Origin of the sequence: Shewanella waksmanii (assembly GCF_043643685.1) — a bacterium.
Taxonomy (GTDB): domain Bacteria; phylum Pseudomonadota; class Gammaproteobacteria; order Enterobacterales; family Shewanellaceae; genus Shewanella; species Shewanella waksmanii_A.
Genome location: NZ_JBHZSN010000004.1, coordinates 245,259 through 302,929, shown reverse-complemented (window position 1 = coordinate 302,929; position 57,671 = coordinate 245,259). Strand labels below are relative to the sequence as shown.

General features: G+C 44.2%; 56 protein-coding genes (2 of these 56 cut by a window edge). 24 read left to right on the top strand and 32 right to left on the bottom strand.

Annotated features, from left to right (window positions below):
- From ppsA to ACHUFW_RS08240, 5 genes are all read left to right on the top strand, one after another.
- Positions 1-1,339 carry the 3' portion of a phosphoenolpyruvate synthase gene (gene ppsA / locus ACHUFW_RS08260; protein ID WP_394202105.1) on the top strand. Its footprint begins 1,031 nt before the window's first position, so only the last 1,339 of its 2,370 coding nucleotides appear in the window; the start codon falls outside the window, past its left edge; it ends in the stop codon at positions 1,337-1,339.
- Positions 1,340-1,446: 107 nt separating this feature from the next.
- Complete coding sequence (ydiJ, locus tag ACHUFW_RS08255; RefSeq protein WP_394202271.1) at positions 1,447-4,497, top strand: D-2-hydroxyglutarate dehydrogenase YdiJ; 3,051 nt, start codon at positions 1,447-1,449, stop codon at positions 4,495-4,497.
- Positions 4,490-4,936 (top strand): DUF1285 domain-containing protein, encoded by a 447-nt coding sequence (locus ACHUFW_RS08250; RefSeq protein ID WP_394202103.1) that lies wholly within the window; start codon positions 4,490-4,492, stop codon positions 4,934-4,936. The genes ydiJ and ACHUFW_RS08250 overlap by 8 nt, the downstream gene beginning before the upstream one ends.
- Positions 4,937-5,058: 122 nt before the next feature.
- Positions 5,059-5,481: a MarR family winged helix-turn-helix transcriptional regulator gene (locus ACHUFW_RS08245; protein WP_394202101.1), complete on the top strand. Its 423-nt coding sequence runs from the start codon at positions 5,059-5,061 to the stop codon at positions 5,479-5,481.
- Positions 5,482-5,522: 41 nt separating this feature from the next.
- Entirely contained in the window at positions 5,523-5,933 is a 411-nt protein-coding gene (locus ACHUFW_RS08240) for a PliI family lysozyme inhibitor of I-type lysozyme (RefSeq protein ID WP_394202099.1), read from the top strand.
- Between the two features lie 24 nt (positions 5,934-5,957).
- On the opposite strand, the gene ACHUFW_RS08235 is transcribed toward ACHUFW_RS08240, so the two are convergent.
- On the bottom strand, positions 5,958-6,302 hold the full coding sequence (locus ACHUFW_RS08235) for a hypothetical protein (protein WP_394202098.1): 345 nt from the start codon (positions 6,300-6,302) through the stop codon (positions 5,958-5,960).
- A gap of 185 nt (positions 6,303-6,487) precedes the next feature.
- Positions 6,488-7,519: a Leu/Phe/Val dehydrogenase gene (locus ACHUFW_RS08230; RefSeq protein WP_394202096.1), complete on the bottom strand. Its 1,032-nt coding sequence runs from the start codon at positions 7,517-7,519 to the stop codon at positions 6,488-6,490.
- A 256-nt stretch (positions 7,520-7,775) separates the two neighbouring features.
- On the opposite strand from ACHUFW_RS08230, the gene ACHUFW_RS08225 reads away from it, so the two are divergent.
- Positions 7,776-8,216, top strand: coding sequence for a DUF4826 family protein (locus ACHUFW_RS08225; RefSeq protein WP_394202094.1), 441 nt, complete (start codon positions 7,776-7,778; stop codon positions 8,214-8,216).
- Between the two features lie 72 nt (positions 8,217-8,288).
- On the opposite strand, the gene ACHUFW_RS08220 is transcribed toward ACHUFW_RS08225, so the two are convergent.
- From ACHUFW_RS08220 to ACHUFW_RS08195, 6 genes are all read right to left on the bottom strand, one after another.
- Positions 8,289-9,419 carry a ribosomal protein uL16 3-hydroxylase gene (locus ACHUFW_RS08220; protein WP_394202093.1) on the bottom strand — a complete coding sequence of 377 codons (1,131 nt, stop codon included), beginning with the start codon at positions 9,417-9,419 and terminating at the stop codon, positions 8,289-8,291.
- Between the two features lie 77 nt (positions 9,420-9,496).
- Positions 9,497-10,867, bottom strand: coding sequence for an adenylosuccinate lyase (gene purB, locus ACHUFW_RS08215; protein WP_394202092.1), 1,371 nt, complete (start codon positions 10,865-10,867; stop codon positions 9,497-9,499).
- Between the two features lie 27 nt (positions 10,868-10,894).
- Positions 10,895-11,512 carry a high frequency lysogenization protein HflD gene (hflD, locus tag ACHUFW_RS08210; protein WP_394202090.1) on the bottom strand — a complete coding sequence of 206 codons (618 nt, stop codon included), beginning with the start codon at positions 11,510-11,512 and terminating at the stop codon, positions 10,895-10,897.
- A gap of 3 nt (positions 11,513-11,515) precedes the next feature.
- Positions 11,516-12,631 carry a tRNA 2-thiouridine(34) synthase MnmA gene (gene mnmA, locus ACHUFW_RS08205; protein WP_394202089.1) on the bottom strand — a complete coding sequence of 372 codons (1,116 nt, stop codon included), beginning with the start codon at positions 12,629-12,631 and terminating at the stop codon, positions 11,516-11,518.
- Between the two features lie 135 nt (positions 12,632-12,766).
- Positions 12,767-13,219, bottom strand: a complete 453-nt coding sequence (locus ACHUFW_RS08200) for an NUDIX hydrolase (RefSeq protein WP_394202088.1) — start codon at positions 13,217-13,219, stop codon at positions 12,767-12,769.
- Between the two features lie 9 nt (positions 13,220-13,228).
- Positions 13,229-13,912 carry an rRNA large subunit pseudouridine synthase E gene (locus ACHUFW_RS08195; protein ID WP_394202086.1) on the bottom strand — a complete coding sequence of 228 codons (684 nt, stop codon included), beginning with the start codon at positions 13,910-13,912 and terminating at the stop codon, positions 13,229-13,231.
- Positions 13,913-14,221: 309 nt separating this feature from the next.
- On the opposite strand from ACHUFW_RS08195, the gene ACHUFW_RS08190 reads away from it, so the two are divergent.
- Positions 14,222-16,441: an NADP-dependent isocitrate dehydrogenase gene (locus ACHUFW_RS08190; protein WP_394202084.1), complete on the top strand. Its 2,220-nt coding sequence runs from the start codon at positions 14,222-14,224 to the stop codon at positions 16,439-16,441.
- 251 nt (positions 16,442-16,692) lie between these two features.
- Here the strand turns inward: ACHUFW_RS08190 and cspD are convergent, their stop codons facing one another.
- Positions 16,693-16,899 carry a cold shock domain-containing protein CspD gene (cspD, locus tag ACHUFW_RS08185; protein ID WP_028772367.1) on the bottom strand — a complete coding sequence of 69 codons (207 nt, stop codon included), beginning with the start codon at positions 16,897-16,899 and terminating at the stop codon, positions 16,693-16,695.
- Positions 16,900-17,146: 247 nt separating this feature from the next.
- On the opposite strand from cspD, the gene clpS reads away from it, so the two are divergent.
- Together clpS and clpA are read left to right on the top strand one after the other, a co-directional pair.
- Complete coding sequence (gene clpS / locus ACHUFW_RS08180; RefSeq protein ID WP_394202082.1) at positions 17,147-17,455, top strand: ATP-dependent Clp protease adapter ClpS; 309 nt, start codon at positions 17,147-17,149, stop codon at positions 17,453-17,455.
- Between the two features lie 35 nt (positions 17,456-17,490).
- Entirely contained in the window at positions 17,491-19,749 is a 2,259-nt protein-coding gene (gene clpA, locus ACHUFW_RS08175; RefSeq protein WP_394202080.1) for an ATP-dependent Clp protease ATP-binding subunit ClpA, read from the top strand.
- A gap of 492 nt (positions 19,750-20,241) precedes the next feature.
- On the opposite strand, the gene infA is transcribed toward clpA, so the two are convergent.
- From infA to aat, 3 genes are all read right to left on the bottom strand, one after another.
- Positions 20,242-20,460 carry a translation initiation factor IF-1 gene (gene infA / locus ACHUFW_RS08170; protein ID WP_011865366.1) on the bottom strand — a complete coding sequence of 73 codons (219 nt, stop codon included), beginning with the start codon at positions 20,458-20,460 and terminating at the stop codon, positions 20,242-20,244.
- 116 nt (positions 20,461-20,576) lie between these two features.
- Positions 20,577-21,284, bottom strand: coding sequence for an arginyltransferase (locus ACHUFW_RS08165; RefSeq protein WP_394202079.1), 708 nt, complete (start codon positions 21,282-21,284; stop codon positions 20,577-20,579).
- Positions 21,274-21,984, bottom strand: a complete 711-nt coding sequence (aat, locus tag ACHUFW_RS08160) for a leucyl/phenylalanyl-tRNA--protein transferase (protein WP_394202077.1) — start codon at positions 21,982-21,984, stop codon at positions 21,274-21,276. Before aat ends, ACHUFW_RS08165 begins: the two co-directional genes overlap by 11 nt.
- Before the next feature lie 53 nt (positions 21,985-22,037).
- On the opposite strand from aat, the gene ACHUFW_RS08155 reads away from it, so the two are divergent.
- Complete coding sequence (locus ACHUFW_RS08155; RefSeq protein ID WP_394202075.1) at positions 22,038-22,511, top strand: outer membrane lipoprotein; 474 nt, start codon at positions 22,038-22,040, stop codon at positions 22,509-22,511.
- A gap of 92 nt (positions 22,512-22,603) precedes the next feature.
- Here the strand turns inward: ACHUFW_RS08155 and pdxY are convergent, their stop codons facing one another.
- Both pdxY and ACHUFW_RS08145 read right to left on the bottom strand, forming a co-directional pair.
- A complete protein-coding gene (gene pdxY / locus ACHUFW_RS08150; RefSeq protein WP_394202074.1) occupies positions 22,604-23,458 on the bottom strand; it encodes a pyridoxal kinase PdxY in 855 nt (284 codons plus the stop codon).
- 340 nt (positions 23,459-23,798) lie between these two features.
- Complete coding sequence (locus ACHUFW_RS08145) at positions 23,799-24,128, bottom strand: hypothetical protein (RefSeq protein ID WP_394202072.1); 330 nt, start codon at positions 24,126-24,128, stop codon at positions 23,799-23,801.
- 277 nt (positions 24,129-24,405) lie between these two features.
- On the opposite strand from ACHUFW_RS08145, the gene ACHUFW_RS08140 reads away from it, so the two are divergent.
- On the top strand, positions 24,406-25,158 hold the full coding sequence (locus tag ACHUFW_RS08140) for a Nif3-like dinuclear metal center hexameric protein (RefSeq protein WP_394202070.1): 753 nt from the start codon (positions 24,406-24,408) through the stop codon (positions 25,156-25,158).
- Positions 25,159-25,219: 61 nt separating this feature from the next.
- Here the strand turns inward: ACHUFW_RS08140 and metG are convergent, their stop codons facing one another.
- Positions 25,220-27,241 (bottom strand): methionine--tRNA ligase, encoded by a 2,022-nt coding sequence (gene metG, locus ACHUFW_RS08135; RefSeq protein WP_394202069.1) that lies wholly within the window; start codon positions 27,239-27,241, stop codon positions 25,220-25,222.
- A gap of 160 nt (positions 27,242-27,401) precedes the next feature.
- Here metG and apbC point away from each other — a divergent pair, with 160 nt between their 5' ends.
- The 9 genes from apbC to ACHUFW_RS08090 are packed head-to-tail and all read left to right on the top strand — an operon-like array spanning position 27,402 to position 33,890.
- Positions 27,402-28,517 (top strand): iron-sulfur cluster carrier protein ApbC, encoded by a 1,116-nt coding sequence (gene apbC, locus ACHUFW_RS08130; protein WP_394202068.1) that lies wholly within the window; start codon positions 27,402-27,404, stop codon positions 28,515-28,517.
- Between the two features lie 9 nt (positions 28,518-28,526).
- On the top strand, positions 28,527-29,165 hold the full coding sequence (gene udk / locus ACHUFW_RS08125; protein ID WP_394202066.1) for a uridine kinase: 639 nt from the start codon (positions 28,527-28,529) through the stop codon (positions 29,163-29,165).
- Between the two features lie 25 nt (positions 29,166-29,190).
- Positions 29,191-29,328 carry a hypothetical protein gene (locus tag ACHUFW_RS08120; protein ID WP_394202065.1) on the top strand — a complete coding sequence of 46 codons (138 nt, stop codon included), beginning with the start codon at positions 29,191-29,193 and terminating at the stop codon, positions 29,326-29,328.
- Positions 29,329-29,333: 5 nt separating this feature from the next.
- A complete protein-coding gene (gene pabC, locus ACHUFW_RS08115; RefSeq protein ID WP_394202064.1) occupies positions 29,334-30,158 on the top strand; it encodes an aminodeoxychorismate lyase in 825 nt (274 codons plus the stop codon).
- Complete coding sequence (mltG, locus tag ACHUFW_RS08110; RefSeq protein ID WP_394202063.1) at positions 30,155-31,165, top strand: endolytic transglycosylase MltG; 1,011 nt, start codon at positions 30,155-30,157, stop codon at positions 31,163-31,165. The genes pabC and mltG overlap by 4 nt, the downstream gene beginning before the upstream one ends.
- Positions 31,162-31,794 (top strand): dTMP kinase, encoded by a 633-nt coding sequence (tmk, locus tag ACHUFW_RS08105; RefSeq protein WP_394202061.1) that lies wholly within the window; start codon positions 31,162-31,164, stop codon positions 31,792-31,794. The genes mltG and tmk overlap by 4 nt, the downstream gene beginning before the upstream one ends.
- A 3-nt stretch (positions 31,795-31,797) precedes the next feature.
- The gene (gene holB, locus ACHUFW_RS08100; RefSeq protein WP_394202060.1) at positions 31,798-32,715 is read left to right on the top strand and encodes a DNA polymerase III subunit delta'; all 918 of its coding nucleotides are present in this window, start codon (positions 31,798-31,800) and stop codon (positions 32,713-32,715) included.
- Positions 32,716-32,723: 8 nt separating this feature from the next.
- Positions 32,724-33,050 carry a PilZ domain-containing protein gene (locus ACHUFW_RS08095; protein WP_394202058.1) on the top strand — a complete coding sequence of 109 codons (327 nt, stop codon included), beginning with the start codon at positions 32,724-32,726 and terminating at the stop codon, positions 33,048-33,050.
- 51 nt (positions 33,051-33,101) lie between these two features.
- Complete coding sequence (locus ACHUFW_RS08090) at positions 33,102-33,890, top strand: TatD family hydrolase (protein WP_394202056.1); 789 nt, start codon at positions 33,102-33,104, stop codon at positions 33,888-33,890.
- Positions 33,891-34,106: 216 nt separating this feature from the next.
- Here the strand turns inward: ACHUFW_RS08090 and rsmF are convergent, their stop codons facing one another.
- A complete protein-coding gene (gene rsmF / locus ACHUFW_RS08085; RefSeq protein ID WP_394202054.1) occupies positions 34,107-35,525 on the bottom strand; it encodes a 16S rRNA (cytosine(1407)-C(5))-methyltransferase RsmF in 1,419 nt (472 codons plus the stop codon).
- 92 nt (positions 35,526-35,617) lie between these two features.
- Here rsmF and ACHUFW_RS08080 point away from each other — a divergent pair, with 92 nt between their 5' ends.
- A complete protein-coding gene (locus tag ACHUFW_RS08080; protein WP_394202052.1) occupies positions 35,618-36,844 on the top strand; it encodes a nucleoside recognition domain-containing protein in 1,227 nt (408 codons plus the stop codon).
- 115 nt (positions 36,845-36,959) lie between these two features.
- Here the strand turns inward: ACHUFW_RS08080 and ACHUFW_RS08075 are convergent, their stop codons facing one another.
- On the bottom strand, positions 36,960-37,835 hold the full coding sequence (locus ACHUFW_RS08075; protein WP_394202269.1) for a DUF481 domain-containing protein: 876 nt from the start codon (positions 37,833-37,835) through the stop codon (positions 36,960-36,962).
- Between the two features lie 255 nt (positions 37,836-38,090).
- The gene (locus ACHUFW_RS08070) at positions 38,091-38,465 is read right to left on the bottom strand and encodes a diacylglycerol kinase (RefSeq protein WP_394202050.1); all 375 of its coding nucleotides are present in this window, start codon (positions 38,463-38,465) and stop codon (positions 38,091-38,093) included.
- Positions 38,466-38,597: 132 nt separating this feature from the next.
- On the opposite strand from ACHUFW_RS08070, the gene ACHUFW_RS08065 reads away from it, so the two are divergent.
- A complete protein-coding gene (locus tag ACHUFW_RS08065) occupies positions 38,598-39,560 on the top strand; it encodes a DNA ligase (protein WP_394202049.1) in 963 nt (320 codons plus the stop codon).
- A gap of 101 nt (positions 39,561-39,661) precedes the next feature.
- Here ACHUFW_RS08065 and ACHUFW_RS08060 read toward each other — a convergent pair whose 3' ends face one another.
- The 6 genes from ACHUFW_RS08060 to ACHUFW_RS08035 all read right to left on the bottom strand — a co-directional run bounded on the left by ACHUFW_RS08060 (position 39,662) and on the right by ACHUFW_RS08035 (position 49,334).
- Positions 39,662-41,725 carry a S9 family peptidase gene (locus ACHUFW_RS08060; protein ID WP_394202047.1) on the bottom strand — a complete coding sequence of 688 codons (2,064 nt, stop codon included), beginning with the start codon at positions 41,723-41,725 and terminating at the stop codon, positions 39,662-39,664.
- 245 nt (positions 41,726-41,970) lie between these two features.
- On the bottom strand, positions 41,971-43,311 hold the full coding sequence (locus ACHUFW_RS08055; protein ID WP_394202046.1) for a sensor histidine kinase: 1,341 nt from the start codon (positions 43,309-43,311) through the stop codon (positions 41,971-41,973).
- Between the two features lies 1 nt (position 43,312).
- Positions 43,313-44,683 (bottom strand): sigma-54-dependent transcriptional regulator, encoded by a 1,371-nt coding sequence (locus ACHUFW_RS08050; protein WP_394202045.1) that lies wholly within the window; start codon positions 44,681-44,683, stop codon positions 43,313-43,315.
- 129 nt (positions 44,684-44,812) lie between these two features.
- Entirely contained in the window at positions 44,813-47,302 is a 2,490-nt protein-coding gene (locus tag ACHUFW_RS08045; RefSeq protein ID WP_394202044.1) for an ABC transporter permease, read from the bottom strand.
- Positions 47,303-47,330: 28 nt separating this feature from the next.
- On the bottom strand, positions 47,331-48,068 hold the full coding sequence (locus tag ACHUFW_RS08040; protein ID WP_394202043.1) for an ABC transporter ATP-binding protein: 738 nt from the start codon (positions 48,066-48,068) through the stop codon (positions 47,331-47,333).
- A gap of 9 nt (positions 48,069-48,077) precedes the next feature.
- A complete protein-coding gene (locus ACHUFW_RS08035; RefSeq protein ID WP_394202041.1) occupies positions 48,078-49,334 on the bottom strand; it encodes an efflux RND transporter periplasmic adaptor subunit in 1,257 nt (418 codons plus the stop codon).
- Between the two features lie 442 nt (positions 49,335-49,776).
- Between ACHUFW_RS08035 and ACHUFW_RS08030 the strand changes: the two genes are divergently transcribed.
- Complete coding sequence (locus tag ACHUFW_RS08030; RefSeq protein WP_394202040.1) at positions 49,777-50,238, top strand: low molecular weight protein-tyrosine-phosphatase; 462 nt, start codon at positions 49,777-49,779, stop codon at positions 50,236-50,238.
- A 26-nt stretch (positions 50,239-50,264) separates the two neighbouring features.
- Entirely contained in the window at positions 50,265-50,777 is a 513-nt protein-coding gene (locus tag ACHUFW_RS08025) for an HAD family hydrolase (protein ID WP_394202039.1), read from the top strand.
- Positions 50,778-50,840: 63 nt separating this feature from the next.
- Here the strand turns inward: ACHUFW_RS08025 and ylqF are convergent, their stop codons facing one another.
- From ylqF to hisD, 8 genes are all read right to left on the bottom strand, one after another.
- Positions 50,841-51,779, bottom strand: a complete 939-nt coding sequence (ylqF, locus tag ACHUFW_RS08020) for a ribosome biogenesis GTPase YlqF (RefSeq protein ID WP_394202038.1) — start codon at positions 51,777-51,779, stop codon at positions 50,841-50,843.
- 116 nt (positions 51,780-51,895) lie between these two features.
- Complete coding sequence (hisIE, locus tag ACHUFW_RS08015; RefSeq protein WP_394202037.1) at positions 51,896-52,510, bottom strand: bifunctional phosphoribosyl-AMP cyclohydrolase/phosphoribosyl-ATP diphosphatase HisIE; 615 nt, start codon at positions 52,508-52,510, stop codon at positions 51,896-51,898.
- Positions 52,511-52,524: 14 nt separating this feature from the next.
- The gene (gene hisF, locus ACHUFW_RS08010; protein ID WP_394202036.1) at positions 52,525-53,298 is read right to left on the bottom strand and encodes an imidazole glycerol phosphate synthase subunit HisF; all 774 of its coding nucleotides are present in this window, start codon (positions 53,296-53,298) and stop codon (positions 52,525-52,527) included.
- Positions 53,280-54,017: a 1-(5-phosphoribosyl)-5-[(5-phosphoribosylamino)methylideneamino]imidazole-4-carboxamide isomerase gene (gene hisA / locus ACHUFW_RS08005; RefSeq protein ID WP_394202035.1), complete on the bottom strand. Its 738-nt coding sequence runs from the start codon at positions 54,015-54,017 to the stop codon at positions 53,280-53,282. The genes hisF and hisA overlap by 19 nt, the downstream gene beginning before the upstream one ends.
- On the bottom strand, positions 54,014-54,667 hold the full coding sequence (hisH, locus tag ACHUFW_RS08000) for an imidazole glycerol phosphate synthase subunit HisH (RefSeq protein WP_394202034.1): 654 nt from the start codon (positions 54,665-54,667) through the stop codon (positions 54,014-54,016). Before hisH ends, hisA begins: the two co-directional genes overlap by 4 nt.
- Positions 54,664-55,731, bottom strand: a complete 1,068-nt coding sequence (hisB, locus tag ACHUFW_RS07995) for a bifunctional histidinol-phosphatase/imidazoleglycerol-phosphate dehydratase HisB (protein WP_394202033.1) — start codon at positions 55,729-55,731, stop codon at positions 54,664-54,666. The genes hisH and hisB overlap by 4 nt, the downstream gene beginning before the upstream one ends.
- Before the next feature lie 44 nt (positions 55,732-55,775).
- Positions 55,776-56,816: a histidinol-phosphate transaminase gene (gene hisC / locus ACHUFW_RS07990; RefSeq protein ID WP_394202032.1), complete on the bottom strand. Its 1,041-nt coding sequence runs from the start codon at positions 56,814-56,816 to the stop codon at positions 55,776-55,778.
- A gap of 1 nt (position 56,817) precedes the next feature.
- Positions 56,818-57,671: the 3' portion of a histidinol dehydrogenase gene (gene hisD, locus ACHUFW_RS07985; RefSeq protein WP_394202267.1), read on the bottom strand. Its footprint extends 448 nt past the window's final position; only the last 854 of its 1,302 coding nucleotides appear in the window; its start codon lies off the right edge, out of view — the gene reads right to left on this strand; the stop codon is at positions 56,818-56,820.

Here is a 57,671-nt window from a genome sequence, read left to right as displayed (position 1 = left end):
TGAGCGTTACAACCTTAAGACTAAAGGCGAGGTTGTCAGTGAAGGCCGTGCTATTGGTCATAAGATTGGTAGCGGTGTTGCTAAGGTTTTGGCATCAATTGATGATATGGACCAAATCAAAGAAGGTGATGTTCTAGTCACAGACATGACTGACCCTGATTGGGAGCCAATCATGAAGCGTGCTAGCGCGATTGTGACCAATCGTGGTGGCCGTACTTGTCACGCTGCGATTATCGCTCGTGAACTTGGTGTTCCAGCGGTTGTAGGCTGTGGCGATGTGACAGACCGAATCCAGAATGGCCAGCAAGTGACTGTATCTTGTGCTGAAGGTGACACTGGCTTTATTTATGATGGTGTTCAAGAGTTCGAAGTGATGTCTTCTCGTGTTGATTCAATGCCTGAATTGCCAATGAAGATCATGATGAACGTGGGTAACCCAGATCGTGCATTCGATTTTGCTCGTCTTCCAAATGAAGGGGTTGGCCTAGCGCGTCTTGAGTTCATCATTAACCGTATGATCGGTATTCACCCTAAAGCACTGCTTGAGTTCAACCAACAAGATGCCGCGCTACAGCAAGAAATCCATGAGATGATTGCTGGATACGACTCACCTGTTGAGTACTATGTATCGCGCCTAGTTGAAGGTATTGCTACCATCGCATCAGCTTTCCATCCGAAGAAAGTGATTGTGCGTATGTCTGACTTTAAGTCTAACGAATATGCCAACCTTGTTGGTGGTGAGCACTACGAGCCAGAAGAAGAGAACCCAATGCTTGGTTTCCGTGGTGCGAGTCGTTACATCTCTGAATCGTTCCGTGATTGTTTTGCACTTGAATGTGAAGCCATTAAGCGTGTACGCAATGAGATGGGCTTGACCAATGTTGAGATCATGATTCCTTTCGTTCGTACCTTAGGTGAAGCAGAGCAAGTGATTGAACTGCTAAAAGAGCAAGGCTTAGAGCGTGGTAAAGATGGTCTACGCGTGATTATGATGTGTGAACTACCATCAAATGCACTGCTAGCTGACCAGTTCCTTGAGCACTTTGATGGCTTCTCAATCGGTTCTAATGACTTAACTCAGCTGACACTTGGTCTCGACCGTGATTCAGGCATCATTAGCCACTTGTTCGATGAGCGTAATGAAGCGGTTAAAGCGCTACTAGCGATGGCAATTAAAGCGGCTAAAGACAAAGGTGCTTATGTGGGTATCTGTGGTCAAGGTCCTTCAGATCATGCGGACTTTGCAGCTTGGTTAGTAGAGCAAGGTATTGATACTGTGTCACTAAACCCTGACACTGTGATTGACACTTGGTTATACCTAGGTAAAGAACACGGTTAATTATTCTTTAAAAAGAATAAGCTAATCTCAAAAAAGCCGCTTTTTAGCGGCTTTTTTTTGTTTATAATGGCTGCATAAATCCAAAAATGACGACATTAGACACCAACATGCTCCCTAAGCTATCGCATCAACAAACGTTAGAGCCAATTTATCTGCAGTTTTTAGACTCTTTGGCTAGCAGTCAGTTTACCGGTGACATTGATAAGCGCTACAGCGCAAGGTTAGCGCAAGCAACCGATAATTCAGTTTATCAATTTTTGCCTCAAGCGGTGGTTTACCCGAAAACCCAAGCTGATGTTAGATTAGTGATGAAAATGGCTTCCCACCCAGATTTTAAATCAGTGGTGTTTAGCGCCCGTGGCGGTGGAACAGGCACTAATGGTCAGTCACTTACCCACGGCATCATTTTGGATATGTCGCGCTACATGAATCGTGTGATAGAGATTAATGCCGAGGAACGCTGGGTTAAGGTGGAAGCTGGGGTCGTTAAAGATGCATTAAATGACGCATTGCGTCCACATGGGTTCTTTTTTAGTCCCGACTTGTCAACCTCAAATCGTGCCACATTAGGCGGCATGATTAATACTGACGCCTCGGGCGCAGGGTCATTGGTTTACGGAAAAACATCGGATCATGTTTTAGCGCTGACGAGTGTTATGCACGATGGTACTGTTTTGGAAACTGATAGTATCAGCCGTGACACATTGGCTGCAGAACTTGATGAGAAAACTAGCGGCAGCGCGGCAAAACTGCAGCAAGCTGTTAGTGCCCTGACGCTAGCACAGCGTGAAGAGATTGAGTCGCGCTTTCCCAAACTCAACCGTTTTCTTACCGGTTACGATTTAAAGAATGTTTGGGATGAAACGCTGAGTCATTTTAATCTATCGCGTATTCTTGCGGGCTCTGAAGGCACATTAGCGGTTATCACAGAGGCCAAGTTAGATATCACCCCGCTGCCAAGCAGCAGAATGATGGTGAATATTAAGTACGACTCGTTTGAGTCGGCACTGCGTCATGCACCCGATTTAGTTAAAGCCAATGCCACAGTGGTCGAAACCATCGACTCTAAGGTACTTAACTTAGCGCAACAGGACATTATTTGGCATTCGGTATCGGCACTCATTAAAGATGTACCTGGTAAGGTCATTGACGGCCTAAATATGGTCGAATTTGCCGGTGACAGCCAAGATGTTGAACAGCGTGTGGCAAATTTAACTGCGATGTTGGATAAGCAACTTGGCGAAGAAGATGCTGGGCTGCTGGGCTATCAAGTCACTGCGGATAAAGCGAGTATCAATACCATTTATGCGATGCGAAAAAAGGCCGTGGGTTTGCTTGGGGCAACGAAAGGGCATCGTAAACCAATTGCTTTTGCTGAAGATACTGCGGTACCGCCAGAGAAGTTGGCTGACTTTATCATGGAGTTCCGTGCGCTGCTCGACAGTCATCAACTGCAATACGGTATGTTTGGCCATGTAGATGCAGGGGTATTACATGTTCGTCCGGCTTTGGACATGTGTGATCCACAAGATGAACGTTTGCTAAAGACTATCTCTGATCAAGTTGCTGCACTGACACTAAAGTATGGCGGTTTGATGTGGGGTGAGCATGGTAAAGGGGTGCGCGGGGAGTACGGTCCAGCTGTGTTTGGCGAAACCTTATATCAAAGCCTGCGTCAGATTAAGACCTTGTTTGACCCACATAATAAACTTAACCCCGGCAAGTTAGTTGCGCCTCTAGACGCAGGTGAGTTGCAATACAATGTCGATAGTACCAAGCGCGGTGCTTTTGATCGGCAAATCCCCATTACCACCCGCGAAGCGTTTCCCGATGTGATGAACTGTAACGGCAATGGCTTGTGTTTTAATTACAGTGCCTATTCGCCCATGTGTCCGTCGTTTAAAGTCACTGGCGATCGTATTCACTCGCCAAAAGGGCGAGCAGGCTTGATGCGCGAATGGTTAAGGTTACTTGAAGCTGAAAATGTCGATGTGGAAGCACTGGCAAAATCCAAACCATTAGGTTGGTTGCAGCGGACACAAAATACGCTCAAAAAAGAGCGCGAATACGATTATTCCCATGAAGTTATGGCGTCATTAAAGGGATGTTTGGCTTGTAAAGCGTGTAGTGCCCAATGCCCTGTTAAAGTGGATGTGCCTAAATTTAGAGCGGAGTTCTTTAATATTTATTATCAACGTTACCTACGTCCAGCAAAAGATTATTTGGTTGCGGGTATTGAAGATGCGCTGCCATACATGGCGATGATGCCTAAGGCGACGAATTTAGTATCACAAAACAAGCTCAGTCAGTGGGTGATCAAAAAATCCTTAGGTTATGTCGACTCGCCAGCCTTGTCTGTGCCTACCTTAAAGCAAAGGTTAGATGGACATGCTTGTCGTGGTTATGATCTCGAGGCTTTAAAAGCTATTCCTACAGATGAACGCAGCCAGTATGTGTTGGTGGTACAAGATCCATTTAATAGTTTTTATGAGTCGGGTACCGTTTATCATTTTATTAAGCTGATTGAAAAGCTTGGCTATAAGCCAGTGTTATTGCCCTTTAAACCTAATGGCAAACCAATACATATTAAAGGTTTCTTAGACAAGTTTGCGAAGACTGCACAATCAAGTGCTGATTTTCTCAATCAGGTCTTTGCATTAAACATGCCGATGGTCGGTATTGATCCAGCGATGGTGCTTTGTTATCGAGATGAGTATCAGCATGCATTAGGCAAGCAGCGTGGTGAGTTTCATGTACAGTTAGCCAATGAATGGCTATTGTCAGCCATTGAAAATTTGCCCAAACCTGTCGATGTAGATCAAGCAGGTGAAGCCTACACTTGGATTAGTCATTGCACTGAGTCAACGGCAAAACCAAAGACTGCAAGTGAATGGCAACAAATCTTTGCTCACTTTGGTGCTAAGCTTAATACAGTTAGTCTAGGCTGCTGTGGGATGGCCGGTACTTATGGTCATGAATCAGATAACCTGGCACGGTCACAAACGTTGTATGAGATGTCATGGGATGAAACGATTAGCTCTCTGCCGCAAGATAAGATTTTGGTTTCCGGTTACTCTTGCCGCAGCCAAGTTAAGCGTTTTGGTGGCTTCAAACCCAAGCATCCGGTTGAAGCATTACTAGGGCTGGTGAATGGCTAATGATCAAGATGTGCAATCAGCACTGACACAGTTTTCTCACTCCGTGGGGTTGTGTGATGATCAAGTGCTGTTTCATATCGATAGGCGAGGGCAGTGGTTTTATCAATCATCGCCTTTGCCGAATAAATTTGCTTGTTTATTTGCAACGATTTTAGTCAACCGTGCTGATGATGTTGGTTATTGTTTGCAGACGCCAGTTGAGCGTTGTTTAGTTGATGTTGAGCAGTATCCATTTTTAATCGTTGACTATGATGTCGATGAACAAGGAGTCTTCACTGTAACGAGCTCTGTAAAGCGACAGTGGCAAGTGCCGAGTGTTTCCGAATTTATTGTCACCGATAGTGAAATAAAATTAATCCTTCCAAATGATCTACCTGCTAAGCTTGCTCGTAGTTGTTATTACCGTTTTATTGAACAATTTCTGCTAGTTGGCCAATAGCCTGCCGAAGTACCCAGGCTAATTTAGCTAAACATGAATACAATTTGTTACGTCAACGTCTAGTTTCTTACTGTTCAAGTGGTAGTATTAACTTAAGGTGCGAGTTCATTTGGAGGTTAGCATTGAAACAACATGAAAGCTTAGGCTATCTGGTTTCGCATTTGAATAATGAACTTCAAGATGCGTTGGACCAACGCCTTAAACGCTACCAATTAGATATCAAGTTATGGCCTGTCTTGTTTAGTCTATGGCAAGAAGAGGGCGTGACTCAGACTGAGTTGTCAAAACGTTGTGATGTTGCCAACTACACAATGACAAGACTGCTTGACCAGCTACAGCAACAAAAGCTTATTACTCGTCATCAAGAAGCGGATAATCGTCGCGCATTTAAAATATTCCTTACCGATAACGGTAAAGCACTTGAGCAAGATCTGGTGCGTGAAGCAGAGCGAATCAATGAGCGATTTTTATCAGCTTTGAGTGATGATGAGCGCCAGAGCTTCATTGCGGTGTTAAATAGAATTCAGCAGCCAGACAAACCGTAAAGTATCAGAAGGTCGATAGGGAAGATAAGCAGGTCGAGAACATGAATTATAAGTCTTGGTTGATGATGTTAGTTAGTGGTGCGCTCTGCGCCTGTTCCGTTAATGTTAATCGCAGTACGCCTAAACCAGTATCTCAGGCCTCAGTGGTTGAGCAAGGGGTATATGCAAAATCATTTAATTTGGCTAATGGCCAGTCAATCGTGCTTTCAGAAGGACGATTAGAGCCTCGCTCTATTGGGAGTATGAGCGTTAAGCTTTATCGAGACCTGAATGTCGGGGATTTCGTCGAAGCGATTAGCCTGTCTAGAGATGGCACGATTTTGAATGCTGTACTAATAGAAAATGGTGAGTATCGACAAAAACTGGCGATTACCACGGTTACCGCGGGCAGCGGCAATTATCAACAAAGTCAAATGGTATGCATTGAAGCCAACAAGCTAACCCTTTGTTAGCTTGTTGAAGTTTGTGATGTGCTTTTAGCTGATAACGAGTAGTCCAAATACCGCCAAACTGCTAACCAATATCATCCCTTGCATTGCATGCTGACTGGCCAGTAGGTTGTCTTTACCTTGCTTTAAACTTGTCACTAGGTTGTTTTTCTTAAATACTCGACAAATGAGTTGTTCAGTATTTGGATCGATAAGTAGTTGAAACTTACAAGAAGTTCCATTCTCTAACTGAAAGTGGTGTTCGCTGTTTTTGCTGAAATTGAGCTTCTTGGACACCATTTTACCGTTAACAAACACACGCTCTAAACCACTCCAATTACTTGCCTGTAATTCGATAAAGTCTTGATTAAGATCGTACTTGAAGCTGACCATACTGACTCCCTGTTGGTGCTTGGAGAGTGTAATTCAAGCAGAGGAATATGACATTTTCCAGTACGGTTTAATGAAAAAACTGTGTCTAAATACTATCTGGTTGCTGGCAAAGGAAAAATAAATTTTTGTATAAAAAAGCCAAAACAAAAATGTTTTGGCTTTAATTTTTTGACGGCTTAATAAGCTTATTTTGCAGATTCTATTATCTGTTTAGCGAGTTCATCGGCTACCTCTGCGGTAGTGCGATTTTGCTCGTCCGAAAGAGTGAAGATTTTTAATAGGGTGTTATAAATCTCTTCAACTTTCTTGGTTGAAGCTGCGGCATCATAGTCGTTTTCAAAAGAGACATTGATAATACCACCGGCATTAATCACATAGTCAGGTGCGTAGAGTATGCCCAGCTCTTTAAGTTTTTCACCATGGCGCGGCTCAGCTAACTGATTGTTTGCACAGCCGGCAACTATGGTTGCTTTGATAACCGGAAGCGTACTGTCATTGATGGTAGCGCCCAATGCGCACGGCGCATATACATCGACGTCTTGATGATAGATATCTTGTGGCGCGACAATCGTTGCACCAAACTCAGTTGCCACTCTGTCCAGTGACGATTGATGAATGTCGGTTACAATCAACTCAGCGCCTTCCTCATGAAGGTGACGGCATAAATAGTAACCTACATGGCCTACGCCCTGTACAGAAATTTTAAGGCCTTTAAGGCTGTCTAGACCGCGTTGGTGTTTAACCGCTGCTTTAATGCCTAAGTAGGTGCCAAGGGCAGTAAATGGTGATGGATCACCACTTTTACCTTCCAAGCCCGCCATGTATGGCGTTTCTTGGTGGGCAATCATAATATCACTGGTTGAAACGCCTACGTCTTCTGCAGAATAGTATTTGCCGCCTAATGTATGAATGCAGCGGCCAAATGCGCGGAAAAGCGCTTCTCTGTCTGTGGTCTTTGGATCGGCAATAATGACTGACTTTCCGCCGCCCATGGCCAAGCCAGCGAGTGCGTTTTTGTATGTCATACCGCGAGATAGTCTCAGCACATCATTGAGCGCTTCATCGTCAGAATCGTAATTCCACATTCTGCAACCACCGACCGCAGGGCCTAGGTTGGTATTATGGATTGCGACGATTGCTTTTAAACCGCTTGCTTTATCTTGGCAAAAGACGATCTGTTCATGGTCGTCAAATGAAATATGATTGAATACTGCCACGTACTTTTTCTCCACTGTGGGAATTTAATCGTCAATTGGCTTATTTAGCCATGTATGACGGCTTGTTATATTTATTGCAGAACGATAGCATTTAGCGATACTCTCAACAAAGTAAAGATTTGGATTAAATGTGATCGGTGTGGCAATTTTGGTTTCCACTTTACGTTAACGTCAATTTGATCGTTGTTTTATTCATCATCTTGCGCTAGCACGACACAGATCTAAACAGTTTATAACAATAAGATTAGGAAGAAGTATGGCGGAGCAAGCAGTCGAACTCACCCCAGAAGAAGCACAAAAACAAGAGGAACTGCGCCAGCAGTGGATCAAGGAACATTACCAAAAAGCCAATCGTTTTTTGGCAGAAAAAGGCGTGATCCCTAGTAATGTTTTAGTTGATGAATGCCGTTATTTAGCGCCTTATGTGGCGGTTTGGAAAATTGAATCTAAGCAACCAACCAAGAAAACCTATTGGGTTATGTCAGGCGATCTCCCTTCAGATTATGTTGACGTGAAAGTGGCAGCTACCGCGCGCGAAGCATTACGTCATTTCTCGATGATGTGGCAAATGAAAGCTGAAAACTTGGTTCAATCTGGCGCGACCAAAGACCCAACTCAAGCTCAATTTGCAAACTTGTTAGTGTCACGTGCAGAGAGTCTTTATCAAATTCAAAGCGATGATAAGCTTTGGGGCTAATCAGTAAAGATGTGAAAAAGGCACCTTAGGGTGCCTTTTTAGTTTTTAGATTTGTCACTAAAGCAACTTCTATTACTCTGACAGGTAAAGGTAACCTGTATTAATCAGTTCAATAATGAGTGTGGCTATTTCAGGTTCTTCAAGTAATAGATTTGTTTGCTGGCGGCTAAGATTAATATTTTCACTTAACACGCGGCGTTGCTGCGAAAGATGAGGCGGTAGTTGAAAGGTTTGGCCGTCAATAAATAACCGATTGAGTGGATCATTTTCAAGTTCGATAATTTTTAGTCCACCACAGCGGCATAATCTGGCCCCTTGTTCCAGAGCCTCGCGCAGTTCTGCTATGGTGTAAGACTGCTCTGGCGGACATACATCTAGTTCAAAACGATTTTGGCTCAACAGTTGTCCCAGTATTGGTTGCATCGTGTCTTGCGATTCAAGCAGCTGGCACAACATGGCTTTAAGATCTGACTGATGCTCGTCACTGATGAGGCTCGGCGTCTCAGGCTCAGATGTTGAAGTGAAGCGAGTTAGACCGCTATTTTGGTCAATGAGATGGTCGGCAAGGCTACTAAATAATTCCTGCTGACTTGGGGCTCTAAATCCAATGGAATAACTTAATGCTGTCGTGAGCGTTTTGGCACAATGGGGGTAGCCAGGGGGAATATAAAGCATGTCGCCTTGCTCTAAAACCACTTCAAGCATAGGCTCGAAATCGTCAATTAACGCTGTATGTGAATCTCCATTTCGCGCGCGGTACTCACCAATATCTCCCACTTTCCAGTGTCTAGAACCACTGCCTTGCAGTAAAAATACATCATAGTTATCTATGTGTGGTCCGACACCGCCACCAGGGGTAGCGTAGGACACCATCAGATCATCAAAGCGCCAGTCTGGTATGAATCGAAAGGCTTCGACCAGTGGGATAGAATCAGGGAACCAGTGGTTGACTGCTTGAACGAGCAGTTGCCAATTCTGCTCACCATAAGGACTGTAGTCCTCTATTGGTCCAGAAATGATTTGCCATTGGTTGTCCTCGGTGACAATGACTCTTGAAGCTATCTCTTCTTCACAGGCTAAACCAGCAAGTTCTTCGGCGGTAATAGGGTCGCTAAAGTCTTTAAAGGCTTGCTTGATAACGACTGGCTTTTTTTGCCAGTAGTGTTGTAAAAATTCACCGACGTTAAAATTTAATTGATACATGGACTTGGGTTCCAAAACGCAAATAAAAAAGCGGTAGAAATCTACCGCTTTTAAAAGTAAGTCAACCAGCTAGGTTATTACTTCAACTCATCAACCGATGCTTCAGCACGGCCAATGTAGTTAGCTGGGGTCATCTTCTTCAGCTCAACTTTAACTTCGGCTGGCAACGCTAGGTTGTCAATAAAGATAGCTAATTGCTCGCCATCAATACGCTTACCACGAGTCAGCTCTTTGAGTTTCTCATAAGGCTTCTCGATACCATAGCGACGCATAACCGTTTGTACAGGCTCAGCCAATACTTCCCAGTTTTGGTCTAACTCTTCACGTAGGTGCGCTTCATTGACTTCAAGCTTGCCAATACCTTTTAGTGTCGCCTGGTAGGCAATCAATGAATGCGCCATACCAACACCAAGATTACGTAATACGGTTGAATCGGTCAGGTCACGTTGCCATCTTGACACTGGCAATTTAGCCGCCAAGTGTTGCATTATGGCGTTGGCGATACCTAAATTACCTTCAGAGTTTTCAAAGTCAATCGGGTTAACTTTGTGCGGCATAGTCGATGAACCGATTTCACCGGCAACGGTTTTTTGCTTGAAGTGACCCAGTGCAATATAACCCCAAACGTCACGATCAAAGTCAATCAGTACAGTGTTAAAACGGGCTACCGCATCAAACAGTTCCGCAATATAGTCATGGGGTTCAATTTGAGTGGTGTAAGGGTTCCAGTTAAGACCTAAGCTGGTCACAAAACGTTGTGATAGGGTGTGCCAATCAACCTCTGGGTAGGCAGAAAGGTGAGCATTATAGTTACCTACTGCGCCGTTAATCTTACCCATAATTTCAACATCACTAATTTGCTTAAGCTGACGCTCAAGACGGACAGCAACGTTTGCCATCTCTTTACCTAGTGTTGAAGGAGAGGCGGGTTGACCGTGAGTACGAGACATCAGCGGCACGCTGCGATACTCAGTGGCAAGTGACTTAATCGCATCAACAATCTTTTGGCAATAAGGTACCAATACCTGCTCGCGCGCTTCATGTAACATCAAGCCATGTGATAGGTTATTGATATCTTCTGATGTACAAGCAAAGTGAACGAACTCGTCAATAGCAACAAGCTCTGCATTGTCAGCAATCTTTTCTTTAATGAAATACTCAACCGCTTTAACATCGTGGTTGGTGGTGGCTTCAATGGTTTTTACACGTTGTGCGTCTGCTTCACTAAAGTTGTCTTTGATTTGATCAAGCAACGCCAGTGCAGTCTCGCTAAACGGTGGAACTTCTTCAATTTCTGGGCAGCTAGATAACAGCTTTAACCAGTTAATTTCGACTTGAACACGGTATTTTGTCAGGCCGTACTCGCTGAAAATCTCTCTAAGAGAGGCGGTTTTACTACCATAACGACCGTCTACGGGAGAGATAGCAGTTAGTGCGGAAAGTTCCATTAGAAGCTCCTTAATGAACTTGGCTTATTATAGGGTAAGACTTTTTTTAGCTATATCGACTATTGATTTTCTCGCGAAGACAAGGTGTCTACGTTTGCCTCCGAGTTGGCGCCACAATACGGCACTGCGCATAGCAGACAGTAGTAACGCACGGATTTTCTGCTGAACTTGAGGTTGTTTTAAAAACTCAGGATTACCTGAGATTTGGATTTTAGGCCCAAGATTACTGATGATATCGCTATAGATACCAGCAAAGTTAGCAACTACCTGCTCATCGGTAATTTCAAAATGGTGTAGCTGGCGATCTACTTGATTTATACGCTCAGACAGCATACCTAGGGCGTTGGATGACCGCGCGAGTTTACGCTCTAGCGCAAGGATACCGACCAAGTAACGAGTGACTTCAACATCTTTGGATTTATCATCACCAAGCTGGTTAATGATTAGCTGATAGCCTTTGTTTAGGGCGACTTTATCAGCATAAACATCAGCAGTATTATCTGGGTTTGTAACAAGAATACTGTTCAATGCAGCTGCCAGCTGTTCACTATCTGTACTACCGTGACGGGCTACATACTGAACTTGGGCGATGGCCTGTAAAATACCGGCAAACGCCATGGTGCGGTCAAAAATCGGATCGCTCACGGGCTATTCTCTTATTAAGCTATCAATAATGCCGCCACCTAGGCAGACATCTTCATGGTAAAACACCGCAGATTGGCCCGGTGTCACTGCCGCAACAGGCTCATCGAATATCACTTTAATTCGATCTTCGTCTTCAATGCTCAGTGTACAGGCGACATCACGTTGGCGATAACGTGTTTTAACGGTAATTTTAGCGCCATCTTTAGGACCGATGCGGTCAACCCAATGTAGTTGATCAGCATAAAAGCCTATCGACATCAATCGAGGGTGCTGACCACCTTGGCCGACAACAAGTACGTTGCGTTCTAGGTCTTTATCGACCACATACCAAGGATCATCATTGCTATTTTTCATGCCGCCAATACCTAAGCCTTTACGCTGGCCAAGAGTATGGTACATCAAACCTTGGTGCTCGCCGATGACTTCGCCTTCAGCGGTTTCAATTTTACCGGGTTGAGCGGGTAAAAAGGTACTGAGGAAATCAGTGAACTTACGCTCGCCAATAAAGCAAATACCTGTACTGTCTTTTTTGTCATGGGTAACTAAGCCCATTTCTTTGGCAATTTCTCGTACTTCACTTTTTTGCAATTCGCCCACTGGAAACAGCGAGCGAGCAATCTGTTCATGGCTTAAGGTATACAAGAAGTAGCTTTGGTCTTTATTATTGTCGACGCCACGAAGCATCTGACTTTGGCCGGTTTCATCGCTGCGGCGGACATAGTGACCCATAGCGATATAGTCAGCATCTAAAATATCATCAGCGAAATCTAAAAACGCTTTGAATTTGATCTCTTTATTACACATGATATCGGGGTTAGGTGTTCTGCCAGCCTTGTATTCAGCAAGGAAGTATTCAAACACATTGTCCCAATATTCAGCCGCAAAATTAACGGTGTGGAGTTTAATCCCTAATTTGTCACAAACCGCTTGGGCATCTTTTAAATCTTCGGCAGCCGCACAATACTCATCGGTATCATCTTCTTCCCAGTTTTTCATGAACAAGCCTTCAACTTGATAGCCTTGTTTCATCAATAAATATGCAGATACAGAAGAGTCAACACCGCCAGACATGCCAACGATGACTTTTTTACCGTTTGGATTGGGTTTGATTAATGCCATAGATCCTAAAAACCGTTTAATTCTTAACAGCGAAATTGCGACGCGCCCTTTAATTTAAAGCGCTATGTGCCGCCGATTTCAGTTTGCCGCTTTTAGCGGGGGCATATTCTATCATGCATTATCAGTTGGGGCTAACTACAGAAAGCGAGAATTTAGCACTGTAAGCGGAAAGTGTTTTCCTTGTTGGTGATCTAAGATGGATTGCATGACCAATGGGCTACGAAGCTGGTCACGTATTTGCTCAATTTGCTCAATGCTTAGCCATAAGGCTCGGTTTATTGCTTGATCTAGGGGTTGAGTCGTTGGCTGATTTTCAAGATCGATAGCAAAGGTATAGCGCACGAACGCTAAATCTTTATTTGCACTAAATTGGTAGATGCCGAGTAAATAGCTTGGTGCAATGTCTAGGCCTGTTTCTTCATGTAGCTCACGCTGGCAAGCAGATATTAGGCTTTCGTTGGCTTCTAGGTGACCTGCAGGTTGGTTATAGCGAAGCTCACCATCAATATATTCTTCGACTAATAAGTACTTATCTTGGCAATGAACCACGCAGGCTACGGTGGTATTTGGTTTATAGCGCTGTGACATCAACTTTCCTTACTGTTGTGGCAAAACCCGATATTCACCATTTTTAAGATCATCTAGGCTCCATTGACCTATTTTATAACGAATCAATCTGAGTGTCGGGTAGCCCACATGGGCAGTCATACGTCTGACTTGCCGGTTTCTACCTTCACAAATTTCAATCGATAACCAAGTGGTGGCGATATTCTTTCTTTCTCTTATCGGCGGTGTTCTAGGCCACACATCAGGTGATTCAATCACCTTAACCTTTGCCGGTAGGGTAGGGCCATCTTTTAAGGTAACGCCTTGGCGTAATTGCTCAAGCACTGCATCACTGGGCTGACCTTCAACTTGAACCCAGTAGGTTTTATAGGTTTTTTTATTCGGCTGGGTGATTTTTGCCTGTAAAGGACCGTCGTTAGTGAGCAACAATAAACCTTCACTGTCTCGATCAAGTCTTCCTGCGGCATAAACATCCGCAATGGGGATGTAATCTTTTAATGTGCGTCGACCTTGTTCATCGGTAAACTGACACAATACGTCAAATGGTTTGTTAAACAACACAATAACGGGGTTGTCACTGCGAGGTTTACTATTCACTTTGCTCGGTTTTCCACGTCGCTGTGGCTTATTAGCTGTCGCGTGAGGTTTAGCGAGCTTGCGCCATGAAGTATGGCTGGTTTTTGGTTTGCGTTTGGAACAATTTGATGCAGTCAAAGTGGTTAAGTTCTGGCATAGTGAGAAGTCATTCCACTATTGTACGTTGCATTCGCCATTAGTGGAATTTGAATATTACTGTGGATCATTTATGATGTTCGCCATAAAAATGTGATCTAAAGCAAGTTATTTACCCATTTTGATATGTACAACGCCTGTAGTAATGCGTTTTCTGGCCTACCTAACAACCAGCACTCTCAATTACTGCATTAGATATAAAGGGGCGTAGATCCCAATATAAACCATATAAATATTAAAAGATTTCAATAATTACTAACGCTTTATTTTATAAAACACGTAGGACACAAAATGAACGATAACCCAACGATTATCTATACGGAAACAGATGAAGCTCCGGCACTAGCAACACTTTCTTTTCTACCAATTATTCAAAAGTTTACTAAAGCCGCTGGTGTGAGTGTTGAAACTCGCGATATTTCTCTTTCTGGTCGTGTAATTGCTAATTTCCCAGAATTTTTAACTGAAGAGCAACGTATTTCTGATGCGTTAGCTGAATTAGGCGAACTGGCTAAACAGCCTCAAGCGAACATCATTAAACTGCCTAACATCAGTGCGTCGATCCCTCAGTTGAAAGCGTGTATCAGCGAGCTTCAAGATAAAGGTTACGCGTTGCCAAACTACCCAGATGAGCCAGCTAATGAGCAAGAGTCTGATATTAAAGCGCGCTATGACAAGATTAAAGGCAGTGCCGTAAACCCAGTATTGCGTGAAGGTAACTCAGACCGTCGTGCACCAGGTTCTGTTAAAAACTACGCTAAGAAAAATCCACATTCAATGGGGGCGTGGAGCAGTGATTCTAAGTCACATGTTGCTCATATGGATGGCGGTGACTTTTATGGTAGCGAACAGTCGCTTACCGTGGCGAGTGACACCAGTGTCGATATCGTGCTTAAGCAAGCTGATGGTCAACAAACAACCTTGAAGTCTGGCCTTGCTTTACAAGCTGGTGAAGTGGTTGATGCCGCGGTAATGAGTAACAAAGCGTTAGTGACATACTTAGAGCGTGAGATCGCTGCAGCGAAAGATGAAGACGTATTGTTGTCTCTACACCTTAAAGCGACCATGATGAAAGTTTCTGACCCAATTTTGTTTGGTCATGCTGTCAAAGTTTACTTCAAGGAACTGTTCGCCAAACATGGCGAGCTATTTGAGCAACTAGGTGTTGATGCCAATAATGGTTTTGGTGATGTTTATGCAAAACTAGCCAATGTTGACGATGCTAAACGTGCTGAAATTGAAGCGGATATAGCGGCAATTTATGCAGAGCGTCCAGAATTAGCCATGGTTGATTCAGATAAAGGTATTACTAACCTACACGTACCGAGCGATGTGATTATTGATGCATCTATGCCAGCAGCAATTCGCTCTTCAGGCCAGATGTGGGGCCCTGACGGCAAGCTGAAAGATACCAAAGCGCTAATTCCAGATCGCAGCTATGCGGGTGTTTACCAAGAAACTATCAGCTTCTGTAAAGCCAATGGCGCATTTGACCCAACCACAATGGGTAGCGTGCCAAATGTTGGTCTAATGGCACAAAAAGCTGAAGAGTATGGTAGCCATGATAAAACATTTGAAGTGGCTGCCAATGGTACCATCGAAGTGATTGATGCTGCGGGTAACGTACTGCTTTCTCATAGCGTAGAGCAAGGCGATATCTGGAGAATGTGTCAGGTTAAAGATGCACCAATTCGTGATTGGGTTAAACTTGCTGTAAACCGTTCACGCTTATCAAATACGCCAGCGGTATTTTGGCTAGATGAAAACCGTGCTCATGATGCACAGTTAATTGCTAAGGTGAAGACATATCTTCAAGACCACGAAACGAGTGGCCTTGAGCTTTATATCAAGTCTCCAGTTGAAGCGACTAAGTTCTCGTTAGCGCGTATCAAAGAAGGCAAAGATACTATTTCGGTTACCGGTAACGTATTACGTGACTATTTGACTGATTTGTTCCCGATTCTTGAGCTTGGTACCAGTGCTAAAATGCTGTCAATTGTACCGCTAATGAACGGTGGTGGTTTATTTGAAACCGGTGCCGGTGGTAGTGCGCCTAAGCATGTGCAGCAAGTCGAGAAAGAAGGGCATTTACGCTGGGATTCACTGGGTGAGTTTTTAGCCTTAGCCGCATCTTTAGAGCATTTAAGTCAAACCAATGGCAATGCTCGTGCACAAGTACTGGCTGATTCGTTAGATAGCGCTATTGGTAAGTTCCTCGATGAAAACCGTTCTCCTTCACGTCGTGTGGGTGAACTAGACAACCGTGGTAGCCACTTCTATTTGGCGCAGTTCTGGGCACAAGCGCTTGCTGCACAAGATGCTGATGCAGAGCTAAAAGCGGAGTTTAGTGGTCTTGCCTCAGCATTGATCGAGAATGAAGCAGTGATTGTTGCTGAGTTAAATGGCGCTCAAGGCCCAGCTGTCGATTTAGGCGGTTATTTCCGCTTAGATGCGGCTAAAGCCTCTACAGCGATGCGTCCAAGCCAGACATTAAACAGTTTGTTTAACTAAACAGCGCATTTGATTTAAAAGGGAGCTTAGGCTCCCTTTTTTATTATTAGCTAACTTGAAACGGCTTGTATGGTATTTCGTTAAGATCTGTTTAGTTCGCTAAAATAACAATTTCACAAGGTTCAATTGCCAAAGCAGATATTAGTTTGCGGCAAAGTTACGCTTGTATAGGTGGCTTAAATGATCTTTATTTGTCGACGATAGACATAAAAAAGGCAGGGTAACTCCCTGCCTTTTTATGTTCGCACCGACTATTTTGTGGGCGATATTGCTGAAGCGTGCATTCCTTTTGGACCTTGTTCTACTTCAAATTGAACTGGTTGGCCTGCTTTTAGAGTTCGATAGCCTTCCATTTCAATGGTAGAATAGTGTGCAAAAACATCTTCACCACCAGCATCAGGGCAGATAAACCCAAAACCTTTGGCGTTGTTGAACCATTTAACAGTTCCGTTTGCCATACTTCCACTTCCTTCTGTTGTTTACTTACCAGTAAGATAGTAAAACTTATAATGACGGGAAATATTCACCGTCTATTGAACAGAATGAAAGCAGTACAAGAATAAGTCAAGAGTTAGTTAACAAAAAATCAACAATTAAACAAAAAAGTTGTATCAATTACGGTTTTAGATGTAGACATAAAGGGTAATTGTTAGTTGTAATGGCTAACAGTTGGAATAAGCCAAAACTAGAGGCTAATATTTAACAATGGGTAAAGCAGGAAATATTGAACATGTTGAAGAACGAGTTGAGTCAGAAGTTACTCCGCCTTCCATGTACAAAGTCATTTTAAATAATGACGATTACACCCCAATGGATTTTGTCATTGAGGTTTTACAAATGTTTTTCAAAAAGAATGAGCAAGAAGCGACCAACATCATGCTTGCCATTCATCATCAAGGCAAAGGGATTTGTGGTGTTTTTCCTTTTGGAATCGCAGAAACTAAGGTTGCGCAGGTAAATCAATTTGCAAGGCAAAACCAACATCCGTTACTGTGTTCATTAGAGAAATCCTAAATTTGTGAGTTTTGTAGTTCATTTAGGGGGTGCTTATGCTAAACAAAGATCTTGAGGTCACCTTGAATCTGGCATTTCAACAAGCCAGAGACGCGCGTCATGAATATATGACAGTAGAGCATCTATTGTTGGCGTTAATTGATAACCCAGCCGCGCAGGAGGCTTTGGTAGCCTGTGGCGCAAATTTAGACAAATTACGTGAAGAAGTTTCTAGCTTCATTCAACAAACTACCCCAATTATTTCAGATCCCGATGATGACAGAGAAACCCAGCCAACATTAGGTTTCCAACGGGTACTGCAACGGGCGGTGTTTCATGTTCAATCTTCAGGCCGCAATGAAGTGACCGGTGCCAATGTCTTAGTGGCTATTTTCAGTGAGCAGGAGTCACAGGCGGTTTATTTGTTGCGCAATGGCGAGATAACCCGTTTAGATGTGGTTAACTATATTTCTCATGGCGTGGGTAAAGATGAAATTGATACTCCATCTGAGCAGGAGCAAATAGAAGATCAAAGTGAAGCTGCTGAAGAAAAGAGTAAGCTTGCGCAGTTCACTAGCAATCTTAATGAAGAAGCGAAAGCCGGAAATATCGATCCGCTGATTGGTCGTAGTGAGGAGATTGAACGCTCAATTCAAATTTTGTGTCGCCGCCGTAAAAACAACCCGTTGCTTGTTGGCGAGGCGGGTGTTGGTAAAACCGCGATTGCTGAAGGGCTAGCGTACCGTATTGTTAATCAAGAAGTACCTGAAGTGATGCTTGAGGCCACGGTATACTCATTGGATTTAGGCGCACTGTTAGCGGGCACCAAATATCGTGGTGATTTTGAGAAGCGATTTAAGGCGCTATTAAAAGAGCTTAAAAATGATGAGCATGCCATTTTGTTTATTGACGAAATTCATACCATCATTGGCGCTGGTGCTGCGTCAGGCGGGGTGATGGATGCATCTAACTTGTTAAAGCCGTTGCTATCTAGCGGCAATTTACGCTGCATGGGTTCTACGACTTTCCAAGAGTATCAAAGTATTTTTGAAAAAGATCGTGCCTTAGCACGCCGTTTCCAAAAAATTGATATTAATGAACCCTCGGTTGCTGAAACGACTAAGATCCTGCAAGGGCTGAAGTCGAAGTACGAAGAGCACCATAGCGTGAGATATACTCAAGCTGCGTTGAGTACCGCAGCAAGACTGTCTGACAAGCATATTAATGACCGTCACTTGCCTGACAAAGCGATAGATGTGATTGATGAAGCTGGCGCTCGTATGGCGATGCAGCCACAAAGTAGACGCAAAAAAACCATTGGTCAGTTAGAAATTGAAGCGATTATCGCCAAGATTGCTCGCATTCCAGAGAAGTCCGTTTCGGCGACTGACAAAGATATGCTTAAAAACCTTGAGCGTAACCTGAAAATGGTAGTGTTTGGCCAGGACCAAGCGATTGAAGCATTGAGTTCAGCGATACGCTTATCTCGCAGTGGTTTAGGAGTAGATAAGAAGCCAGTGGGGAGTTTCTTGTTTGCAGGGCCGACTGGCGTGGGTAAAACTGAGGTGACTAATCAGTTGTCATCTTGCCTAGGTTTAAAGCTAGTGCGGTTTGATATGTCTGAGTACATGGAAAGCCACACTGTATCACGTTTGATTGGTGCGCCCCCAGGGTACGTTGGTTATGATCAAGGTGGCTTGTTAACCGATGCTGTGATCAAACATCCCCATTGTGTGGTGTTGCTCGATGAAATTGAAAAAGCACATCCTGATGTTTATAACTTGCTATTACAGGTCATGGATCACGGTACTTTGACTGATAACAACGGCCGTAAAGCAGATTTTAGAAATGTCACTTTGGTGATGACCACTAACGCCGGTGTGCAAGAAACGGTACGTAAATCAATTGGCTTTAAGCAGCAAGACCATAGTCAAGATGCGATGTCAGAGATTAATAAGGTGTTCTCACCAGAGTTTAGAAACCGACTCGATGAGATTATTTGGTTTAATCACTTGGATATGACTGTGATTGCCAAAGTGGTCGATAAGTTCTTAGTTGAGCTGCAAGCGCAACTGGATGATAAATCCGTTACGCTAGAGGTGAGTGATGAAGCGCGAACCTTGTTGGCTGAAAAAGGCTATGACAAGTCAATGGGCGCCCGCCCAATGGCAAGGGTGGTCACTGAGTTGATTAAACGTCCATTAGCCGATGAGATTCTATTTGGTGACCTTGAAAAAGGTGGCGTTGCTCAAGTTGACGCGAAGGGCGAGGACATTGTTATCCAGACCCATAGTCGTGAAAAAGTCACGAGTTAATCTACAGCTGCTTATCACTGAAAAAACCGCTTTAATAAGCGGTTTTTTTATGGGGTTTAAGCATGATACTAATCGGCATAAAGATGTGATTGCTCAGCGAGAGTTTAGCGCTTCTGAGACAAGGTCATGAAATGCTCCTTGGTAACTGCTCCTGCGTTACTCTACCTCCTATATCCCTATAGTCGTGCATTAATGACATTCACCACATCCATGTGGCATGCAACGAATGAAAGGGCATAGTGGCTCTACGTTCAAGTTCGTTTACACAGTATCAGAAGTGCTAAAACTCGCCCATTGTGAGCTTTTTTGGCTGCCTACTTCTTCGTTGAATAACTTCCCAATAGAACCACTATTACTTCGGTTATTCGTCTCGAACTAGTTTGCCAAAATTAGCTCTGAGTAGATCACTTTCTTATGCCGATTGGTATTAAAATCATAGGCATAAAAAAACCAGCAATATGCTGGTTTTTTAAAAATTCGTCGTTAGCTAACTTAGCGTGAACGGAAGACGATGCGCCCTTTGCTCAGATCATAAGGGGTCAGCTGAACTGTGACCTTGTCACCCGTTAAAATACGGATGTAGTTTTTACGCATTTTACCAGAGATATGGGCAATTACTACGTGTCCATTCTCAAGCTCAACTCGAAACATTGTATTTGGCAAGGTTTCAAGGATGGTGCCTTGCATCTCAATGTTGTCTTCTTTCGCCATTAATCAGATATCCTGTTAGCCTTCAAATATTAAAAACGGGCGTATCATGCCGTAAAATCAAGCCGCTGTAAAGCTCAGGTTAAGTTTCACGGCGATTTCTTACCCATATTGCTTATCTATTCGCTCTCAAGCCAGCCTTGTTGTGTCAGTACTTGGTAGGAATGGAAGCTGCGCTTGTAGTTCATTTTTCTCGATTCATCGATTTGATAACCCAGATAAACAAACGATTTATTCATTAGTTTAGCAAGCTGCAGCTGGATTAAAATCATCATATTACCTAATGAGCGTTTATGATGGTCGGGCGAGAAAAAACTATAAATAGCAGACAGTGAGTTAGGTAACACATCGGTCACCGCAACCGCGATTAATTGATCGTCGCTATCTAGCAGTTCTATTAGTACTGGAGCTATCCATTTAGCTTGAACAAACTGTTGGTACTGCTCTGGGCTTGCGGGGTACATGGGGCCGTCAAAGTGGCGCTCATTGATATAGCGCTCATAAAGCGCATAGTGCTCGGGTGTATGTTCGTTGGCTATTCGCCAATGTAAATCTCGGTTGTTGCTCATGGTACGTTTTTGCCGTCTAGAGGGTTTAAACGTCGCCACTGGAATACGTATTGGTAAACAAGCGCTGCACTGGGGGCATTGTGGTTTATAAATGGTGCCGCCACTGCGTCGAAAACCCATGGCGAGCAGGTGTTCAAATAGATTATCGTTCAGGTAATCTTCTTGAAGTACCAACAACTGCTCTTGTTGATTGGGTAGATAGCTACAGGCAAATGTGCCAGTCATCCCTAACTGAATAGTTTGTGATTCAGAGGTCAAGATAAACCTCCTTGGGATACCAAACATCATCTGGGACACGGTTATCTCTAAAACGTTTCAATAGACTGATAAAATCACTGCGCTTTAGTGCTTTTGCGCCTAAGGACTCAAGGTGTGGATTGACGACTTGCGCATCAATCAACTTAAAATTGTTTGCCAGTAGGTATTGATGCAGCATCATCATGGCAGCTTTTGAGGCATTGGTTTGTCGATGAAACATAGATTCACCGCAAAATACTTGGCCCACTGCAATACCATACAAGCCACCAATGAGTTCATCTTGGTGCCAAACTTCCAGGGAGTGCGCTTGCTGCTGTTGATGAAGTAATCCGTAGGCGGTGGCAATATCTGCGGTGATCCAGGTGCCATCTTGATCTGGCCGCGGTGCTGCGCAGCCTTGAACAACTTCATCAAAAGCATGGTTGATAGTAAATCGCCATGCTTGTTTACGCAGAAACTTTCGCAAGCTCTTACTAACATGCAGGCTGCTAGGAACAAACACTGCTCGTGGATCAGGAGACCACCATAGGATAGGGTCGTCTGCATTAAACCAAGGAAAAATACCGTTATAATAAGCGCTTAAAAGCCTATCTGGATGTAAATCTCCGCCAATGGCAAGTAATCCATTTGGATCCCTAAGTGCCTGCTCAGGGGATGGAAATGGCGCGAGATCATCATTTAAATAGGACAGAGAGTTCACTTTTGAGTAAAATTCCTTAAAGAGCCTCTTAATAAGTTAGCGGAAAAATAGCGATGTTGAAACCTCAAGTACGTGTGTTTGCATATGTTTGGTTAATTTTTGGCTGTGTGTTTGCCGTCTCAGCAAATTATGATCGTAATACGGCTCAACCGGTACAAAAAGTGGAATACGGCACCATCGAATCTGTCCGGAATATCACCGAAAGTCAGCTTGTTGAAGATAGAAATCAAGGTTGGAAAACCTTCGGCGGTGCGCTTATTGGTGGAGTGATAGGCCACCAATTTGGCGGCGGCAGCGGCCAAGATGTCGCTACTGTATTAGGGGCTTTACTTGGAGCTGGAATTGGTCACCGCTCCGGACAAAGCTATTATCAGCAGATGGAATTGGTAGAATTAATGATCCGCTATGAAGACGATGAGCGGGTGATGGTCATTCAGGATAAAGACCCGGGGATGATTTTTAATGCTGGTGACGAAGTTAGGGTGGTTTATCTTGCCAGTGGCGTCCGTGTTGATATGGCAATGTGAAATTCGATTAACAACCAACTGGCTTAGTTGGTTGTCACCCCCTACCAACGACCTGGCCTGATTATTATATTAATCAGGCTAAGTAGCCTTCTCTATAGTATGACAGCTTGATAAACACTGCTTGGTGAGACGATTTCATTTTGAGCTGCAATGGTTTGCAATTCCCATTGTGCTAGCTGTTGTGTCATCGACAAAATGCCATAACTGGCATTAGTTGCATGCTCAAAGGCACTGACCGCATCGTTTCCTTGAATCATAGCCCCGGTAAATAGCGCAGTGATTAAATCGCCGACACCAACAGGCTGTTTGCTGAAGGCAAGGTGAGGGCGCTGGATGACATAATGCCCCTGTGCTGTTGCCAACATCATGGTAAATTTGTCGTCTGAAACGCTATGTAAGTGTTTTACTAGCACAACCGAAGGGCCAAGCGCTAGCGCCTTATCACAGGCGAGTTTAGCATCGGCTAAGCTGTTAATTTCTATACCAGTAAACTGTGTGAGTTCAAATTGGTTCGGCACAATGACGTCGGCAATTGGCATAACCTCATTGATGAGTACTTCAGTAATTCCCTCAGCCAATATACAGCCTTTGTCGGGATCGCCCATGACTGGATCGCACACATAAATGGCATTTGGGTTGTGCTGTTTTACCTTTGAAACTGCCCCGATAATAGCACGACACTGCTCAGCACTGCCTTGATAACCAGTGATAACCGCTTGGCATTGCGCTAATTGCTCAATGTTGCTCAGGCCATTGATGAGCTCTGCAATATCTTCAGCATTAAATGCGCGGCCAGTCCAACCTTGCTGATATTGTGTGTGGTTGGAAAATTGTACGGTATGTATCGGCCATACTTCTATTCCCATGCGCTGTAATGGAAACACCGCTGAGCTATTGCCCGCATGACCAAATACCACATGAGATTGGATTGAGATGATGCCTTTCATTTATTGCCTTATTTTTACTTGTTACACCGTTGAGGTCACAAGCCCAATTAACAGGGCTGTGAATAGATAAATCATAGTATGGGCTTTAGCAAAAGTAACGCCAATAGTGCGATTGAATAAGTGTGCTTAACACCAACTTCTGATACAGGTTGGTATCACACCATGAACTGGTTAAAGCTTGGTCATTAACATCTTTTATAATGAAATGGATAACTTTAATGGATCAGAGCACTGGCTGAGATTCGCTGTTGGTGTGTTTATGTAATGCCGATTGGTATTATTGGGTTATTCAATAAAAAAAGGAGCCAATAGGCTCCTTAATCTATTTTATAGCGATGCTTTAAAAACCGCGAGGTAATTGACCTTTACCTGCTAGCTTCTCACGCCATAGCTCTTTAGGTGTTTTGCCACCTGATTTGTTCGCTGCTGGCTTTTTAGCGGCAGGTTTCTTAGCTGCAGGTGCTTTAGCGGGTTCTGCTTTGGCCTGTTCAACCGGTGCTTCACCGCCCAATTCTGCCAACATAGTTTCTAGTTCGCTAAAACGTAGCGATTTACCGCCATCGATTTTGTACCAGCTGCCTTTTTGCTCAATCGCAACAGTCTTTCCTTCTTGCTTTGAAAGAGCTGACTCCAGTGCGCTGATGACTTCTTCTTTGGTCAGTTTTGACATAGTAATAACCTGTTTATTTATAATGTTTACTTGAAGGTTTGGCCTAATTTTATAGCGCAAAGCACTAAAATGTCCAATTTTCGCTAACATTCGATGCATTTCAGTGACATGAAGCGGTGATTTTTACAATTATGAGAAGCCATTCAAGTAGATTTTATAAGCGCAAATTTCACCATGTTTTTCGAATCACTTTCATCGGCCACTGAGTGATATATACTAGCGCAGTAGAGCGGCTTAGCTAAGCCATTAGATGCGTGTAGATGCAAGAGGGAAGTTAATGAAACGAGCAGAGTTAACCTCATACCTAAATGATTATTTACAGGTCGGGTTATACAAAGATTATGCACCTAATGGGTTGCAAGTTGAGGGAGCTTGCGAAATAAAAACCATCGTTACTGGCGTTACCGCTTGTCAGGCGTTGATTGAAAAAGCGGCTGAACTTAATGCCGACGCATTACTTGTACATCATGGCTTTTTTTGGAAAGGCGAGCCTGAGGTACTGACAGGCATGAAATATCGCCGTATAAAGGCATTGATTGACAATAATATCAATTTACTTGGCTATCATTTGCCCGTTGATGGTCATCCCGAAATCGGTAATAACGCTCAGTTGGGACGTAAGCTTGGATTAACTAACGCCGAGGCGATTGAAGGTGTTGCTCAAGGATTAGTTTGGCAAGGTGAGCTCGCTGAGGCTGAATCGCCACAGGCATTTGCAGGTAGAATTCATCATGCGTTAGGTCGTGATCCTGTTTATTTTGGCGCAGAAGTTGAGCAAATAAAACGGGTTGCTTGGTGTACCGGTGGGGCGCAAGACTATATTGATATCGCAGTGCAAGCTGGGGTCGATGCGTTTATTAGCGGCGAAATGTCAGAACGCACCTTCCATAGCGCTGTTGAGCAAGGGATCCACTATTTTAGTGCTGGCCATCATGCTACAGAGCGCTATGGGATTAAAGCATTAGGTGAACATTTGGCCGAGAAGTTCGGTGTTAATCACCAGTTTATCGACATCGATAATCCGGTTTAACCCTTATGCTATAAAACAAAAAAGGCCGCAATTATGCGGCCTTTTGTTTTAAGCTTGAGTGTTACTTAACACGCATGCCTGGCTGAGCGCCTTCATGGGGCTCGAGGATCCACAAGTCTTTCTTACCAGGGCCTGCAGCTAAAACCATGCCTTCAGACATACCAAAACGCATTTTTCTTGGTGCAAGGTTAGCAACCATTACAGTTAACTTGCCTTCAAGATCCTCAGGATTATAAGCAGATTTAATACCTGCAAATACCTGTTTGGTTTCGCCACCTAAATCGAGTTGTAGTTTAAGCAGCTTATTCGCTTCAGGTACATGTTCTGCTTTAGCGATGCGTGCAATACGTAAATCCAGTTTGGCAAAATCGTCAAAACTGATTTCGTCGCTAATTGGATCTAAGTCGAGCTGGCTTTTAGGCGTTTCTTCCACCTGTAGGTTTTCGGTCGATGCCGCGATAATCGCTTCGATGTTTTTCATGTCCACACGTTGCATCAGCGCTTTGAATTTTGCGATCTCATGACCCGCAAGGTCGATATTCAAGTTATCCCAAGTCAGCGTCAGCTGTAAAAACGCTTCAACGTCGCTGGCGAGTTTTGGCAACACTGGCTTGAGGTAAGTAACCAAAATACGGAACAAGTTTAACGCATTACTACAAACTTGATGGGCTTGAGCTTGTTGATCTTCTTGCTTGATTAACTGCCATGGTGCAGCATCAGCGACATACGCATTGGCGATATCGGCCAGCGCCATGATTTCGCGCATTGCTTTGCCATATTCGCGAGTTTCGTAGAAGTTAGCAATCTCATCTTGTTTAGCAAGGAAGCTGTCAGTGAGGGTCATATCTTCGATAGCTGCTAGTTTGCCATCAAAACGCTTACTGATGAAGCCTGCAGTACGTGAAGCTAGGTTAACCAATTTGCCGACCAAATCAGAGTTAACGCGTTGAGCAAAGTCTTCTAGGTTCAGATCAAGATCATCAATTCTGCTGCTGAGTTTTGCGGCATAATAATAACGCAAGTACTCAGGATCTAAGTTGTCTAAATAGGTACGAGCTTTAATGAAAGTCCCTTTTGACTTTGACATTTTCGCGCCGTTAACTGTGACATAACCGTGGGCATAAACACTGTTAGGCTTGCGGTAACCTGCGCCTTCTAACATGGCTGGCCAGAATAGGCTATGGAAATAGACAATGTCTTTACCAATGAAGTGGTACACTTCTGCGGTTGAGTCTTTTGCCCAAAACTCATCAAAGTTCAGATCATCTCTCTTGTCACATAGGTTTTTAAATGACCCCATGTATCCGATAGGCGCATCTAGCCAAACGTAGAAAAACTTACCCGGTGCATCAGGAATTTCAAAGCCGAAGTAGGGCGCGTCACGGGTGATATCCCATTGTTGCAGGCCTTGCTCAAACCACTCACCGAGTTTGTTAGCCATTTCAGTTTGTAGCGAACCTGAAGTGGTCCACTCTTTTAACATGCCTTCAAATGCGGGCAAATCAAAAAAGAAATGCTCGGTGTCTTTCATTACTGGAGTAGCACCAGACACAGCAGATTTTGGGTTAATGAGATCAGTTGGACTGTACGTGGCGCCACAGTTATCGCAGTTGTCACCGTATTGGTCTTCAGACTTACATTTCGGGCAGGTGCCTTTAACGAAGCGATCCGGTAAGAACATTGATTTTTCTGGATCAAATAGCTGTGAAATGGTTTTAGTTTTGATGTAACCATTATCTCTCAATTTGATATACACATCGCTTGCTAACTCACGGTTTTCATCACTATGGGTGCTATGAAAGTTATCAAACTGAATGTTGAAGTCTGCAAAATCCTGTTCATGTTCCTTTTGAACTTGAGCAATCATCTCTTCAGGCGCAATACCGAGCTGCTGAGCTTTAAGCATGATCGGCGTGCCGTGTGCATCGTCAGCACAAATATAATGACATTCGTGGCCGCGTAATTTTTGAAAACGTGCCCAAATATCGGTTTGGATATACTCCAGCATGTGACCCAGATGAATGGGGCCATTGGCATATGGAAGTGCGCTGGTAACAAGGATTTTACGTTGTGAAGTTGCCATCTTTTCTCTAAATCAGTTGGTGCCCAATATTAATGGCATAGATACTAACCGATCAAAGGCTAACTTTCATTAAAAGCTGATGCATTTGCGCTAATTCTACGCGAATACTTGTGAGTTTTTCTGATACACTTAGTCAAATTATTTTTAGGGGGTAGCCGTTTTGTCTTCAGCGTCTCAACATTATCGTTTAAATGATGATCTTCTAGGCCCAGTTTTGGCCATTTTAGATGATTTCCAAGATCCATATTTGGCCAAAGGTCTAGTTAGCGCCGGTTTAGTGACTAAACTAGATATAGAAGGTACGCGTTTACAACTCGGTTTGTGTTACCCATATCCTTGTCAAAGCCAATACCGTGATACCGTGATGGCGGTAACTAAGCGCTTAGCGACGCTAGATGCGATTGAAGAAGTTGAGTGTGAAATCGATTTTCAGGTGGCCGCGGTTTCAGCTATCGCTAATGTCGACCCATTACCTAACATTAAGCAAGTGATTGCGGTGGCTTCAGGTAAAGGTGGCGTTGGTAAGTCAACTACGTCGGTAAATTTAGCATTAGCTTTGGCAAGTGAAGGGGCTCGCGTCGGTATATTAGATGCGGATATTTATGGCCCATCGATTCCGATCATGCTTGGAGTAACTGACTTTAAACCTGTGTCTCCAGACGGCAAAATGATGACTGCAGCAACCGCGCACGGCATCACAGCGCAATCTATTGGTTTTATGCTTAATGATGAAGAAGCTGCTGTTTGGCGTGGCCCTATGGCAGCGGGCGCATTGGCCCAGCTTATCAATGAAACTAGCTGGCCAGAACTCGATTATTTAGTGATTGATATGCCGCCAGGAACCGGTGACATTCAGTTGACCTTATCTCAAAAAGTACCGGTAAGCGGCGCAGTGGTGGTGACCACGCCACAAGATATTGCATTGGCCGATGCTAAAAAAGGTGTCAACATGTTCCAAAAGGTACATATTCCTGTGCTTGGTATTGTTGAAAACATGAGCTTTCATCAGTGCAGCGAGTGTGGCCATAAAGAGCACCCATTTGGTCAGCAAGGCGGTGCAAAAATGGCCGAGCGATACAATGTACCGTTACTTGGCGAGTTGCCATTGCAATTGAATATCCGTGAAGATGTTGACAAAGGCGCGCCAACTGTTGTGTCTGACAGTGATAGCCATGTTGCTAATATTTACCGTGATATCGCCCGTAAAGTCGGTGCACAATTAGCGTTAGTTCAGGCACAACCTGCTGTGTCTATTTCTATTTCAGATGATGAGTAAAGGTAAGTTTTGATGAGTTCTCAATGTGTCATTATTGGTATCGCTGGGGCATCAGCTTCTGGTAAGAGTCTAATCGCTAAAACGATTTATGAAGAGCTATGTCGTGATTTAGGCACCGACCAAATCGGTGTGATTGCCGAAGATGCTTATTATAAAGATCAGACTCATTTATCAATGGAAGGTAGGGTACAAACCAATTATGACCACCCTAAGGCGCTTGACCATGAGTTGCTAGCGCAGCACTTAAGTGCCTTGAAACAAGGGCAAGCTGTTGATATTCCAAAATATGATTATTCGGTACATAATCGTATGGATGAATGCGTGCCCATGACGCCAAAAAAGGTAATTATTCTTGAGGGGATTTTGTTATTAACCGATCCTCAATTACGAGATTTGATGGATGCCAGCGTGTTTATGGATACTCCCTTGGATATCTGTTTTATGCGCAGACTAAGTCGTGATGTAGCAGAGCGCGGCCGCACCATGGAGTCTGTAATGCAACAATACACCGACACCGTAAGACCGATGTTTTTGCAGTTTATTGAGCCGTCAAAGCAGTATGCTGATATTATCGTGCCAAGAGGTGGTAAAAACCGCATTGCGACAGATATTTTGAAAACGCGTATTCAACATCTTCTTGCTAAATAACGGATTAAATTGGAGTGAGACATAGATGCGCATAGCCCAAATCAGGCAAAGTTCACTGATAGAACCACACAGCGCGACCAATGAAGGTCATTGTGCTGGTACTCGTCGAGATTTGGGTGTTGCACGTTATGATGACAGTCATGCCAGCGAGCAGGGTGATTAATTCAGGTGTTATGGGTTAATCGACAGTTAAGTCATCATATTGCTGCGACCGATCGCGGGCTCGCCTACGGTGACGGCGTGTTTGCGACCATGCGCTTTAATCAACATGGCCCATTATTTGTTGATACGCATCTTGCACGATTGGCTCAAAGTTGCCAACGCTTGTCGATAGATTGGCAAGCGAGTGCTGAATTGACTGATTTTTTAGTGAAGATTTGTCAGCAAGCTTATCAAGATTTCGGTCAAGATGGTTGCCTTAAAGTTCTACTTAGCCGAGGTAGTGGCGGGCGCGGTTATCAGGCGCCACAAGTAGCGTCGCTTACTGAAGTCGTATCCATTCACCCCATTCCTGCCCATTATGCCCAGTGGCAACAACAGGGCATTAATCTTAGTGTGAGTGATTTTTCACTGGCCAGGCAACCTCGTTTAGCTGGTATGAAACACTTAAACCGTTTAGAGCAAGTGTTGATTCGTCAGCAACCTTTACCCCAAGACTGTGATGATGTGGTGGTGTGTGACACACAAGGTTGGGTAACTGAAACTGCAATTGCTAATTTATTTATCGTCACCAATGACCGTGTTTATACCCCCTGTTTAGCTCATGCAGGGGTCGCAGGGGTGATGCGTCAGCAGATAATCTGCACATTGGCGCAGCAAGGTTACAGTGTTGAGGCGACTCAAATTGATAGAGCGCGACTTTTACAAGCTGAAAGTGTCTTTATTAGTAATAGTTTATTTGGCATCATCGATATCAATCGCATTGATGATAAGCTTTACCAACGTGCATCATTTACCGAAACCTTACGTAGTGCCTTAAACCTTCAATTATGAAAAAAACCTTTATTACCCTAGCTGGTTTATTGTTCACGCTTGCAACCATTGCGCTGGCGGGAATGTTCTATGTTCATCAACATGTACAAAGTTTTAGTTCATCGCCTTTGTCGTTAACCGAAGCACAAACGCTAGAGTTAACCCGCGGCACTTCGTTTAATCAGTTTCTTAACGAGTTACAGCAGCGACAACTCATTGATGAAACATGGCCTGCAAAAGTGTTGATAAAATTGCAACCACAATTGGCTGATATTCGCTCTGGTTACTACGATATTTTACCCGGAGACAGCTTTGTTGATCTTGTCAAGCGCTTGAATCAAGGCAAAGAGAAGGTATTTAGTGTCACCTTAATAGAGGGACAAAATATTAATGAATGGCGCCAAGTATTAGCACAAACTGACTATACCAGTAATGAGGTCGAGGACGTATTTAACGCAGTATTAGTTAAGCATGGTGACGAGTCCGGATTGCCAGAAGGTAAATTTTATCCTGATACTTATCATTATCACGCGGGTGCTAGTGTGCAAAGTATCGTGGAACAAAGTTATTTAAAGATGCAGCAACAACTTGAACAGATTTGGCAAAACCGTGATACCAGCATCCCGCTGAAGTCGCCTTATGAGTTGCTAATTATGGCGTCTATCATTGAAAAAGAAACGGGCAAAGCAAGTGAGCGTCCGTGGATATCGGCGGTGTTCACTAATCGTTTGCGTAAGGGCATGCGCTTACAGACCGACCCTACAGTTATATATGGCATGGGCGAGCGATATCAGGGCAATATTACTCGTAAAGATTTACGTGAACATACACCGTTTAATACGTATCGTATCAATGGCTTAACGCCAACACCGATTGCAGCTCCCAGCGGCGCGTCATTAGAGGCTGCAGCTCACCCTGCAGATGTCGATTATTTTTATTTTGTGTCGCGTAATGATGGTAGTCACGTATTTTCTAGAACCTTGGCAGAACATAACCGCGCCGTAAATAAGTATCAGAGAAATAGATGAATAACTCACAGACCGCCAAATTTATTGTCATTGAAGGATTGGAAGGCGCCGGCAAATCCAGCGCTATCGCTTTAGTTAAAGATTTTATTGAAAAGCACACCGGCGCAGTGCCTGTGTGCACCCGGGAGCCTGGTGGCACGCCGCTCGCTGAGAAAATGCGCGATTTAGTGAAAATTGCCGATGAAAGTGATCCACTATGTAATAAAGCGGAATGTTTGCTGATTTATGCAGCAAGGGCACAACTTATTGCTAATGTGATTCAACCAGCACTTGATAATGGTCAATGGGTATTGGGCGACCGTCATAACTTATCATCTCTTGCCTACCAAGGTGGAGGACGTGGCTTGTATGACGTGGTTAAGTCATTAAGTGATATCACCTTAGGTGATTTTAAGCCGGACTTGACCTTATACCTAGATATTGAGCCGAAACTTGGATTAAGTCGCGCGGCAGACCGCGGCGCTCTTGATCGAATTGAACAACAAGAAGTCAGCTTTTTCGAACGAGCTCGAAGCACTTATTTATCATTGGCTGACCAAGATGACAGCATCAAAGTCATCGATGCCAGTCAAAGCATGGCTGCAGTACATAAAGACATTATTGCAGTATTACAGGCACAAGGCTGGTAATTGATGAGTCGTTTTCCTTGGTTAAACGATGTAAGTCGGCATTGCTTCGAACAAATTGTTAATCAAACCCTAGGTCATGCTTATTTGCTGGGCTTACATTCAGGCTACGGCGCCAAAGACTTCATTGATAGCTTTGCCCAAGCTGCGCTTTGTGCTGCTCCCACCGTAAACGGCGCGTGTGGTCAGTGTAAATCCTGCTTGTTAATAGCGGCGGGAAATCACCCGGATTTATACCAAGTTGCTGCTGATGGCAACCAGATTAAAGTTGATCAAATCAGAACGCTTTGTCAGGACTTAATGGCGACAGCGCAGCAAGGTGGCCGCCGAGTTGCGGTGATTCAACAAAGTGAAAAGATGAATCAAGCCGCTGCTAATGCGCTGTTAAAAACCTTGGAAGAACCAGGGGAGGGAACGTTACTTATCCTGCAAAGTTCTCAACCCGCCCATCTACTTGCGACCATCAGTAGCCGATGTCAGCGACTGCATATTCCATTACCTAGTCATGCAGATATCAACCATTGGTTACAACAGCAAGTACAGGTTAGACAAGACACAACTTGGTGTTTGCCAGTGGTTGGCGGGCCGCAGGATTTAGCTGATGCGATTACCGATGGCAGGTATCAAACCTTAATACAGCTGCGCAAAGATTGGATTGAGAGTTTGTCGTCTGGTCACCTGTGTGCTAATTTAATGAATATTGATGAAAAGCAAGTTTCTGATGCGCATAAAGTTTTATACCTTGTGCTGCGGCAAAAGCTGCTAAAAACGCCACAGATAGATGCTTTGTTAGCAGCAAATATTGTTGAGTTATCTACCTTGGTGATGAAAACCTGTCATGAACTTGCATTAATGCCTAATATCAATGCGTTAGGTTTATTTCAGAATTACTTGGCTCGGTATAATCAGCTAACAGGAAGTTAACTTATAGTATGGTAGATTTGGTAGTAAACTTTGACACTCTGCATCAGTTGTATCGCGCATATATGCCGTTTATACAACCAGCGGGTTTGTTTGTTGCTACTACCGAAAGCCATTTTTTAGGTCAAGAACTGACTATTGCCTACCAACTGCCTGGTAGCACGACTAAACAAGAGTTTAAAGGGGCGGTGGTTTGGATTAATCCGCTGGGTGCGTCTGGCGGACGACCCGCTGGCATAGGGGTTAAAATTTTGACCGATCCCGACACTCACAAACACCATATTGAAAACCTGTTGTCCCGCGAGCTCGCTTCAGGTGATTTGACCTGTACCATGTAGCTCTGTATTCTTGCGGTCTTTATTTTATATAGATTAATTAGAGTACCACCCGTGCTAATCGACTCCCATTGCCATTTAGATAGACTCAAGTCTGCACCTGATCACGATAGTTTGGTTGATATCATTAACCAGGCAAAAGCTCGCGACATTAGCCATTTTTTATGTGTTAACGTTCGACAAAAAGGTTTCCGCGAAATGCAGCAGAAAATGGCTGCATTTGATGAGATTTTCCTATCAGCAGGCGTTCATCCATTGGATGTGCAAGAAGGTTTAAACACAGAGGAGCTGACTGAATATATTAAAGATCCTAAGGTTGTCGCCATAGGTGAAACGGGTTTGGATTACTTTTATGCTAATGAAACTAAAACCTTGCAGCAGCAGTGCTTTGAACAACAAATAGCGCTTGCTGTTGAGGTCAATAAACCCCTTATTGTCCACACTCGAGACGCTCGTGAAGATACTATCGCTTTTTTAAAGCAAGGTAATGCCGATAAAGTGGGTGGTGTTTTGCACTGTTTCACTGAAAATTGGGAAATGGCTAAAGCAGCGATAGATTTGGGCTTTTACATTTCTGTGTCAGGCATCGTCACCTTTAAAAATGCTGGTGAATTGCGCAGCGTGATAAGGAAAGTGCCAAAGGATCGTTTATTGGTGGAAACTGATTCGCCCTACCTAGCGCCAGTCCCTCATAGAGGCAAAGAGAATCAACCCGCTTTTGTTCGTGATGTCGCTGAGTTTGTAGCCGAGTTGCGCGGGGAGCCCTATGCGGAACTAGCTCAATACACTACTGATAATTTCTTTAATCTGTTTAAAGAGGCGGCAGTACTAGCAGGCCGATAACCGTTAACGTCATCATTGAGATAAAAAAAGACCCAAAACTATTCCAATTGTTTTGGGTCTAGGGGAATGGCTCCTTGCGGAGCCGTGCGCTACTGTTGAGTACCTCATTAGGTATCGTCTCTGCACAAAGTGTAGATGACAAATTAGCTTTTGCTCAATTATTGTTCAATCATGCTTAAGCTAATTGTAACAAAATGTGTTTGGGCGCAATTGCAGTTACGATGATCTAGCAACATTATCTCTGACCAGCTCACGGGGGAGGCTATTTTTCAGTTTGTTCCCTAAGTGTTTAACCATGCCAAGCGGCACACCCAAATAACCAACCAGCTTTTCACCTTGAGGTTTTACTTTTTCCGCTAAGGGGATATCTCGTCCTTTTAAGTACTCAATGGCTTGAGCTTCATTAAGTGCGAACAATGGCGCTTGTTGACCAAATGCCACAAGTGCTTCGTGGCGCGATTTAAAGCCTTTTTTGAGCTGGTCTGCCACTTTTATTCCCATACGCTGGTAGCGCATTTTGCCAATTAGGGGCTTTAGCATTTTGGGGAACAACCAAAACTCACCATCGCGAACCATTAGCTCACCTTTATCGGTCAATGAGATACCAAATGTGTGCTGAAAATATTGATTAAGTTCGCTGCTTTGTTTGTTACTTGCTGGCGAAAATGGAAAAACCTTGGCTAATTTGGGCTGAGGTTTAATCTGCTCAACACTACATAACTTGGTGAGTTTAGCAACAAAGAAGCCTTCACAATCAAATATCTGTGGCCAAACATGTAAAAAGCCTTCTTCGGTACATGCTTGCTCGGCGCCATCAAATAGATCACCTAATGAGTCAAAGCGAACGGCATCAGGATAACGCTGCATAATGGACTGCATGATCATCTGATTTTCGGTACGGTTTAATGTGCAAGTTGAGTACACTAAACTGCCGCCGGGTTTTAGGGCAAGAAATGCAGATTCGATTAAATCTTGTTGTGTATCTGCTATTGCTGTTATCTCACTTTCATCCCAATGTTTTAATGCATCTGGATCTTTACGTACGGTGCCTTCGCCGCTGCAGGGGGCATCTAGCAAAATATAGTCAAAAGTTTCATACTGGTATTCACCGAAAACTCTAGCGTCAAAGTGAGTGATAGCGGTATTACTCACTCCCATCCGTAATAGGTTAGCATGTAGCACTTTAACCCGGCTTGCTGAATACTCATTGGCAACAAGTAGGCCTTGGTTATTCATTAAGGCAGCTAGTTGAGTCGTCTTGGATCCGGGGGCCGCCGCCATATCTAAAATAGTCTGTGGCGCCTCGATGCCTTGTGGAAATAGTGCAGTAGGTGGCAACATTGAACTGGCTTCTTGGATGTAAAATAAGCCTTGAATATGCTCTATGGTATTGCCAATTTGGATGCTTGGGTCGACGGTTATCCAGTAGCCATCGGCGCACCAAGGAATTGGTTCAAAATGCCAACCCTTAGCAGTTAATTGATCTATCAATTCCGCGCTGCTGATTTTAAGGGTGTTGACCCTGATAGATGGGCGTAATGGTCTAGCGCAATAGTCGATAAAATCATCCATCGACAAATGGGCGGGGATATCTTTGGCGATACTATTGATAAAATTTTTGTTTAGTTGAACCATATTGACTAACTACAAGAAATATTAACGAAAGTATATCATAGACAGTGTCGTATCTATGCCCTCAATGACGCTGAGATTAACAAGGAGTGTCGGTGTTAAATAGAGTTTGGTTTATTTTCTTTGTCACTTCACTGTTGGCAATTGCGGTGTCGCTGCTTCAGGGCAACAGTCAAGTATTGTCGGAATCAGTTAATGCACTGTTTAGTAGCAGTAAGCTTGCCGCTGAAATCGCCCTAGGCTTAGTTGGGGTCTTATCTTTGTGGATGGGACTGATGCGAGTGGGGGAGAAAGCCGGCGTTGTGGCGGTATTTGCTAAGCTGTTCGAACCGCTGTTAGCTCGGTTAATGCCTGAAGTTCCTCGTGGCCACAAAGCCTATGGCAGTGTCACCATGAATTTGACTGCAAATATGCTGGGTTTAGACAACGCGGCTACGCCGCTTGGCTTAAAGGCGATGCAGGATTTGCAATCACTGAATCCGGTAAAACATGTCGCCACTAATGCACAGATTTTGTTTTTAGTGTTGAACACTTCCTCGGTAACCTTAGTACCTGTGACGGTATTTTTATATCGAGCTCAGCAGGGCGCTGCAGCACCAGCAGAGGTCTTTTTACCTATTTTGCTGGCGACCTTAGCATCGACCCTAGCAGGGGTATTAGTGGTGGCTATTTTTCAGCGACTTTCACTGCTTAATGCGGTCGTCATTGGTTATGCAGGAGTGATCTTTGCCAGTTTAAGTGCATTGATGTTTTACCTTGGTACGCTAAGTGTTACTGCAATTAGTGAAGTGTCCACACTGCTTGGCAACGGAGTGCTGCTGGCGTTGATTTTTAGTTTTGTGCTGGTTGCAGGATTAAAAAAGGTGGCGATTTATGATGAGTTTATTGAGGGGGCGAAGGAGGGCTTTGGTCAGTCTATTAAACTCATTCCCTATTTATTAGCTATGCTCATCGCCATTGCGCTATTAAGAGCATCTGGTGCGTTAGATTACCTTTTATATGTGGTTGCCAGCATTGTCCATCTTCTTGGCGGCGATACACGATTTGTTGATGCATTGCCCACAGCGCTGATGAAACCATTTAGTGGCTCAGGTGCAAGAGCCATGATGCTAGAAACAATGGATCATTATGGTGTTGATTCCTTTGCCGGTAAACTGGCCGCAATTTTCCAAGGTAGTACAGAAACGACATTCTATGTGTTGGCGGTCTATTTTGGTGCGGTCGGGATCAGAAACGGCCGTCACGCACTAGTATGTGGCTTAACAGCAGATTTTGCAGGCATTATTGCCGCCATTATGGTGTGTTATCATTTTTACGGTTAAGGATCATCAACTATTAAAAAGCCATCGAAATTCGATGGCTTATACTTAAATCCATAGGGATAGAGAAACTAAACTGGGTCGTTAAACTGGCCGTAATAATAAGCTTCAAAGTAGGTTAGAAGCGGTAACTCACCGACAGCATTGGACCGATGAAGCTGTAATACAAGTTATAGCTAGCAACATTCAGATCAGTATTTTTTAGTTTTTGATCGTAATCTACATCGACTTCATAGTAGTTAAAGGCGGCCGTCATATGCCAGTTTTCTGTGATTTCAGCTTCAATTCCAGCACGTACATCAACTAGACCACCTTCTAGATCATCAAGTTTGACGTAGAAATACTGTGCATGCGCGGTAAACCTAAATCGGTCGGCAAATTCATAATCACCATACAGGCCAATGTCTGGTAACGGGGCGGTCACTTTAGTATCGACGGTTTTAGGTACGGGAAGAGTAGGGCAATCCGCGGTTGCCGTGGTCACTTCACAGGCCCCGATTTGCCCTTCGAAACCTGTTTTAATGAACATGGCATGTAAACCGATGGACACGCCAATATTATAATTATTGCCCTGATAGAAATTATACCCATAACCAATGCGGGCAATATCAATATTCAGTGTGGTATCGATTTTACTCCCCGCTTTAAAATCATACAGAGTACCGTCTAATTCAACCTGGAATGGTTTAGTTAATTGGGTGACTTCTGCACTGCGGTGAAGCTGTTTCCAGTCCATATACACAATATGGCGGTCATTAAAGTGGTAAAACAATTCAAAGAAAGGCAGAAATTGTGATTCTTCTAGTTTTAAGTCTTCTTCGAAATCGATTTGAAAATCACGGCCTAAAAGTGGATCGGTGACATCCATGCTGGAGTTGGAATTAGAATAAAACCCGCCAATTCGAATGACGGTTTTATTTTGCTTTTCAGCAAGCGTTGGCTCAGGTGCAACGTCCTGTTCGTCAGCGACACAAGGGGCAGCAAGTAAACACATTGCGAGTAAAGACCATGTCTTGAACACCAATGTTACTCCATAATAATTATTATTTTAATGTAAGTTATTGATTGTTATCAGATAGGTCCATCTATCGAGGATTTATAATAGCAGAGTGTGTCTAAATGTGAATGATTTGTATCAAAAAATGTGACGTTATTTACGTTGAAATGTTGATAAATGTCAGTGCTGTCACAAAATGTCACAGCGCGATGTGCTGTCAAAGCCGATGTTATCAGTTTGAGATTTTATCTTTCATTGCCAGATTAGTGGAAAGATAATCATTATCCAGGTTATAGCGCATAGCATTAAACTTAAAAAAACTGCCGCTGATGCAACATCTTTTGCCTGGCCACTTAATGGATGAATTTCATCACTGATCCGGTCGACAACTGCTTCGATGGCAGAATTAATGAGCTCAACAATTAATACCAAGAAAACGGTGGCAATCAGCAATATACGCTCAGGTACAGTGACATCGATAAACGCTGCGATAGGTAACATGATGGCAGCTAACATAACTTCTTGACGAAACGCTGCTTCATAGCGCCATGCCTTGGTTAATCCTTGTATTGAAAACCCAGTGGCTCTAATAACTCGTTTCAGTCCATGATTATTGGTTGGTTTCATTAGCTTCCGTTTATCTTTGCTATATTGTCTATGTGGTTTCAATTTGCAGGCTAAGCATAGCCTAACAGTAAAGCACTTTAAGTGATTGTGGTGTAAAGCGCTAGTAAGAGTTACTCATGGAGGAGTATAGGTATGATTGATAAAAGCAGCTTAACGGCTGATGCTAACTTTATTAGCGCTAAGCCACAGTGCTTTGTAAAGCCTTGGCTGGTATTGGTACAAAAATCCGTTGCCATATTGAATCATTGGCTTGGGTTACCTATCGTCTTTTTAGTGTTACTTTGGCCAGTAACTGCAACATCCAACGGCGCCAGCGAACGATTCCAGTACACCTCTATACAAGTACAACAGTTTGCTGGTCGCAAAGCACAAGATATTCGCCTTGATGAGTATCTAGTGAGCGAAAAATATGATGGTGTTCGTACCCATTGGAATGGCATGCAACTCATCACCCGTCAAGGCAATCCAATAGCCGTTCCCGAAAGCATTGCGCAAACTCTGCCAGCGTTTAGCTTCGATGCTGAGTTATGGCTTGATTATGGCAAGTTTGATACGGCATCTGCTATCGCAAGAACCCAAGTGGTTGATTTAAATCAATGGCAACACCTTAAGCTGATGATATTTGATACTTCGGCGATGCCTGGGAGTTTTGCAGAGCGAATTGAATGGGCGAAATTGAATTTTAGCGGTAAGCACCCTCATTTATATGTCATCAGGCAGCAAAGGTTTAGTGATTGGCAGCAGCTAACCGACGAGTTTAATCGAGTGCTTAACGCGGGTGGCGAGGGGTTGATGATGCATCGCGCCGATGCAAAATATCGACTAAACAACAAACTCGATTTAATTAAAATCAAACCTTACTTTGATACAGAAGCCATAGTGATAGACTACCAGATGGGCTATGGGGGGAACCCTGATTTAATAAAATCGTTATTAGTTGAGTTAGATTCTGGAAAGCGATTTAAACTGGCTAGCGGATTTACTCTGGCTCAGCGAAAGTCTCCGCCACCAATAGGCAGCCTAGTCACGTTTAAGTACTATGGTGTTACTTCAAGTGGTATTCCAAGGCATGCCAGCTTTTTGCGGCAAAGGTAGCTAAAAATAGCTCAAGCATAGCGGCGCCGAGCATTAATCGATGAGCCTTGCACCTTAATCATTGACTAAGGTGCAAGGTGCAAGGTGCAGGGTGTAAAGTGTTAGTCTTGGTACTGCTCAAACCACCAGAGGATATGGGCAACTTTAGACATTAAGTTACTTGGGCGCTTGTAAATCCCATGGGGTGCATCGGGGATCCTAACCATCGCAGTATCAATATTACGTAGCTTTAAGGCTTGGTAAAACTGCTCTGTTTCTGCCATCGGCGTGCGTAAGTCAGCTTCGCCGGTGAGCAACATGGTTGGCGTTGTAACGTTACCCACGTAACTAATCGGCGACAGTTTCATATAATGCTCACTGTCTTCCCACGGCATTTTTTCAAACCAGTTTTTTATCACAAACGGATAAATGTCTGTGGTCAGAGCAAAGCTGTACCAATTGATAACCGGTTTTGCGACAACAGCTGCTTTAAAGCGATCTGTATGGCCAATAATCCAGGCGGTGAGTACGCCGCCACCTGAGCCACCCGTGACAAATAGTGCATTTTCATCAATGGCATCGCGAGCAATAACACCATCAACCACTGACATCAGGTCGTCATAATCTTGGCTGGGATAATTATTGTGAATGGTTTGTGCAAACTCCTTACCATAACTGTCACTGCCTCGCGGGTTGGCATAGACCACAACGTACCCAGCGGCCGCCATCAACTGAATTTCAGCAGCAAAATGTGGCCCGTAATTGGTAACAGGTCCGCCGTGAATTTCTAGAATTAAAGGAAACTGTTTGCCTGTTTTTTTCGCCGCTTCGTAACCTGGTGGATAAGCAACCCAGGCTTGAATATCACGGCCATCAGCAGATGAGTTAACTGTGATCTCTTTGATATTTGCTAATTGCTTGTGTGCAAGTGCATCTTGGTTAAGCTGGGTAAGTTGTTGGCTTTTACCTTTACGATTTATGCGAACGTCTGCAGGACGTTGTGGATCTGAGTAGGTGTATGCAATCGTGCCATTTTCAGCGACATCAAATTGCTCAGCGGTGTAGGGGCGACCGAACGCCAACCCACCTAGATCATCGGCTAAGATTTTACGCTTGCCTTTTAAAGGTTGATAAGCCACATAAGCTTTACCATGGTCATGGTAACTTAGATACACACCTTTACTATTAGCAGCCCACTTGACCTGATTCACTGACCGATCAAGATCTGCTGTTAGCGAGCGTTTATTGCTGCCATCAAAATCCATGATATAAACTTCCGCATTTTCATAGTTTTTGAATTTTTGTTCTGAGCTGATATAGGCAATGTATTTACCTGAAGGTGAGACAACAGGCTTGCTATCAGGACCATTTCGGTCGGTTAACTGCTGTTGCGATAGTGTCGCGATATCGAGTTTGTATAGATTACTATCGTTACGTGCAAGATCGCTGTCAGGGCGTTTGTTCGCCGTAAAAATGAGCTGCTTTCCGTCTTTGCTCCAAGCAAGTGGTCCGCCATGGTTGACGTTCTCATGGGTAAGTTGTCTTGCCGACCCTCCTTGTGCTGACATCACAAATATTTGGCTATAACCGGGATTGGTAAAGCCTGCACCGTCAAATCGATAATACATTTCATCAATATAGACAGCTGGTTTGGCCCACTTTGCTTGGCTAGGTTTACCGGGTAGGTTGACCACTGATTTACGCTTACCTTCAACAAAACGCGTAAATGCCAACTGCTTACCGTCTGGCGACCAACTTAAATTGCTTGGTGCATGACTAAAGTGAGTAAGCTGCGCTTGTGCATCGGCATTAAGCCATTTCATGTGGATCTGAGGACTACCGCTAGCGGTGGAAATATACGCCAACATATTGTTGTCAGGTGATAAAGTCGGTGCATAATCGACATGTTGACCGTTGGTCACAGGGGTAAGCTGTTTGTGTTTATTCACCTTCCAGATATTACTGAGTTTCTTATCAGTCATAATATCCATGTAGTTACGCATGAAGTACACTTCATCGCCATCGGCATTGATCTCAAGTCCCGATGCATACTCAAGACTAAATACATCTTCTAATTGCAATACTGACTGCTTTTCAATGATTGCATCAATAGTCAGTTCTTTAGCAAGTGCATTGGCAGCAAGAAGCGGCGATAATAGCAGAGCCAGATAGACGCCTTTATTCATCATGTTTCCTTTACATTGTTTTGTTTTTAGTGGCGAAGGGTAACTAACGCGCAAGTCGTCAATAACCAACAGGGCTTACCAAGCTAGCATACCCCATCAAAACCTCAATATAGTGGAACATTGATTTACAATTTTGTGCATAGTAAACAGCTGCCTATCCGTGTGAATAAGTTTGAATGGCAGTGGTCGCTGTCAAGTGAAAGTCAGTCCGGTAGCGGGCACTTAGGGCTTAACTAAAACGCTTGTCAGGATTGGTTAGTTGGAAAATAGATGTTGACTTGAGCGCCGATACCATTGTCATTGTTACGTATATCCAAATCGCCACCATTGTTGACCACCAACTGCCTACTTAAGACCAATCCGATGCCGGTGCCTTTTTCTTTGGTGGTATAAAAAGGCACAAAAATATTGTCCATATTGCTAATTCCGCAGCCGCTGTCGATAACTTGAATCTCAATAGCACTGCTGTGCCGATGCAGACAAATGATCACTTTGCCGTCGGGGAGGGAGCTCATAGACTCGCGCGCATTTTTTATTAAATTGACCAACACTTGTTTTATCTGCACCTCATCGGCATAAATATCGATGGGGCTATTGGCGGTTCTAAGCTGGATGTTGTCAAACAACGGCGTGATTGACTGCACTAACTTTTCTAAATTAAACCGCGTTTTTTCTGGTGGCGGCACCTTGGCGAGTTGTTGGTAACTTTGGATAAACTCATTGAGAGAGTTAGCCCTTTCTTGTATGACACCGAGACCATTTTGCAGATCGCTATTAAGCTCAGAGGGTAAGTTGGCACAATTAGCTTCGGTAAAGCGCGTTAAAGTTGCACTAATAGAAGCAATAGGCGCCAAGGAGTTATTAATTTCATGACTGAGCACTCTAAGCAGCCGCTGCCAAGCTAACCTTTCCTCTTCGCGTAATAGGTTTTGTATATCAGTAATGAATATTAGTTGCTGTTTTATACCGTTTTCAAAGTACTCATCTCGGTGCAAATAAATCTTCTTTTTATGCTCTTTGAGGTCAAACTCTAAGACTTGTTTATTGTGTTCCGGTGTCGTGGCAGGTATGCCCAACTCTCTGAACGGCCAGCCTTTCATTCGTTCAACACGACGATTAAACAGTTTTTCTGCGGCAGGATTCATTAAGGTCACATTGTCGCGACTGTCTGTGGCGATAATCGCCACATCGATCTGATTGATCACTTTATTGAGCAAGATGTGCTTTTCTTTGGTTATTAGGCTTTGTTGGGCAAAGGTGTTGGCTAATGTATTGATGAGCTGACTTAACTCATTGATTACGCCACTTGATGAAGACTCTTTTGCGCGCATAGAGTAGTCTTCACATGTTAAGGCTTCTACAACGCTAGTTAAGGTTCTAACTTTATTAACAACGATTTTCTTTAAATAAAATGCGAAATAAAACAGCCAGATGAAACTTATACTAGCGGCATAAAGCACTGAATTGTCATCTAAGTGCACTAGCTGTACGCTGGATGTGATAAGTAAAATGGGGACTAATCCAGCAGCAAGGGTTATTAATAAAAGCCGATTTTCAAAAGAGCCAAGCTCACGCATTGATTTCATATTAGCCCAAATTGTATTTTTCAAGACGTCGATAATAGGCACTGCGGCTTAAGCCTAAGGACGCGGCGGTCTCAATGGCATTATGATCGTTGAGACTAAGCCGTCTGTTGATAATGTGCTTTTCAATAGATGCTAGGCATTGGCTGTCAAAATCAAACTCAGCGGCGGCGCTTTCAGTCATTGCTATGCCTAAATCTTGTACCCTTATTACATTGCTTGGGCTTAAGAATATGGCTCTTTCAATCATGTGGCTAAGCTCTCGAATATTTCCTGGCCAGCTATAGGCCTTCATGGCGATACAGGCTAAATCGTCGATTCTTTTAAGGGCAACACCATATTTTTTTGACGACTTTTTCAGGAAGTATCTCGCCAGCGGCATGATGTCGTCGATGCGTGCTCTTAAAGGTGGTATGGCTATTTCTGCAGTGTTGAGTCGGTACAACAAGTCTTGCCTAAATTGTCCTTGAGTGATCAGTTCACTTAACGAAGCATTGGTGGCCGAAATAAGGCGAACGTCTGCTTGGATGGTTTTAGAACTGCCCACTTTTTCAAATTGTTGGTCTTCTAAAACTCGAAGTAATTTTCTTTGTTGTGAAAGCGGTACATTGCCAATTTCATCTAAAAACAGGGTGCCGGATTGGGCGAGCTCGAAACGGCCAATGCGGCTATCTTGGGCGTCAGTAAAGGCTCCTTTTACATGGCCAAACATTTCGCTTTCAAATAGATTCTCAGGGATAGCCCCCATATTGACGGCAACAAAGGGGTGTTTGCTGCGGTTAGAGCATTGATGTAAGTGGTCAGCAAGCATACTTTTACCAGTACCATTTTCACCGGTAAATAGAATGTTCATTTCACTGCGGGCAAAAAGCTCAATTTGCGCCAGTACTTTTTGCATCGAGCCTGATTCTGCAATCAGCCCGTCACTGGTAACAGACAATTGTTTTCTTAAGAGCGTGTTTTGTTGGGTCAGTTTCTGCGTTTGTTTTACGCTAGTGCCAAGCCGAATTTGCGACTGTAACACACTGAGTAAACGGTCATTATCCCATGGCTTTTGAATAAAATCTCCAGCACCGAGTTTCATGGCTTCCACTGCGATATTGACACAGCTAAAGCCTGTCATGACCACAACGGGCACAAGTTCATCAATGGAGCGAATGGCACGAATAAGGGCTAACCCTTCGGCTCCGGACGTGGTGTCTTGGTGGTAATTTAGATCGATTAAAGCCAAAGAGTAATCTTTTTGCTTTAATGCGCTAAGCAGATCGGCAGGTGAAGTGACGGTTGTTATGTCATAGTTTTCAGACTTTAAAAGTAAATTTAACGCAGTCAGAATATTGATGTCGTCATCAGCGATAATGATTGAATGTTTCATTTAGTCCTATACAGCTCCCTTGAATAGCAACCAATTTAATCGATGTAGTTCCAGTGATTTTTACCACGAGTATGTAAAAATCACCGGGAAACTTATCGATTGAGTTAAATACAGCATCGATCTGAGGCGTTAGTCTTGATGTAAAGCAACACTGGGCTCAAGCCTTACCGCTTTTTGAGTTGGGATAAAAGTCGCCAACAGTACCATGATTGCAATCAAGAGTGGCACCCCAATTAACCCTATGATTACACTTACATTATCTAATATCATTGCATCTGTCATTAAGTTTACTATCCAAAGTGATAAACCCACCCCCATACTGAGCCCAACCAAAAGCTGAATTAATGCTTTGCCCATAAATAAATTAATCACTTTTGAATCTGTGGCACCTAGTGCTTTTCTCACGCCAATCTCTTGTGTTCTCTGGGTGACGGAGTTTGCAGCGACGGCGTAAATACCGCTAGCTGCCAGCGCCAAGGCGACGATACCGCAAAACAGAAATATCTTACTTACCGCAGATACCAACAACATAGGTTGTTGAATTAGGTTTTGATAGCTTTGTATGTGGTAAGCACCGACGTTAATGTCTACCGCATTGATGGTGTCGAGCAAAGTTTTTCTAGCTTGGTGTTCAGTGCCTAGGTAGTGCACCGCGATGTTCATCTGCGTTCTACCATCCCGGTCGATTGGGCGGTACATCGTATAGCGCGAACTTGAAGTCTGCATGGTAGAGCCGTGAAAGGTGTCCGATACCACACCGATAATAGTTTGCCATTCACGATGACCTGTTGACCATACTCGTCTGATCTGACTGCCAATAGCATTGCCATCTGCAAAGTAATCTTTGGCGATGGAGGCGTTAATAATCACATTGCCCATATCAGTTTCCGTGTCTCTATGGTCAAAATTGCGGCCTTCAATCAAAGTCATGCCCACTGCACGCCAGGCATCTCGGGTGACACTTTCAGTGTTGGCTTTGGGGTTTTCATTGTAGACATCAGCAGCACGTCCTTGAATTTCGAAGTAACTGCTGCCTTCACCCGTACCAGGTAAACTACTCATAAAAGATACGGCCTCGATATGAGGTTGTGCTTCGAGTTGATCTTTCAGTTGGTAATAGAAATCTGTACGCTTTTTCCGGTCTTCAACAACCGTTTCGCTTCGTTCAGGGTAACTCTCTAAGGGCAGCTCTAATCTAGCGGTTAATCGACCTTGTGTCTCCACGCCATAATCGGCTATCCCCGCTGAGTAGCTGCTAAATAGCAAAATCGTGGCGATGACGAGTACCACACAAGATAGCAATATTTCTGAAACCACCAATGCGTTGCTGGCTCTGGCAGCACTTCTTCCCAGCGCTCCGCGGGTGCCATCTCTTAGTACGGCATTAAAATCACCACTTAGCGCCCGCCACGCAGGAATGAGTCCGGTGACTAAAATCATCACGACCACAGTGAGGATAAGTACCCATAGGCCGTCGCTACCGAGTGTCAGTTGCCACCAAAAAGGTTTGGCATTGTTGACCGCAAACATCGTTGATAGGTAATCATTACTGATACTTAATCCCCAATGGGTAAACACCACTGCGAGTAATGAGCCAAGCGTGCAAATGAATACACTCTCCCACAACATTTGTAGCACTAGTCGTTTTCTTGGTACGCCTAGCGCCACGCGTATGGCAATCTCTTTAAAGCGTTCGTTGACTCGACTGAGCAACAAATTGCCGATATTGATACAGGCGAGGATCAGGATTAGCAACACCACCATCAACATAGACATAAACACATTATAATATTGGGTGACATCAGTATTGGCTTGCTTAAAGGGCAGTGCTCGCATATAGCGACCGTCGCTGGTTGCGCGCCAGGCCATATTCTGTGGCAGATTAGCGACAATTCTCTGGTTTAGCGTAATGAGTTCGTTGTTAAACTGCTTGAGGCTCGCGTTGGGTTTTAATCTTGCATAAGCAAACATTTGTGTGCGGACTCTGTCGGCCGGCTGAATATTCATCTGCGGCTGAGGAAGCCAGACTTGTGAGCTGCTAGGAAAAGCAAACCCTGCCGGCATAACACCGACTACTCTGGTGGGCAGCGAATCGACTCTGATCATACTGCCCACTATCGCCTCATTCGCCGAAAAGTAGTCTTGCCAAACTGTTTGGCTTAATACCACAACGGGCTCAGCACCTTCAAAGTGGTCCTCAGGCCTAAAACCACGGCCTAATATTGGTTGGACGCCAGCAAATTCAAAAATGTTCCACTCGGTTAACGTGGCATTGTATTTCTTAGTGCTACTGGTTTGCTCAATGTCGCCAATTAAGGTCGTGCCTTCTTGGTAAATGCCGAGATTGTCTATGTATTGTGACTCGTTCCTGAGCTGATAGAGATCAAGTGGGTCTATACCAGTCCGGTAGCCATGGTTTTCATTGAAGGCCGCTTCTATCGAAATAATTTGTTGCTCACCATTAAGGTATAGCGGCTTAAATACCAAGTTGGTTAATAACGAATAGCAATAAAGGGTCAAGCTAAGGCCCACAGCAACAATCAGTATGGAATTGACGGTAAATATTGGCTTTTTCATCAGCAAGCGTATCGCGTACTTAATATCGATCCCTAAAGACATAAATCTTCCTTAATTATTTTTATTATCACTAAATTGCGATTGCAGAGAAATCGCTACTGTTTTGTTGATGCTTTTTGGTTAGCTGATCAGCAACAATTTTGCCGTCGTACACTTCTATCACGCGCTCAGCACGATCCGCCGAACGAGGATCATGGGTGACCATGCATATCGTTGCACCTTCTTCGTGAAGCTGGTCGAGCATTGTCATCACTGCATGGGCATTCTTGGAGTCCAAGTTTCCTGTCGGCTCATCGGCTAAGATTATCGAGGGTTTACCGGCAATTGCTCTTGCCACCGCAACCCGCTGTTGTTGTCCTCCCGATAGCTGGGAAGGGAAGTGATTAGCTCTATGCGCCATATCGACTTTCTCTAGTGATTCGCGCACCATCTTGGCTATTTCTTGTTTACTGATATCGCCGCGATAAGTTAACGGCAGTTCGACATTCTCTGCTACGGTTAAATCGCTGATTAGATTAAATGACTGAAAAATAAACCCTATTTCTTTATTGCGTATCTGAGCCCGCTCATCTCTGCTTAAGTCTGATGCGTCGTGACTGGCCAGCAGGTAAGTGCCGGCTGAGGAGTTATCAAGTAGGCCTAAGAGTGACAACAATGTTGATTTACCGCAGCCAGACGGGCCGGTGATTGACACGTATTCGCCTTTATCGATTTTTAAGTTGATGTTGCTGAGCGCTTGAGTTTCAATTTCATCAGTGACAAATGTTTTATTAATGTTTGTCAGCTCTACTAACCGTTGATTGTTCATAATATCTTCCTAATTGATTTTGATTTGATTATGTTGATTCCACGAAGAAGCATCCGAAACGATGATGCTTTCACCCAATTTGAGCCCCGATTGAACCTCTATATAGCGACTCGACATCCGCCCAAACTTGATACTTCTTTTGTAGGCATAATCTCCTTCTTCATTGATTAAATAGATGTCACTCTGGCTGTAGCCTTTAATAAACATCGGACGCTGCACGTATAGTGTGTCACTAATACGGTCAATTTCTACGACACCCTCAACGGTGAGATCAGGCCTTACCTCAATGGGAAGTTCTCCTTCTAAGGCGACATCAATTTGAACAGAGCTGTTGATCACCGCAGGATCAATTCTTTGCACTGTGCCACTGATTAAACTGTTGCGTGTATCTATGGTGACGCGTTGGCCCACCACCACCTCTTTGACTTTTTTTTCAGGTATTCGCAGCTCTGCAAGGTACTTATCATCACGGGCAAGCTTGGCTAAATTGGTGCCGGCATTCACTTGCTGTCCCAGTTCCATTGGCATTTCTTGCACAATACTGTCCATACTGGCTGTGACATTTAGCGCATCCACTTGGGTTTTCACTCGGTGTAAGATGCGTTCCATTCTGTTTATACGCGCTTGATAGGCGAGACGTTGAGCGACTAGATTTTCCTTTCTCTTGTTGAGCCTTTGAGTCTCAAGTTGCCAACGTTTTTTGAATTGGTCGACATCAATCTTAATTTCTTCATGGGCAATTTTTGAAACAGCAATAATGCCTTGCTCGAGCAACTGGTTGTGGGCATTTAAGGTGAGTAAAGCCCGCTCATAATTGAGTTTTTCATTCACAACCGCCGCTTGTTGGTCCAGTAATTCAGATTCCATAGCGACTTGTAGCGCTTGAGTTTCTGCTTCTAGCTCCTCCAGCTCCCATTTGGTTTCTTCCAGTTGTTGCTCTAGTAGGGGATTGCTAAGTACTAGTAAAAGGTCGCCTGTTTTTACCCGTGCGCCAGCTTTAATTAGAATTTGTTCAACCCGCCCTTCAACATGGGTGGCAATCCAGCGAATATCTTTAGGGACTAATAGGCCTGTTCCTCGCACAGTAACCAGCATTTCGCCCCTTTGGACTTGGTCTGTCAGTAGTGTGTCTCTGCTTACCATATGCGATGCTTCGCTACGGGTTAGCAGCAATCCGCAGATAAGCGCAGTGGTAGCGATACCGCCTATAAGCCAGCGCGTGCGCTGCGTAGTCGATCCCTTTTTTGTTGCACGAGTAATGTCCATAGTTATCTCTTAGCTTTAACATACCTAATCGTTAAGTAGTTAGCAGTTTATGTGCCAATAATTAAAACTTCACTTATTCAGTATGTTACCTGTTCTTTAAATGTAGGCTTAGCTTGATCGTCTCGATTCTGGGACGGATTATCGCAATCAAAATCCCAGTTTTGGGACGGCCATAGCTATTAGGTAGTAGGTCATAGGTTATAGGTTATAGGCAGGCACTATAGTTTGCAGTGCTTGTGCTGTAATAACGAGACGGATTAACAATGTGAACTTTAATTAAACTTGTGATAGCTTTCTTTGAGTAACGCCTTGTAGTTACTACATGATCTTTTGGCGTTTGTGGTTAATATAAGCATCATTGTGAATGCTGAACATCGACGATGTAGGTTGCGATTACTATTCACTTTTTCGTTCACTAAACCTTAATTAGGATATTGATATCATGGAAGTCTTATCAGTTTTATTCGTCTGTATGGGCAATATTTGTCGCTCGCCTACGGCAGAAGCTGTAATGCGAGCAAAGGCGGCCGAGCGGGGTGTGGATATTGTGATTGATTCGGCAGGCACCATCGCGCATCACCAAGGTGAAGCGCCGGACCCACGCTCTATGCAGGCTGGCAAAAAGCGCGGCTTGAGTTTTGACGGTATGCAAGCACGTCAAGTGATACCCGATGATTTTGAGCGATTTGATTTGATTCTTGCTGCTGATAGACAAAACTTGCAAGACCTACAACGCCGCTGCCCTAGTGCACTACAGCATAAATTAGCCTTGATCTTGTCGTTCTCTGATAGTGATTACACTGAGGTGCCCGATCCCTATTATGGGGCGGGTGATGGCTTTGAGTTAGTGCTAGATTTGCTTGAAGAGAGCTGTGATAAGTTGCTTGATAGAATAGCTAAATGATATGACTTGATGGGAACAGGGATTTGATGAAACCGGTGATATTATTTGATTGGGGTAACACGCTAATGGTTGATACTCCCAATATGAGCGGCAAAATGTGTGATTGGCCTAAGGTCGAGGCAGTAAAAGGTGCCCATCAGACTTTGCAAATTTTGTCGCGCAGTCATCGGGTTTATGTGGCAACCAATGCCCAAGACTCCGTGGTGGATGATATTACCGCTGCATTTAAGCGGGTAAATTTAGATAGTTATATAGCCGGGTATTTCTGTTATCAGAACTTAGGCATTGGCAAAGGTAGCCGCGTGTTTTTTGATAGGATTTTGGCGCAGCTGAATGTGGCTGCCGATCAGGTTGCTATGGTCGGAGATAATCTCGATAACGATATTATACCCGCCGATGAAGCGGGGCTAAATACCTACTGGTTAACTACCGAAAGTCAATGCCAAGGGGATAGCAAACGTCAAGCGCCACACTCCACAGTGAGAATGACTGAGTTATCTGAGCTGACTAGCTTGTTATCGCCAGCCGAGCTCAAATGACACAGTCAACGCCAGTTACATAACCAGCCATAGTGACATAGTCAGCCACAGTGACATATGTCGCTATTTGTGACGCTTTCCGGCTCGTTTTAAGGCTTCTTTTTCTTTTCTTGCTGCTTTTTTCGCTTCTTTCTCAGCGATGATTTTAGCCACTTCTACTTTTTCAACGTCAACCATCGCTGGCGTTTCTAAAGAAAGTTGGCCCATTTTGCCAGATCGGAATTCATGCAGAACCAGCTCAGAGGCTTTATGCAGATCGATTCGACCACCTGGGCGCATAGCACCACGTTTACGGCCAATGGCTTCAAGTAATTCGATATCAGTATCTGGTAGCGCATCCAATTGATAACGCGCTGCTATCGCTTGCGGATAAGCTTGTAAAAAATACTCAGCAGCAAACATCGCCACATCTTCATAATCCATGGCTGTATCTTTAATCGCACCCGTGATGGCTAGTCGGTAGCTGCTTTTATCGTTATCGACTTTAGGCCATAAAATCCCAGGCGTATCTGACAGCACAATGCCATTTTTCAAATTGATACGTTGCTGGGCTTTGGTCACAGCTGGCTCGTTACCTGTTTTTGCAATAGTTCGGCCAGCTAAGGTGTTGATGATGGTGGATTTACCGACGTTGGGTATCCCCATGATCATGGTGCGAATGTCTTTTTCAATTTTATCGCGATTCGGCACGAATTTACGGCAAAGATCGGGGATTTTTTTCACCTGAGCCGCCTGCAAAGTAGTAATGGCCATGGCCTTTACTCCTTGCTCTTGCTCTAGGTACTCAATCCATTGCTGGGTCACTTCGGGATCCGCTAAATCGGATTTGTTGAGCAATTTGATACAGGGTTTATCGCCGCGTAGCGATGACACCATGGGATTTTCACTACTGTATGGAATACGCGCATCAAGCACCTCTATCACTAAATCGACCTGAGGCATGACCTCTGCGATCTCTTTTTGTGCTTTGTGCATGTGTCCGGGATACCATTGAATTGCCATGATGTTTTACCTGTTGTGTCATCGTGGCGCCGATTTTAACGTGATTTACATGAAAAGCATAAAAAAAAGCGCCAATTGGCGCTTTTATCATCGTATTGACCTGTTTAACCCGCCATTTACTTTTCGCTATGACGCTTAAGTAGGTTTGCGTGGATATCCTCAAGCCCTAACTGCTGATCTTCAAGCAGCACCAATAGGTGATAAATCAGATCTGAGGCTTCATCAATCAGTTCCGCTTTATCGTTGGTGGCGGCTGCAAGTGCAGTTTCTAAACCCTCTTCACCCACTTTTTGGGCAATACGCTTAGTGCCGCGTTCAAATAAGTGCGCGGTGTAGCTAGACTTCGCATCTTGCCCTTTGCGTGAAGCGATGAGTGACGCCAAATTGTCGATAAACGGGTGGGCTTTACCATCGGCCCAGCAACTTTCCCTCTGTAGATGGCAAGTTGGTCCATTTGGGATCACCTGAACTAATAGGCTGTCATTGTCACAATCACTATCAATAGCGATTAGCTCGAGCGTATTGCCAGAGGTTTCGCCTTTGGTCCATAACCTTTGCTTGCTGCGACTGAAGAAAGTGACCGTTTTGGTTTCGATTGTTTTTGCTAACGCGGCTTTATCCATATAACCCAGCATGAGGACTTTGCCTGTTAAGTGATTTTGCACGACTGCAGGAATTAACCCGTCTTGCTTTTCCCAGTCAAGTTGTTCAAATTGCGCCATGGTTGTCATTGTTGTTCCTTGTATTAAATGCGTACCGTTACGCCAGCTGTGTTTAGGAAGCGTTTCAGCGCCTTGATATCGATGATGCCTTTGTGAAATACACTTGCTGCTAATGCGGCATCGACGTTGGCATCAACAAATACCTCAGCAAAATGCTCCATGGTGCCAGCACCACCAGAGGCGATAAGCGGCACATCAGCAATTGCTCGAACGATGGATAGCTGCTTAATGTCATAACCCTGGCGAATGCCATCTTGGTTCATGACATTGAGTACGATTTCGCCACAGCCACGCTTTTGCACTTCTTCTACCCAGTCTTGGGTGTACCATTGGGTGTCTTTGGTGGCGGCTTCATCACCGGTAAATTGTTTGACTTTATAACTATCGCTGTCGGCGTCGTAATAGGAGTCGATACCAATCACGATACATTGACGGCCAAATTCGTCTTGTAAGCGGTCAATTAAGCTCGGATCTGATAGTGCAGGGGAGTTCACTGAGATCTTATCGGCACCAAAGGCCAGTTTTTCCCGTGCTTGTGCGATGGTTTTAATCCCACCGGCGACACAAAAAGGAATATCAATTTTTTCTGCCACACGGCTGACCCAGCTTTTATCAACCACTCGGTCATGGGCGCTGGCGGTAATATCATAAAATACGAGCTCATCAGCGCCTTCCATCGCATAACGTTCTGCTAGCGGTACAATATCACCGACAATTTCATGATTGCGAAATTGCACGCCTTTGACGACTTTGCCATCGCGAACATCAAGGCAAGGGACTATGCGTTTGGCCAACATGTGATAGCCTCCTCAACAGTAAAGTTATCAATTAACAGGGCTTTGCCAACAATGATGCCTGCAGCGCCGCTATCACGAACTGCAGCAACATCATCAAGGTTGGCGATGCCGCCGGATGCTTGCCATTGAATGTCGGGGTAGTTGTTAACGATCTCTTGATATAGCTGGGTGTTGCTACCTTGCAGGGTGCCGTCTCGGCTAATGTCTGTCACTAACGCGTGTTTTAGACCGTAAGGTTTGAAGGCTTCAACCAAAGACTCAAGGCTTTTACCGCCTCCGGATTGCCAGCCAGAAACGGCAACGATTTTTTCGCCTTGGTCGTTAATATTGACATCCAAAGCTAAACAGATGGCATCGCTGCCATATTTCTTAAACCAAGACTGTACTAAAGCGGTTTCTTTGACTGCTAACGAGCCGATGACCACCCGTTTAACACCAATTTCTAGTAGTTCTGCGACTTGCTGCTCACTACGAATGCCGCCTCCCACTTGAATATTAGCGTTTAGACCATTGACCAATTCACCGATCAGTTCGGTTTGGCGTTTATTGGGGTCTTTTGCGCCGGTTAAATCGACGATGTGCAGCCATTGCGCACCTTGATTTTGATAACTTTGTAGTTGTGCAAGCGGGCTATATTCAAATGTTGTTTGTTGATTGTAGTCACCTTGATATAGGCGTACAACTTGGCCATCAATGAGGTCAATTGCCGGAATTATCATTGTGAAGCCTCCATAAGTGGGGCTTGTGATTCGCCCATATTTAAGAAGTTTTGTAATATTTTTGCACCGACTTCGGCACTTTTTTCTGGGTGAAATTGCACGCCCATAAAGTTATCTTTTGCAATTGCCGCGCTAAAACGTTCACCATAAGTGCTGCTGGCAATGGTGTAGTCGCTTAATGGTGCTCGGTAGCTGTGAACAAAGTACACATAGCTACCCGCCTCAATACCCGCAAAGAGTGGATGATCTGTGGCAGTGATTTGATTCCAGCCCATGTGAGGTAGCGGTAAACCTTGGCTGTCGAGCAACGCAATTTGGGTGTCTATTAACCCAAGGCATTGGCAGTCTTGTTCAGTATCACCGCGCTCCTGAGATTGATTAGTTAGCATTTGCATCCCTAAACAAACACCCAATACTGGTTGAGTTAGCGACACCAATGTATCAACTAGGCCTTTGTTATTGAGTGACGCCATCGCCGCCTTGGCAGTGCCCACCCCAGGAACCACCACGCGAGTGGCGGCCTTTATCTGTGCTAAATCATCGGTAACAACCACACTTGCGCCAAGGCGCTCAAAGGCGTAGCGCACCGAGTTTAGGTTGGCACAGCCTGTGTCTACAATGACGGTGGTGTCGGAAATTTTTACACTCATAGTACACCTTTACTTGATGGCAGGGCGTCGCCTTCAATTTTCACCGCTTGACGAAGCGTTCGGCCAAAGACCTTAAATAAACTTTCTACTTTGTGGTGGTCATTATCCCCGCTGGTGGACAAGTGCAGGGTGCAACGCAGGCCATCTGCGAATGAGCGAAAGAAATGTGGCACCATCTCAGTAGCCATTTCACCGACCATTTCTCGAGCAAAGTCGCCTTCAAATTTAATAAATGGACGACCAGAAAGGTCGAGTAGGCAAGTTGCACTTGCTTCATCCATTGGGATTGAAAAGCCAAATCGGGCAATACCACGTTTGTCGCCTAATGCTTGACGCAGTGCATCACCAATGGCAAGTGCTGTGTCCTCAACACTGTGGTGATCGTCAATTTCAAGGTCGCCGTCGACATTAACATCCATTTTGAAATTACCGTGGGTGGCGATTTGGTCAAGCATGTGGTCAAAAAAGCCAATACCGGTATTGATAACACTTTTTTGATCGCTATCTAAATCGACATTGACGCGAATATCAGTTTCTTTAGTCGTTCTGGTCACGCTGGCTTTGCGCGAGCTACTTAAAAGTGTGTCACAAATTTGCATCCAATCAAGATTGTCGCGATTGTATTGCAAACCTTGAATTCCCATGGCATCGGCGAGACCTAAGTCTGTTTCTCGGTCACCAATCACTGCCGATTGGGTAAAATCAACTAAACCTTCGGTGAGGTAACGCTTGACTAAGCCAAGTTTAGGTTTACGGCAACTGCAGTTTTCGTCATCAAAGTGTGGGCAAATCAACACTTCATCGAAATCAATGCCTTGGCTATTGAGGATCTGCATCATCATGTTTTGTGGTGCATCGAAATCATCTTTAGGGAAAGAGGGCGTGCCTAAACCGTCTTGATTACTGACCATGACCAATCGGTAACCTGCAGCTTGAAGCTTTAGCAATGCCGGAACAACCTTTGGCTCAAACACCAATTTCGCAAGGCTATCGACTTGTTTGTCGATGGCAGGCTCTTCAATAATGGTGCCGTCGCGGTCAATAAATAGGATTTTTTGTTTCATCTGTTCTACCTTCAATTTTAATGATTATTTGGCCGTCGACGCCATTATTGAAATACGTTAATAAGAGTTTGGGTTTGTTTGTCGTTGGCAAAGCTAAATCGAATCCAGTCTGCTAACCGCGCATCTCCATAGCTTCGAGCGACAATCCCAGCATCTATCAGTTGTTGTTTGACTGCAGCGATATCATCGAATTTTGCTAGCACAAAATTTCCGTTTGCGGGTAATACTTGTGCGCCAGCATTGCTTAACGCTTGACTCAGCAGTTTGCCTTGCTCGATTAAGGTTGCAACTTGCTGACGCATTAATGCTATGCCTTGCTCGCTGAGTGCTGCAGTAGCCAGATCGGCGACAGGCTTAGGAACCGGATAAGGTGCTATAACTCGCATTACCAGGTTGACAATATCAGGGTTGGCAAGCATAAAGCCGCATCGTGCGCCCGCTAAAGCAAAGGCTTTTGACAAGGTGCGTAACACCACTACATTGTCATATTGTTCAACCAGTTGTGCGGCACTATATTCAGGACAAAACTCAATATAAGCTTCATCGATGACCACCAATGCATTTGGCAGTTGATTAACCACAGTTTCAATACTGTCTAGGTCAATAATTGTGCCGGTTGGATTGTTGGGGTTACAAATAAACACCAGCTTGGCATCGGCCACTTGCTGCACCAGATCCGTGGGTAATTGATAGTCGTCAGTCAAAGCAAGGGCATTGACTGCCACATTACAGGTTTGTGCACTAATGGCGTACATGCCATAAGTGGGGCCGAAGCAGGCGATACTGTCTTTGCCGGCAATACAGAATGTACGGATCAGCAATTCGATGGCTTCATCAGCTCCGCGGCTGGTGACAATCGAGTCGCTGCTCACACCGGCATATCGACTATAAGCATCGATTAATGCCGGTGGCTGGCATTCTGGATAGCGGTTTAATTGTTCAATGTCACTGTTATTAAACGGTGACTCATTGGCATTAATCCAGATCTCACCCTGGCCACCAATACGCCTAGCTGATTGGTAGGGGGTAAGGTTGATTAGTTCAGGTCTTGCCAGTTTTTCAGCAAGTGAACGTGTCGCTGTCATCTTATTTCTCCTGCTCCGCTATGGCATTAACTCGCACCGCAATGGCATTTTTGTGTGCATCTAGTTGCTCAGCTTGTGCCAGTACCATCACGCTTTGGCTAAGACTGATGAGGCCTTGCTCACTAAGTTCTTGTACCGTAAAGCGGCGACAGAAGTCTGCTAGTGACAAGCTCGATACCGCTCGGCTATATCCATAAGTGGGAAGGACGTGGTTGGTGCCACTGGCATAATCACCGACAGATTCAGGTGTATAGGCGCCTAAAAATACCGAACCGGCAGCGCGAATTTGGCTGAGTAGGGCTCGTGGATTTTCTGTTTGTACAATCAGGTGTTCCGGTCCATAAAGGTTGGATACTGCAACAGCTTGATTTAGAGAATCAACGATGATGGTGCGGCTCGCAGAAAGTGCATCTGTGGCGATATCTTGGCGCGGTAGCGCTTTAAGTTGTCGGCTAAGTTCTGCGTCGACTTCGTCAGCTAAACGTTGGCTGTTAGTTACCAAAATGACTTGTGAGTCACTGCCATGTTCCGCTTGAGACAGGAGATCTGCCGCCACAAATTGTGCGTTGGCTTGTTCATCTGCAATGACTAATACCTCAGACGGGCCAGCAGGCATGTCGATACTGACTACGCAGCGGCTATCTTGAGAAACTAATCGTTTGGCTTCGGTAACATAGCGGTTGCCTGGACCAAATATTTTATCGACGCTTGGGACAGATTCGGTCCCTAATGCCAGTGCTGCAATTGCTTGCGCGCCGCCGACTTGGTAAATTTCAGTGATCCCACAGGCCTTAGCGGCATAAATAATGGCATCATTTATCGGTGGTGGGCTGACTAATACCCGTTGTTCACAGC

Excerpts from the sequence above, each read along its gene's own strand:
- ydiJ (WP_394202271.1), top strand. The coding sequence starts at position 1,447 with ATGCTCCCTAAGCTATCGCATCAACAAACGTTAGAGCCAATTTATCTG.
- ACHUFW_RS08250 (WP_394202103.1), top strand. The coding sequence starts at position 4,490 with ATGGCTAATGATCAAGATGTGCAATCAGCACTGACACAGTTTTCTCAC.
- ACHUFW_RS08240 (WP_394202099.1), top strand. The coding sequence starts at position 5,523 with ATGAATTATAAGTCTTGGTTGATGATGTTAGTTAGTGGTGCGCTCTGC.
- ACHUFW_RS08235 (WP_394202098.1), bottom strand. The coding sequence starts at position 6,302 with ATGGTCAGCTTCAAGTACGATCTTAATCAAGACTTTATCGAATTACAG.
- ACHUFW_RS08225 (WP_394202094.1), top strand. The coding sequence starts at position 7,776 with ATGGCGGAGCAAGCAGTCGAACTCACCCCAGAAGAAGCACAAAAACAA.
- ACHUFW_RS08220 (WP_394202093.1), bottom strand. The coding sequence starts at position 9,419 with ATGTATCAATTAAATTTTAACGTCGGTGAATTTTTACAACACTACTGG.
- purB (WP_394202092.1), bottom strand. The coding sequence starts at position 10,867 with ATGGAACTTTCCGCACTAACTGCTATCTCTCCCGTAGACGGTCGTTAT.
- mnmA (WP_394202089.1), bottom strand. The coding sequence starts at position 12,631 with ATGGCATTAATCAAACCCAATCCAAACGGTAAAAAAGTCATCGTTGGC.
- ACHUFW_RS08200 (WP_394202088.1), bottom strand. The coding sequence starts at position 13,219 with ATGTCACAGCGCTATAAACCAAATACCACCGTAGCCTGCGTGGTTCAT.
- ACHUFW_RS08190 (WP_394202084.1), top strand. The coding sequence starts at position 14,222 with ATGAACGATAACCCAACGATTATCTATACGGAAACAGATGAAGCTCCG.
- cspD (WP_028772367.1), bottom strand. The coding sequence starts at position 16,899 with ATGGCAAACGGAACTGTTAAATGGTTCAACAACGCCAAAGGTTTTGGG.
- clpS (WP_394202082.1), top strand. The coding sequence starts at position 17,147 with ATGGGTAAAGCAGGAAATATTGAACATGTTGAAGAACGAGTTGAGTCA.
- clpA (WP_394202080.1), top strand. The coding sequence starts at position 17,491 with ATGCTAAACAAAGATCTTGAGGTCACCTTGAATCTGGCATTTCAACAA.
- infA (WP_011865366.1), bottom strand. The coding sequence starts at position 20,460 with ATGGCGAAAGAAGACAACATTGAGATGCAAGGCACCATCCTTGAAACC.
- ACHUFW_RS08155 (WP_394202075.1), top strand. The coding sequence starts at position 22,038 with ATGTTGAAACCTCAAGTACGTGTGTTTGCATATGTTTGGTTAATTTTT.
- pdxY (WP_394202074.1), bottom strand. The coding sequence starts at position 23,458 with ATGAAAGGCATCATCTCAATCCAATCTCATGTGGTATTTGGTCATGCG.
- ACHUFW_RS08145 (WP_394202072.1), bottom strand. The coding sequence starts at position 24,128 with ATGTCAAAACTGACCAAAGAAGAAGTCATCAGCGCACTGGAGTCAGCT.
- ACHUFW_RS08140 (WP_394202070.1), top strand. The coding sequence starts at position 24,406 with ATGAAACGAGCAGAGTTAACCTCATACCTAAATGATTATTTACAGGTC.
- metG (WP_394202069.1), bottom strand. The coding sequence starts at position 27,241 with ATGGCAACTTCACAACGTAAAATCCTTGTTACCAGCGCACTTCCATAT.
- ACHUFW_RS08120 (WP_394202065.1), top strand. The coding sequence starts at position 29,191 with ATGCGCATAGCCCAAATCAGGCAAAGTTCACTGATAGAACCACACAGC.
- mltG (WP_394202063.1), top strand. The coding sequence starts at position 30,155 with ATGAAAAAAACCTTTATTACCCTAGCTGGTTTATTGTTCACGCTTGCA.
- tmk (WP_394202061.1), top strand. The coding sequence starts at position 31,162 with ATGAATAACTCACAGACCGCCAAATTTATTGTCATTGAAGGATTGGAA.
- holB (WP_394202060.1), top strand. The coding sequence starts at position 31,798 with ATGAGTCGTTTTCCTTGGTTAAACGATGTAAGTCGGCATTGCTTCGAA.
- ACHUFW_RS08095 (WP_394202058.1), top strand. The coding sequence starts at position 32,724 with ATGGTAGATTTGGTAGTAAACTTTGACACTCTGCATCAGTTGTATCGC.
- rsmF (WP_394202054.1), bottom strand. The coding sequence starts at position 35,525 with ATGGTTCAACTAAACAAAAATTTTATCAATAGTATCGCCAAAGATATC.
- ACHUFW_RS08075 (WP_394202269.1), bottom strand. The coding sequence starts at position 37,835 with ATGTGTTTACTTGCTGCCCCTTGTGTCGCTGACGAACAGGACGTTGCA.
- ACHUFW_RS08070 (WP_394202050.1), bottom strand. The coding sequence starts at position 38,465 with ATGAAACCAACCAATAATCATGGACTGAAACGAGTTATTAGAGCCACT.
- ACHUFW_RS08065 (WP_394202049.1), top strand. The coding sequence starts at position 38,598 with ATGATTGATAAAAGCAGCTTAACGGCTGATGCTAACTTTATTAGCGCT.
- ACHUFW_RS08060 (WP_394202047.1), bottom strand. The coding sequence starts at position 41,725 with ATGAATAAAGGCGTCTATCTGGCTCTGCTATTATCGCCGCTTCTTGCT.
- ACHUFW_RS08055 (WP_394202046.1), bottom strand. The coding sequence starts at position 43,311 with ATGAAATCAATGCGTGAGCTTGGCTCTTTTGAAAATCGGCTTTTATTA.
- ACHUFW_RS08050 (WP_394202045.1), bottom strand. The coding sequence starts at position 44,683 with ATGAAACATTCAATCATTATCGCTGATGACGACATCAATATTCTGACT.
- ACHUFW_RS08045 (WP_394202044.1), bottom strand. The coding sequence starts at position 47,302 with ATGTCTTTAGGGATCGATATTAAGTACGCGATACGCTTGCTGATGAAA.
- ACHUFW_RS08040 (WP_394202043.1), bottom strand. The coding sequence starts at position 48,068 with ATGAACAATCAACGGTTAGTAGAGCTGACAAACATTAATAAAACATTT.
- ACHUFW_RS08035 (WP_394202041.1), bottom strand. The coding sequence starts at position 49,334 with ATGGACATTACTCGTGCAACAAAAAAGGGATCGACTACGCAGCGCACG.
- ACHUFW_RS08030 (WP_394202040.1), top strand. The coding sequence starts at position 49,777 with ATGGAAGTCTTATCAGTTTTATTCGTCTGTATGGGCAATATTTGTCGC.
- ACHUFW_RS08025 (WP_394202039.1), top strand. The coding sequence starts at position 50,265 with ATGAAACCGGTGATATTATTTGATTGGGGTAACACGCTAATGGTTGAT.
- ylqF (WP_394202038.1), bottom strand. The coding sequence starts at position 51,779 with ATGGCAATTCAATGGTATCCCGGACACATGCACAAAGCACAAAAAGAG.
- hisIE (WP_394202037.1), bottom strand. The coding sequence starts at position 52,510 with ATGACAACCATGGCGCAATTTGAACAACTTGACTGGGAAAAGCAAGAC.
- hisF (WP_394202036.1), bottom strand. The coding sequence starts at position 53,298 with ATGTTGGCCAAACGCATAGTCCCTTGCCTTGATGTTCGCGATGGCAAA.
- hisA (WP_394202035.1), bottom strand. The coding sequence starts at position 54,017 with ATGATAATTCCGGCAATTGACCTCATTGATGGCCAAGTTGTACGCCTA.
- hisH (WP_394202034.1), bottom strand. The coding sequence starts at position 54,667 with ATGAGTGTAAAAATTTCCGACACCACCGTCATTGTAGACACAGGCTGT.
- hisB (WP_394202033.1), bottom strand. The coding sequence starts at position 55,731 with ATGAAACAAAAAATCCTATTTATTGACCGCGACGGCACCATTATTGAA.
- hisC (WP_394202032.1), bottom strand. The coding sequence starts at position 56,816 with ATGACAGCGACACGTTCACTTGCTGAAAAACTGGCAAGACCTGAACTA.